This window comes from Caulobacter sp. FWC2 (assembly GCF_002742625.1).
Classification (GTDB): domain Bacteria; phylum Pseudomonadota; class Alphaproteobacteria; order Caulobacterales; family Caulobacteraceae; genus Caulobacter.
In genome coordinates, this window is record NZ_PEBF01000001.1 from 5000848 (window position 1) to 5057970 (window position 57123).

The following is a 57123-nucleotide window of genomic DNA, read 5'->3' on the forward strand; positions in this document are numbered from 1 at the left end:
ATTGTGTTGGTTGAATCGCATGGCTATTAGCGCCACTCGAAAGACCGCATCGGCGGCCGACTAGCCGAGAGCCGCCATGGCCCCGTTCCGCGCCGCCGACCTCCTCCGCCGCAAGCCCGTCGCCCAGGTTCTGGGCGAGCATCCGCCCGAGCACCTGCCGCGCACGATCGGCCTGTTCCAGTTGACCATGCTGGGCGTGGGCGCCACGATCGGCACCGGCATCTTCGTGGCCCTGACCACCGCCGTACCGGCGGCGGGTCCGGCGGTGATCCTGTCGTTCGTGCTGGCCGGGATCACGGCGGCCCTGACGGCCCTGTGCTACGCCGAGCTGGCCTCGACCATCCCGGTGTCGGGCTCCTCGTACTCCTACGCCTACGCCACCCTGGGCGAGTTCGTCGCCTTCATCGTCGGCGCGTGCCTGCTGCTGGAATACGCCGTTTCCGCCTCGGCCATCGCCGTGGGCTGGGGCCAGTATCTGAACGAGATGCTGGTCGACCTGATCGGCGTGAAGATGCCCGACGCCATCGCCAAGGCGCCGGGCGCGGGCGGGGTGTTCAACCTGCCGGCCGTGGTGCTGGTCGGGGCCTGCATGGTGCTGCTGCTGCGCGGGGTGAAGGAGTCGACGACGATCAATGCCATCCTGGTGGTGCTGAAGCTGCTGGTCCTGCTGTTCTTCGTGGTCATCGCCTTCAGCGGCTTCCACGCCGGCAACCTGACGCCGTTCATGCCGATGGGCGTGGCGGGCGTGGGCGCGGCCGCCTCGTCGATCTTCTTTTCCTATATCGGCATCGACGCGGTCTCGACCGCCGGCGAGGAGGTCAAGGACCCGCGCAAGACCCTGCCGCTGGGCATCGTGCTGTCCCTGCTGATCGTCACGGCGGTCTACATCCTGGTCGCCCTGGCCGCCGTCGGGGCCCAGCCCTGGACCGCTTTCAAGGGCCAGGAAGCCGGCCTGGCGGTGATCCTGCGCAACCTGACGGGCCAGGCCTGGACCTCGCTGATCCTGTGCGTCGGGGCGATCGTGTCGATCTTCTCGATCACCCTGGTGGTCATGTACGGCCAGACGCGGATCCTCTACGCCATGAGCCGCGATGGCCTGCTGCCCAAGGTGTTCCAGCGCCTGCATCCCAAGACCCGCAGCCCGGACCTCAATACCTATATCGTGGCAGCCTTCATCGCCGTGCTGGCGGCCTTCGTGCCGCTGGACGTGCTGGTCAACCTGACCAGCATGGGCACCCTGATCGCCTTCGCCATCGTCTCGCTTGGGGTAATCATCCTGCGCCGAACCCAGCCGGATCTGCCGCGCGGCTACCGCGTACCGCTCTATCCGGTCGTGCCGGTGCTGAGCGTGGCGTTCTGCGGGTATCTGATCGTCGGACTGCCGCTGGATACGTGGCTGCTGTTCGCGGTGTGGGTGGCGGCGGCCTGCGCGATATACTTCGGGTATTCGCGGAAGAACTCCATGCTTAATCTGGCCTAACACCAAAACCGCTCATCCCCGCGAAAGCGGGGACCCAAGCTGAGTTGGCGCGATAGGACTCAGCAGTTCAGTGTCTCGGAGAGATCGGCCCAAGTGGGGTTCAGGGTCTCGATCAATTGGATTTTCCAAGCGCGGTTCCACTTCTTGATCTGCCGCTCGCGCGTGAAAGCTCCCTCCCGCGTTTCGCCCATCTCGTACCAGACGAGCCGATCAACGCCGTACTTCGAGGTGAAGCCCTTGCGGAGCTTCTGCTGATGCTCCCAGATGCGACGCGCGAGGTCGTCGGTATGGCCGCAGTAGAGCGTGCCATAGGGCCTACTGGCCAGCAGGTAGACGCAGAACATCTTGTCCATGATCGCGCTCGCTTTGAGAACACATCATGAACATACGCCAGCCACACTCGCAACAGGAGATTCGGCTTGGGTCCCCGCTTTCGCGGGGATGAGCGGCGTTTGTTGATGCGGGTGGAGCGGTTAGCGCCCCTACTCCACCGTCACCGACTTGGCCAGGTTCCGGGGCTGGTCGACGTCCGCGCCCTTCACCACCGCCACGTGGTAGGCCAGCAGCTGGATTGGGGCCGACATCACCAGGGTCGAGACCAGCGGGTCGCTGGCCGGCGCGGTGACCACCACCTTGGCCCCCGCCGGCGCGTGCTTCACGCCCTCGGTGTCGGTGATGAAGATCACCTGGCCGCCGCGCGCCATCACCTCGCTCATGTTCGAGGCCGACTTCTCGAAATAGCTGTCATGGGGCGCCAGGATGACGATCGGGGTCTGGTCGTCGACCAGGGCGATCGGACCGTGCTTCAGCTCGCCGGCGGCGTAACCCTCGGCGTGGATGTAGCTGATCTCCTTCAGCTTCAGCGCGCCTTCCAGGGCCAGGGCCGACATCGGGCCGCGGCCCAGATAGAGCACGTCGCGGGCCTTGGCGACGTCGGCGGCGATCTCCTTGATGGCGTCTTCCAGGCCGATGGCCTCGGCGATCAGGCGGGGAGCTTCCAGCAGCACCTTCACCAGACGCTGCTCCTCGGCGTCATCGATCGTCCCGCGCTGCTTGGCGGCGGCGACGGCCAGGGCGATCATCACGCTGACCTGGGCGGTGAAGGCCTTGGTCGAGGCCACGCCGATCTCGGGACCGCAGTGGATGGGCCACACGACGTCGACCTCGCGGGCCATGGTCGATTCCTGGGCGTTGACCACCACCGCGCTCTTCATGCCCTTGGCCTTGCAGTAGCGCAGGGCCGCCAGGGTGTCGGCGGTCTCGCCCGACTGCGACATGGCGATGACCAGCGAGCCCGGCCGCAGGGCCGGCTGGCGGTAGCGGAACTCCGAGGCGATCTCGACATCGACCGGCAGGTCGGCCAGCTGCTCGATCAGGTACTTGCCGACCATGCCGGCGATGAACGAGGTGCCGCAGGCGACGATCTGGATGCGCTCCAGCTTGGCGAAGTCGATGTCGCCGGGCACGGCGGCCCTGGCGGTCAGGGTGTCGACATAGGCCGCGATCGTGCGCTGGCAGCCCTCCGGCTGGTCATGGATCTCCTTCTCCATGAAGTGCCGGTAGTTGCCCTTCTCCAGCATCACCGACGAGGTCGGCACCACGCGCACCGGGCGGGTGACGACCGCGCCCGAGGCGTCGAAGATCTGATGGCTGTCGTGATCCAGGGCGACGTAGTCGCCCTCTTCCAGATAGATCACCCGGTTGGTGAAGGGACCGACGGCCAGGGCGTCCGAGCCCAGGAACATCTCGCCCTGGCCCTCGCCCACCACCAGCGGGCTGCCGCGGCGCGCGCCCAGGACCAGGTTCGCCTCGCCCTCGATCAGTACGGCCAGGGCATAGGCGCCGGTCAGGCGGTCGAGGGCGGTCTTGAAGGCCTCCAGCGGGGCCAGACCGGTGGCCAGTTCGGCGTCGATCAGGTGGGCGATCACCTCGGTGTCGGTGTCGCTGGAGAAGGTGCGGCCGGCGGCGGCCAGCTCGGCCTTCAGCTCGGCGAAGTTCTCGATGATGCCGTTGTGCACCAGGGTGACGCGGCCCGCCGTGTGCGGGTGAGCGTTCTGGACGTTGGGCGCGCCGTGGGTCGCCCAGCGCGTGTGACCGATGCCGGTGGTGGCGACCAGCGGGTCCTCGGCCAGGACGGCTTCCAGCGCCTTGATCTTGCCCTTGGCCCGGCGACGCTCGACATGCCCGCCCACCACCCCAGCGATCCCCGCGGAGTCATAGCCTCGATATTCGAGCCGCTTCAGGCTCTCGATCAGACGCTCGGCGACGGGTTGTTTTCCGACGATGCCGATAATGCCGCACATGGGCCATGATCCCTTGTAGAACGCGTCGACAGGATTATCCCTAGCCGCGCGAGGATTTCGAAGTCGGCCTTTAGCACTCGCTCAAGGCCGTCTCCCGTAAATCTGCATTTCGGATCGTTTCGCGGTCCGACGATGGCTTCAAAGAGACGACAAAGCGACCATGAGCAAGCGCGCCTATTTCGGCACCGACGGCATCCGGGGCCAGGCCAACAAGCATCCGATGACCGCCGAGGTCGCCCTGCGCGTCGGCCTCGCCGCCGGCAAGCTGTTCCGCTCGCAGGACGAGCGCCGCCACCTGGTGGTGATCGGCAAGGACACCCGCCTGTCGGGCTACATGATCGAGCCCGCCCTGGTCGCGGGCCTGGCCAGCGTCGGCATGGACGTGCGGCTGTTTGGCCCCCTGCCCACCCCGGCCGTGGCCATGATGACCCGCTCGATGCGCGCCGACCTGGGGATCATGATCTCGGCCAGCCACAACGATTTCGCCGACAACGGCATCAAGCTGTTCGGTCCCGACGGCTACAAGCTGTCCGACGCCCAGGAGCTGAAGATCGAGGCCCTGATGGACGAGGGCCTGCAGGAAGGCCTGGCCGCCCCGCGCGACCTGGGTCGCGTCAAGCGCATCGACGACGCCCAGGCCCGGTATATCGAGATCGTCAAGGCGACCTTCCCGCGCCACATGAACCTGTCGGGCCTGCGCGTCGTCATCGATTGCGCCAACGGCGCGGCCTACAAGGTGGCGCCCGAGGCCCTGTACGAGCTGGGCGCCGAGGTGTTCCCGGTCGGCGTCACCCCGAACGGCACGAACATCAACGCCGAGTGCGGCTCGACCCATCCCGAGGCGATGGCCAGGATGGTCCGCGAATACCGCGCCGACATCGGCATCGCCCTGGACGGCGACGCCGACCGCCTGGTGATCTGCGACGAGAAGGGCGTGGTCGTCGACGGCGACCAGATCATGGCCATCATCGCCACGGCCCTGGCCAGCGCCGGAAGCCTGAAGGGCGGCGGCGTCGTGGCCACCGTGATGTCGAACCTGGGCCTCGAGCGCCAGCTGAACGGCCTGGGCCTCTCCCTGGAACGCACCTCGGTCGGCGACCGCTACGTCATGCAGCGGATGCGCGAGGGCGGCTTCAACCTGGGCGGCGAGCAGTCGGGCCACGTGATCCTGTCGGACCTGTCGACCACGGGCGATGGCCTGATCGCCGCCCTGCAGGTGTTGGCCGTGATGGTCCAGACCGGCAAGCCGATGAGCGCGCTCGGCCGTCAGTTCGAGCCCGTGCCGCAGCTGCTGGAAAACGTCCGCTTCGCCGGCGGCAAGCCGCTGGAGAACAAGGCCGTGAAGGAAGCGATCGCCGACGGCGAGAGCCAGCTGAACGGCGCCGGCCGCATCGTCGTGCGCGCCTCCGGCACCGAACCGCTGATCCGCATCATGGCCGAGGGCGACGACCCGGCCCTGGTGAAGAAGGTCGTGAAGTCGATCGTGACGGCGGTGAAGGCGGCTTAGGCCCCTACCTTCGGGGCCTTCATCCGCCGCTTGTTGACGTGGTGGCTGGGGGCCTCGGCGTTGATCTCTTCCGGGTACTCGCCCTTGAAGTAGAAGCGCTGCCAGGCCTCTTTGGTGGCCTCCGGGTCGCGCTTGAAGATCAGCTTGTTGAACTCGCTGCGCTTCTCGGCCCAGACGTCGTACTGGCGACGCAAATCCGCGTTGGAGTTCATCGAGCGGATCACCGGCTGGAAAGCCTCCATCGGCTTGTCCTGGATCGGCATGATGAAGCAGAAGGTCTCGCCCTTCTCGAACCGCACCGTGCCCGGCCGCGTGAACATCCAGTTCATCGTGAAGGGGAAGGGCAGCCAGTCGGTCTCGATCACGCCGGCCAGCGGCTGGATGCCGTCCTTGATGTGATTGGGCGGCCCCATGGTCATCAGCGACCAGCCCGGCGGCGTGCGGAACAGATAGCCGGTGTGGAAGGTCACCACGCCCCGGGTGAAGTGCGACTTCACGAAGTCGGTGAAGCCCGGATACGGATGGTCGGGCTGGAACTTGATGCACTCCTGGTGCGCCCCGCCGTCCCAGCTCATCGAGAAGCCGACCGGGCAGAGGATGTCCCAGCCGGTGGTGTTGGCCATGGTCAGCGGCAGGCAGCGATAGGGGTGGCGGTCGGCGAAATGATCCATCCACGCCCGCTGCGGGCGGCCCGGCACGATATCCGGCGGACGGTTCTCGGTGGGATAGCACTCCAGTTCCATGCCGGCCTTCGTCCTTGTCTTCCTACCCTGATCGTCAGGTCTAGCGCTCGCGAGGCGAGGCCGTCCAGCGTCCAAACCAACGCCATACATCCACCCGATCTCCCCGGCGAAAGCCGGGGCCCAGATCGAACCCAGAGCGCGCGTTGATTTGGCTGGGAAGAAGGGCGTGATCACCCCGGTCTCCCAGGATGAATCTGGGCCCCGGCTTTCGCCGGGGAGAGCGGAATTTGGAATTGGAAGCAGGGGCCAGGCCCCTTAAACAGCCTCGCATGAAGACCCGAACCGACCTCTTCGCCTTCTTCGACGCGCACGGCGTGAAGCACTCGACCCTTGACCACCCGCCGGTGTTCCGCGTCGAGGAGGGGCTGGAGATCAAGGCCGCCCTGCCGGGCGGACACACCAAGAACCTGTTCCTCAAGGACGCCAAGGGCCAGCTGTGGCTGATCTCGGCCCTGGGCGAGACCACGATCGACCTCAAGCGCCTGCACACGGTGATCGGCTCGGGCCGGCTGTCGTTCGGCCCCGAGGCGATGATGATCGAGACCCTGGGCGTGACGCCGGGCTCGGTCACCGCCTTCGGCCTGATCAACGACACCGAGCGGCGGGTGCGTTTCGTGCTGGACAAGGCCCTGGCCGACAGCGACCCGGTGAACTTCCACCCCTTAAGCAACGACGCCACCACGGCGGTGTCGCAGGCCGACTTCCGCAAGTTCCTGGCGGTGCTGGGGATCGCGCCGATGATCGTGGATTTTGAGGCGATGCAGGTAGTGGACTAGCCCCAATCCGCTCATCCCCGCGAAAGCGGGGACCCAAGCGGATTTTCGGGGTGCTGCTCGGTCGTGATCTCGCCTGCGGACTCGGTTTGGGTCCCCGCTTTCGCGGGGATGAGCGGGTAATGGATCGTGCGACCAAGACATTGCGCCTCGCCCCTTGAAGGACCATCTTGCGGCTTCGAGCGTTCCCACCTTGAGTACACGAGAGACACCGATGCTGATCGGCGAGAAGCCCGCGACCTCCACCACGAGCGAGCACATCAAGGACGGTACGGACGCCAGCTTCATGGCCGACGTGATCGAGGCCTCCAAGACCCAGCCGGTCATAGTCGACTTCTGGGCCACATGGTGCGGCCCGTGCCGCCAGCTGACGCCCGCGCTCGAAAAGGTCGTCAACGCCGCCAAGGGCGCGGTGAAGCTGGTCAAGATCGATGTCGACGCCAATCCGGGCTTCGCCGGCCAGCTGCGCGTGCAGTCCATCCCGACGGTCTACGCTTTCGTGGATGGGCGTCCGGTTGACGCGTTCCAGGGCGCCCTGCCCGAGAGCCAGGTCAAGGCCTTCGTCGAGAAGCTGGGCGGCGCGGGCGGCCCCAGCGCCATCGACGACCTGATCGCGCTGGGCAAGGAATCGTTGGAGATCGGCGACATCGGCGGCGCGGCCCAGGCCTTCGCCCAGGCCCTGCAGACCGATCCCGAGAACATCAAGGCCCTGGGCGGCATAGCGCGCGCCTATCTGCTGGGCGGCGACATGGAAGGCGCGGCCGAGGTCGTGGCCATGGCCCCCGCCGACGCCAAGGACCCGGACCTGGACGCCGCCCGCGCCGCCCTGGCGCTGGCCCAGGACGCGCCGTCCGAGACCGCCGCCTTCGAACAGCGGCTGGCCGCCGATCCCGACGACCACGAGGCCCGCCTGGAGCTGGCCAAGGCCCTGGCCGGGACCGGGCGGCTGCAGGAGGCGGCCGACCACCTTCTGGCCATCATCGCCCGCGACCGTGCCTGGAACGACGATGCGGCCCGCAAGCAGCTGCTGACGGTGTTCGAGGCCGCCGGACCGACCTCCGAGGTCGCCAAGCAAGGACGGCGGAAGCTGTCGTCGATCCTGTTCAGCTAAATCTGGCAGCCGAAAGTGGCTGCCGGTTTCGGCGGCCGCCAAGCCGAGAAGGAAAGAGGAGCAAGGGATGCAGGGGAACTACCGAAAGCTCGGTGACCTTCCGCTGGTGATCCCGGTGTTCCCGCTGGACGGGGTCCTGCTGCTGCCCGGCGGGCATTTGCCGCTGAACATCTTCGAACCGCGCTATCTGAACATGCTGGACGACGCCATGTCGGGCGAGCGGATCATCGGCATGGTCCAGACCCGTCCGCCGCCCGCCGGCCAGACCGAGGACCCGCATCGGCCCATGCTGGCCCCCGTCGGCTGCGCCGGCCGGGTGACCAGCTTCGCCGAGACCAGCGATGGCCGCTACCTGGTCACCCTGACCGGCGTCTGCCGATTCAGGACTGGCGACGAACTGCCGGTGCGCACCCCCTATCGCCAGATCCGCGCCGATTTCGCGCCTTATGAATCCGACCTGCGCGAGGACCAGAGCGGCGCCCGCACCGCCGCCGACATCGACCGCCTGCTGGGCGCCCTGCGCCGCTATCTCGACCACCGGGGCCTGGCCATCGACTGGACCGACGCCGAGAGCGCGCCGTCCGACGCCCTGATCAACAGCCTGGCCATGGCCCTGCCCTTCGACCCGATGGAAAAGCAGGCCCTGCTGGAGGCCGAGACGATCTTCGAACGCAAGGCGACCCTGACGACGCTGCTGGAGATCGATGCGGCCTCGGGCGACGATGACGAACCGCACTCTATTCAATAGGCAAAGGGGCCAGTAGACACAGCCCATGACCCAAGACGCCCCCGCCCCCCCTTCTTCGAATTCTGGCATCGACGTCGACCCGCGCCTGCTGGAAGTGCTGGTGTGCCCCGTGACTCGCGGCACGCTGGAATATGATCGCGCCAAGGGCGAACTGATCAGCCGCTCGGCCAAGCTAGCCTATCCGATCCGCGACGGCGTGCCGATCATGCTGCCGGAAGAGGCGCGGGAGCTGAGCGAGTAGGGGCGACTCTAGATGCTCCCCCGCGATGCGGGGGAGCTGTCACGGAGTGACTGAGGGGGCCAATGCGGCCTCGTTCCAGCTCGCCCCCTCCGGCCCTCTGGGCCACCTCCCCCGCGACGCGGGGGAGGATCTTTAAAGACTCACGCCCCGCAGCAGCTTCGGCAGATCGCCCACGCCGCCGCCGGCCTCGTGCATGAAGAACCGACGCGCCGGCGCGATCCGATTGACCAACGCCATCCCCGCCCCACGCGCGACGCGCATCAGCGGATTGTCGTTCGAGAAGATCCGCACGAAGGCGTCGAAGGCCAGGGCGTTGGTCACCGTGTCGAACCGGCGCCAGCGGGCGAAGCGCTCCAGCACCGCCTCGGCGCCGATGTCCTCGCCATTGCGCACCGCCTCGACCAGCACTTCCGCCAGAGCTGCGGCGTCCTTCAGGCCCAGGTTCAAGCCCTGCCCCGCGATCGGGTGCACGCCATGGGCGGCGTCGCCGATCAGGGCCAGGCGCGGGGCGGTCATTCGCTCGGCCAGCAGCAGCGACAGCGGATAGACGAAGGTCGGCCCCTCGATCGTCACCGCACCCAGGAACTCGCCGAACCGGCGCATCAGGTGGGCGTGGAACGCCTCCGGCGAGGCGTTGCGCAGGGCCTCGCCGCGCGCCGTGCTCTCGGTCCAGACCAGGCTGGCGCGGTTGTCGGTCAGCGGCAGGATGGCGAACGGGCCGCTGGGCAGGAAATATTCGTGCGCCACGCCCTCGTGCGGGCGCTCCATGCGCACGGTGCAGACGACGCCGGACTGGCCATAGCCCCAGCCGATCTCGCCGATACCGGCCGCCCGGCGCAGGACCGAACCGCGCCCCTCGGCGCTGACCGCCAGCGGGGCCGACAGCACGCGGCCGTCCGACAGGGTCAGTTTCGCGCCCCCCGCCTCGACCGTCAGGGCCTTGGCCGCCATCGGCGCGATGACGGGGATGCCCTTGTCGATCACGGCCTGGGACAGGGCCGCGCGGATCTGGCGGTTCTCGATCAGATAGCCCAGCGGCTCGCCGTCGATGCGGCCGGAGATCTCGCTGCTGTCGAACCGCAGGAAGGCCGGCGAGGGCTTGCGGGCCGCCGCGCCGGGCGTGCGGCCGTCCGTGACCAGGATCTGCTCGATGCGCTGGGCGTGGGGGGCCAGGGCCTTGCCCGCCCCGATCGCGCGCCACTGGCGGAAGCTGGAATAGGCGATCGCCGAGCTACGCCCGTCGAAGGTCGGAGCCAGCTGGGCCTCGAACGGCTGGGGGTCGACCAAGAGTGGCCGGAGGCCACCCGAGGCCAAGGCAAGAGCCAGGGTGGAGCCGGCCATGCCGGCGCCGGCGATGATGACGTCAGCATCGTGGACGGAAGCGCGCATGGCGGGGATATGGGCGCGTGCGACCGAGGCTGTCCAGACCGCGCGGCTACTTAGCGTCCGCGTAGGGGGCCTTGGCGTCCTGGCGGACCAGGCCGCGCGTGGCGTCGCCCACGCCGATCAGCACGAACTGCACCGCCAGGGCGCAGAGGATGAGGCCCAGGACCCGCACCACGATGCTCATGCCGATCCGGCCCAAGGCCTTGCTGATCAGCGGCGAGGCCCAGAACACCGCCACCATCACCAGCGACACCGCCGAGATCACCGCCACGCCCAGGCCCAGGCCCGCCCAGCCGAACGGCTTGGCCTCGGCGGCGTAGATGATCACGGTCGAGATCGCGCCCGGACCGATCAGCAGCGGCATGGCGAACGGCACGATCAGCCGCTCGAAGCGCTTCTGGGCGTAGACCCGCGCCGACTGCCCCTCGATGCCCTCGGCCGCGTCGGCGAACATGGTGGTGAAGTCGTCGCGCAGCATGTCCAGGCCCAGAATGAACAGGATGACGCCGCCGGCGATGCGGAAGGCCGGCATCGAGATTCCGAAGAAGGCCAGCAGCCCCACGCCCGTGAAGAAGAAGAAGATCAGGAAGGCGGCGACGAACAGGCCGATATAGACGGCCACCATCCGCCGGCCCGCCGCGGCCGCGCCCAGGGTGGCGGCGGCGAACAGCGGCACGTTCCCGATCGGGTCGATCAGGGCGAACAGAGCGACGAAGAAGTTGACGGCGAGTTTGGCCTCGGTCATTCGACGTCCTTACCTTTCAACGCGCCGGATCCGCGCCCTTCCTAGGGCGGACGATCGCGCGCGCCAACCCCTGGGGGCAAAGACATGACCGCCGATCCGCGCCTGATCGTTCCGCTGGACCTGCCCACCGTCGACGACGCCCGCGACATGGTCCAGCGCCTGGGCGACGCGGTGTCGTTCTACAAGATCGGCCTGGAGCTGCTGGCCAGCGACGGCATGGCCCTGGCCCACGAGCTGAAGGCCTCGGGCAAGTCGATCTTCCTCGATTGGAAACTGCACGACATCGGCGCGACCGTGGAGCGCTCGGCGCGCGTCCTGGCCCACAGCGGCTGCGACCTGCTGACCGTCCACGCCGAGCCGCAGGTGATGACCGCCGCCGTCAAGGCGCGCGGCGACTCGAGCCTGAAGATCCTGGCGGTGACGGTGCTGACCAGCCTGACCGACGCCGACCTCATCGAGATGGGCTACGCCTTCGGGGCCCGCGACCTGGTCGAGCGCCGGGTGCGCCAGGCGGTCGAATGCGGGGTCGACGGCATCGTCTCCAGCCCCCACGAAGCCGCCCTGGCCCGCGAGATCGCCAACGCGGCCGGGCGCCCGGACTTCCTGATCGTCACCCCCGGCGTGCGCCCCTTCTGGTCGGCCAAGAACGACCAGGCCCGCGCCGCCACGCCCGAGGCCGCCATCCGCGCCGGCGCCAGCCACCTGGTCTGCGGCCGCCCGATCACCGCCGCCAACGACCCGCGCGAGGCGGCGCTGAAGGTGGTGGCGGAGATCAGCGGGTTGTGAAGACGTGAACGTCCTCTTCGTCTGCAGCCAGAACAAGCTGCGCAGCCCGACGGCCGAGCAGGTGTTCGCCAAATGGCCGGGGATCGAGGTCAGCTCCGCCGGCCTCGACGACACCTGCGGCAATCCGGTGACGCCCGAGGACCTGGAATGGGCCAACCTCGTGCTGGTCATGGAGCATGCGCATCGCAACAAGCTGTCACGCCGCTTCAAGCCCCACCTGAAGAATGCCCGCGTGATCGTGCTGGGTATCCCCGACGACTACGAATTCATGGATCCTGAACTGGTGCGGATCCTGGAGGCCAAGGTCCCGCCGTTCCTGCGGCGCTAGCTATTTCACCACCAGCGCCACGCCGCGCGCCCGCGGATCCGCCTCCGGCACGGGCGTGCGACCCACCACCTGGATCGCCTCCATGTCGCCGCTGAAGTCCTCGACCCACGTGTAGCCGCGCGCCTCCAGCGCCGTCTTGAGGGCGGCGGAGGGCGGGGCCGAGGGCTCGTAGAAGATCACGTTCTCCGGCAGCAGCTGATGGTGGAAGCGCGGGGCTTTCTGGGCCGCCTTCAAGGTCAGATCGTAGTCGTAGACATTGGCCAGAACCTGGAACACCCAGGTGAAGATCCGCGAGCCGCCCGGCGTGCCGATGACCATGGCCGGCTTGCCGTCCTTGACCAGGATCGTGGGCGTCATGGATGACAGGGGCCGCTTGTGGGGCGCGATGGCGTTGGCCGACCCGCCGACCACGCCGAACATGTTGGGCGCGCCGGGCTTGGCCGAGAAGTCGTCCATCTCGTCGTTGAGCAGGAAGCCCGCCCCCTCGACCACCACGCCCGAGCCGAACCAGCCGTTCAGCGTATAGGTGTTGGAGACGGCGTTGCCCCACTTGTCGACGATCGAGAAGTGGGTGGTCTGCGGCTTCTCCAGGCCCGGGACCACCGCCTTGGTCGGCGAGGGCTTGTCCGGATCGACCTCGCGCGCGCGCCGGGCGACATAGGCGGGGTCGATCAGGTTGGAGACCGGGACCTTCACGAAGTCGGGGTCGCCCAGATATTCCGCGCGGTCGGCATAGACCCGCTTTTCGATCTCCGCCAGCAGGTGGATGTACTGCGGATCATTGAGGCCCACGCCTTTGAACTTCGGCGCCAGATCCTGCTTCATCAGCAGCATCTGCATCAGGGCGACGCCTCCCGAGCTGGGCGGCGGGGCGGTGATGACGTCGTAGCCGCGCCACTTGGCGGTGACCGGCGCGCGCCAGACGGCCTTGTAGCCCGCGAGGTCGGCCTTGGTGATCAGGCCTTTCACCGAACCGCGCCCCATCTGGGCGACGATCAGGTCGGCGGTCTTGCCCTCATAGAACGCCTTGTCGCCGCCCTTGGCGATCCGCTCCAGCGTGGCGGCCAGCTCCGGCTGCTTGAACATCGTCCCGGCCTGCCGGGGACCGAAATAGGCGCGGAAGTTGGTCTTGGCGAACGGCGGCGGAACCTCGCCCGTCAGCATGCCGGCGAACTGGGCGTTCACTTCGAAACCCTCGCGGGCGTAGCGGATGGCCGGGGCCAGGACCCGCGCCCAGGGCAGCTTGCCGAAGCGCTTGTGGGCCATGGCCAGGCCCCGCACCGTGCCCGGCGTGCCGGCCGCGAGGTTGCCGTACAGCGACAGGCCCTCCACTGGCTCGCCGTCCTTGCCCAGGTACATGTCGGCCGAGGCCGCCGCCGGGGCCGTCTCGCGGTAGTCGAGGAAGTAGGGCTTGCCGTTAACGTACAGCGTCATGAACCCGCCGCCGCCCAGGTTGCCGGCCTCGGGATAGGTGACGGCCAGGGCAAAGCCCGTCGCCACCGCCGCGTCGACCGCATTGCCGCCGGCTTTCAGGATCTCCTCCGCCGCCAGCGCCCCATAGCGGTCCGGCGAGGCCACGGCCCCGGCGGTAAGCGCCGGAACCGCCTTGGCCGGCTTGGCGAGAGCGGGGGGCGCGAACAGCAGCAGGGCGGTCGCGAGGAACTTGGCGATCATGCGCAAGGGGTGTCTCCGGCGGCGAGACGACCACGCTAGCCGATACGGTTCGCGGAACAATGGTTCTTGACGGCCTCTTCGCCCTGGTTTTGCTGATCGGCGCGCTTTGTGGAGAAACGCCGTGAAGAGCACCCGCCCCGAGGACGTCGGCGTTCCCGCCTCCATCCTGATCGACCGCGCCATCGCCGCGCTACCCGACTGGCGCGGCCAGACCCTGGCCCGTCTGCGCGCCCTGATCCTGGACGCCGATCCGGACGTGGTCGAGGACTGGAAGTGGGGCAAGCCGGTCTGGTCGCACGACGGCCTGATCTGCACCGGCGAGGTCTACAAGGCCGTGGTCAAGACGACCTTCGCCCACGGCGCGGCGCTGGACGACCCGACCAAGCTGTTCAATTCCAGCCTGGAAGGCAATGTCCGCCGCGCCATCGACTTTCCGCAAGGCGCCGAGATCCCGGCCGAGGCTTTCAAGACGCTGTTCCGCGAGGCCGTGGCCTTCAACGTGGCCAAGGCCAAGGCCAAGCCGAAGAAGAAGACGTGAAGCGCGTTTAGACCTCCAGATCCTCCGCTGACCGGCGCCGCGCGTTCAGGCGACGGGCCAGCAGGGCGCCGCCGATGAACAGCGCGCCGACGGCCAGGAACGAGGCCGCGCGCGTAACGCCTTCCAGCCGCGCCAGGTCGAACCCCACCACCTTGGCCGCCGTGAACAGCAGGGCCGCCAGGCCCGCCCAGCGCAGGACGATGTCCTTGCGCGCCGCGCCCAGCCCCAGCACCGCCAGACCGAACACCGCCCAGAGCGCCGAGAAGGTCCAGGTCTCCAGGCCCGCGTTTCCCGTGGCCGCGTGCATGTCGCCGCCGTGGAAGACGTAGCGGATCAGCAGGGTCAGCAGCACGAACAGCGTCCCGACCGCCATCGCCAGGGCGGTCCTGTCAAACGGTCGGTCCGCGCGCCTCAGGCCCAGCATCGCCCCCGCGCCCAGGCCGTAGAGGCCAAACAGCAGCAGCGCCGCGCTGAACGGAGCCAGCGGCTGGCTCATCGGCCCCCACCAGGGACTGGCGCGGACGCCGAACACCAGGCCGGCGACGATCAGCGCCAGCCAGCCGAAGACGGGGCCGACCCGAGCCAGCCAGGCGGCGCCGGCGCGGCCGGCCAGGCTGGGCGCGCTCAGTTGACGAGCGGCGAGCAGGGCGAGGAGCGCATAGGCCGCCCCCTCGGCCCGGCCGATCGGCGCAGGGCTCATCACCGCGCCGTGGAAAAGGTGGCGCAGCGCCAGCACGGCCCACAGCAGGGCGAAGAGCGGGATGGCCAGGACCCACGTCTTGGTCCAGCGATCCTCCGCCGGCCGCCGCCGCCAGGCGATCGCCGCGAGCAGGCCGGCCGGCGCCAGATAGGACAGGAGCAGGGTGTTCAGCACCGGCGGTCCGGCGGGCGCCTCGCCCATGCCCCACCAGGGGTTCCAGACCAGGCCTTGCAGCAGCACCCCGTGCGCGACGCCCAGGCTGACCACGATCACCGTGCGCCAGCGCGTGATCGGACCGTCATCAGGGCGCTGGCGCAGCACCAGCAGCAGGCCCGTGCTCAGCAGCATCAGGGTGCGCAGCGAGGCCTCCAGCAGGCCGTCGCCGCCCTGATCGCGTGGTCCCGCCATGACGACATGCAGGGCCGCGAACAGCGCCAGCAGCACGATCAGCAGGCCGGTCGCGCGTTGGGCCTCGACCTCGTTGCGGACGCTCTCGCCGCCGCCCTTCCAGATCAATGCGGAGGATGTGGCCAGCAAGCCGGCCTCCACGGCGCTGACCGCCAGCAGCGTCTCCGGCGGCAGACGCCCGTCCAGGGCCGCGCCGATGAAGTCCGGGCGCATCATGGCGATGAACGCGATCAGGCCGCCCACCACGCTGGCGGGGGCCAGGCCTCGCCAGGGCAGACGCCAGGCGGCGACGGCCAGGGCGAGGGCGGCCAGGCCGAAGGCGGCGGGCTCGAAGCGCGGCGCGACGGCGGCGTGCACGGCCAGGAAGGCCATCTCAGCCGCGGCCGCCAGCCATAGCGCCAGGCCTCGGTCCGTCGAAGCCTGTTCGACCCGTCGCGCGATCAGAACCGCCGCGCCGAACAGGGCCGCCGCCAGGACCGCGGCCGGCGCCCAGCCGAGGTCGATCTTCGCCGCGTGCAGGATCGGCCAGGTCAGGCTGGCCAGGATCGCCACGCCGATGCCGCCGATGGCCAGGACGCGCGTGCGCTCGATGGCGGGGAGGCCCAGCGCCAGCCAGAGCGCGATCGCTGGAATCAAGGCGGTCTGGGCGTAAAGCCATGGCAGCTGCGCGGCAAAGGCGGGGGCGCGCACGGCGATGACCATGGCCAGGAGTTGGCAGAGGATCGCCATGCCGACGGGCAAGGCGAACAGGCCAGGGCGGATCATGTCCCGGAGGGCCAGGGCGGCCGCCAGGACGATGAGAAACCCCGACACCAGGATGGCGATCGGCATCTGTCCCGCCGCGACCGGGGCCGAGAACCAGGGGCCGACCGACGCCAGGGTGGCCAGCACCAGCGCCAGGGCGGGCAGACCTTGGAAGTCGCTTCCGGCGGGATCCCCCGTGTCGTCGGGCCGGAAGCGGCGTCGCCACAGCGTCGCGGCGAACGGCCCGGCGGCGGCCAGGATCTGGATGATCGCCGCCGGAAGGATCTGGTGTTGGGCCAAGGGGACGCCGCTGAGCAGCAGCAGGCCGACGATCGTCGCGCCGCCCGCCTTGCCCCACAGGCGCAGGGCCGAGATCGAGAACCCCGTCGCGCCGATCAGCCCCGCATAGGCCGTCAAGGCCAGCGGCGACCAGTCCGGCAGGCCGGTGAAGGCGGGCGTCAGTACGGCGCCGACCATGGCCACCAGGGCCAGGGGCTCGCCGTGTCGTAGTGACAAGCCCAGCAAGCCCAGCGAGACGCCGGCGGCCAGAACGGCGGCTAGGCCTAGAGGGATCAGGTGATAGAGCCCGTGGGCCGCACAGATCGCGCCGTACAGGGTGACCGCCCCCGCCCCGGCCGAGACGGCGGCGGCCAGCAGGTGGCGACCGCCGACGACCGACGGCGCCTGGCGCAGGATCCACTCGCTGGCGCCCAGCATCGCCGCGCCCAGGATCACGGCCAGGGCGATGCGGAATTCGGGAATGAACAGCCCGCGCTGGGCGGCATAGGCCACCAGCAGCAGGCCGCCCAGCGCCAGACCGCCGCCGCCGATCCAGGCCAGGCCGTTCTCGGACAGCCACGTGGAGACCGACTCGCGGTTGATCCTGGGTGGCGGTAGGGACGCGGCCGCAACGCGGGGCGCCTGTGCGAGCTCGGGTGTCGGAACCCTGGGCTGGACAGGTTCAGGGACGGCTTTCGGCTCAAGCGCAGGCGGGGGCGCCGCCATCCGCTCGGCGATCGCCGAGGTTTCCGCTGGCGGCGGGACGGGCTCGAGGGCCACGCGCGGCGCGGCGTCGGCGGCGTCCAGCCGCCGCTCGAGCTTCCGGATCTGCTGGCCCTGTCGATAGATCCAGGCCCCCAGAGCCAGGATCACAAGCCATTCCATGTCGTGCGTCCCGTCCGGCGAATTGAGCGGCCCCGCCTTGGTATGCGAGGACGGTGCTCAATGAAACCTTAAGTCGCAGGCCGCGCCCTCACCCCAGCTCCAGCGCCCGCAGCACCGCGAACTGGTCGTAGTAGGGCCGCTCGCAGATGATCTTGTCGCTGCCGGACGCGAACTCGAAGCTGGCGGCCATGCGGATGCGGAAGGCCTTGCCGGTCGGCTCGACCGTGCGGCCGGGGATCTTCAGCGGCCCCAGATGCGTGCCGGTCAGCCAGAACTCGACCAGCACCGTGTCGCCGGCGTGGGCGATGGCGATGACCTCGTTGCCCTGGTCCGGGAACGGCGTGCGCGAGGCGGCGAAATAGCCGCGCACGGCGGCCTCGCCGTCGAACACCGCGCCGCCGCCGTGCATCTCGTAGCGCGGATGCTCGAAAGTGGCGATCACCGCGTCCCAGTCGTGGACGCACTCCAGCGCCATGTGGTCGCGCACCACCTGGATGCGGCGTTCAGCAAGGTCTTCCAAGACGTTCGCTCCCTTTGTTTCAGAGGAGCCTGACAGCCTCAGAAGTCGACCGCCACGCCCTTCTTCTCCCAGTCGCCGAAGCGAGTCGGCTCGGGGCCCTCGCGGCCGCCCTTTTCCAGCGGCAGGGCGGCGGCCTCTTCAGCGGCGCGGCGGGCGGCGGCCTCTTCCAGCGCGCGGCGGGCGGCGGGGCTCAGAGCCTTGCCCGGCGCGGCGCCGGGGACTTCGCCAGGGAGATCGGAAGCGGCGATTTCAGGCGGCGCGGACGGGTTGGACGGCTCGGACATGGGTGGATTCTAGCATTTTTCGTCCGTCTCGCCGCGCGATTTTTCCGCAAGACGCTTGCGCTCGCCCTTGCCTTTGGGGCACGGCGGGGCGGTGACTCAAGAACTGAACGACGGCCTCCCCGCCCGGGAAGCCGCCCTGACCCTGATCGACGCGGCCCTCTCGCGCCGCGGCGGCATCGATGAAGCCGCCTCCGCCAACGGTTTCCGCTTCCTGGAGCCGCGTGAGCGGGCCTTCGCGCGCGCCCTGGCCATGGCCGTGCTGCGCCACCTCGGCCCCATCGACCGCGCCCTGGCCGCCAAGCTGCAGAAGGCCCCGCCGGACCGGGTGATGCACCTGCTGCGCCTCGGTGCGGCCCAGGCCTTCTATCTGGAGGTCCCGGCCTTTGCCGCCGTGGCCACCTCGGTCGAGCTGGCCGGGGCCAACAAGGCCAGCCGTCCGTTCAAGGGGCTGGTCAACGCGGTGCTGCGCGGCCTGCTGCGCGATCCGCCGCCGACCAACGATCCCACCTTGCTGGCCCCGCCCTGGCTCTATTCGCGCTGGGTGGCCGCGTTCGGCGAGGCGACGGCCCGCGAGATCGCCAGTCAGATCGCCCTGGAGCCCGCCACCGACCTCTCCCTGAAGCCCTCCGCCGACGCGGCCGTGCTGGCCGAAGCGCTGGAGGCCGAGATCCTCGACGGCGGAACCCTGCGCGTGCGCCGCAAGGGCGATGTCGCCGCCTGGCCGAACTTCGAGGACGGGACCTGGTGGGTGCAGGACGCCGCCGCCGCCATCCCCGCCCGCCTGCTGGACGTCAAGGCCGGCGACAGCGTGCTCGACCTCTGCGCCGCGCCCGGCGGCAAGACCCTGCAGCTGGCCGCCGCCGGCGCGAGCGTCGTGGCCCTGGACCGCTCGGCCGCGAGGCTCAAGCGTGTCGCCGAGAACCTGGAGCGCATGGGCCTGACCGCCGAGATCGTCGCCGCCGACGCGGCCGCCTGGGAGGACGCGCGCACCTTCGACGCCATTCTGCTGGACGCCCCTTGCAGCGCCACCGGCACCTTCCGCCGCCATCCGGACGTGCTGTGGGCCGCCCGCCCCGGCGACGTGGCCAGCCTGGCCGGCGTGCAGTCGAAGATCCTCGACAGCGCCGCCGACCGCCTCAAGCCCGGCGGCCGCCTCGTCTACACCGTGTGCTCGCTCGAGCCGGAAGAGGGCGAGGCCCAGGTCGAGGCCTTCCTGGCGCGCCGCAAGGACATGGCGCTGGAGCCGATCACCGCCGGCGAAGGCGGGTCTCCCGAGGCCAGCCTGACCGCGCGCGGGACCCTGCGCCTGCTGCCGCATCAGCGCGACGGCGGCCAGGACGGCTTCTTTGCCGCGCGGTTTCGTAAGGCGACAGCCTAGGCGGATGACAGATTAACCTGGGACGGTTATCCCAGGACCATGACCGCGCCGCTTATCGCCCCCTCGATCCTCGCCTCCGACTTCGCCAAGCTGGGCGAGGAAGTCGCCGCCATCGAGGCGGCCGGCGCCGACTGGGTCCATGTCGACGTGATGGACGGCCATTTCGTGCCCAACATCACGCTCGGCCCCGACATCGTCAAAGCCATCCGGCCGCACGCCAAGATCCCGTTCGACGTGCACCTGATGATCAGCCCGGCGGACCCATACCTGGAAGCGTTCCGCGCCGCCGGGGCCGACCTGATCAGCATCCATCCCGAGGCCGGTCCGCACCTGCACCGTTCGCTCAAGCACATCCGCGAGCTGGGGGCCAAGGCCGGGGTGGTGTTCAACCCGTCGACCGGCCTGGACCACGTCGAGTGGATCCTGGAGGACGTCGACCTGCTGCTGGTCATGTCGGTCAATCCCGGCTTCGGCGGCCAGAGCTTCATCCCCGGCCAGCTGCGCAAGGTCGAGGCCCTGCGCAAGCTCGTGGACAAGGCCGGTCTCGACATCATCATCGAGGTCGACGGCGGCGTGACCCCGGCGACCGCCCCGCAATGCGTCGCGGCGGGCGCCACCGCCCTGGTCGCCGGCTCGGCGGTGTTCAAGGGCGGTCCAGCCACCTATGCCGACAACATCCGCGCGCTGAAGGGCGGCTGACCCCAAGCGATGGCCGTCAAGCGTTCCGCCAGCGGCTCGAAGTTCCCCGCGTCTAGACGCGGCGGCGTCCTATGGGAGGCCATCGGCGCCGAGCTGTCCGGCCACGTCGCCCGCGAGTGGTACGGCTCGGGCCCGCATCGCCTGCTGATCGCCTTCCCGCGCCCCGAAGGCCTCTCCGCCCGGCCGCATGAGCCGCGTCCGGTCGATCCCGAGCATGGCAAGAAGATCCTGGCCGGAACCCTGACCCTGGACGGCGGCGCCCTGCGCCTGGGTCCCGACGGCGACCCGTTCGACACCGCCAGCCCCTCGCGCCGCTTCGCCGTCAGCCTGCACCGGTTCGACTGGCTGCCGGACCTGGCCGCCGCCGGCTCGGACGGCGCCCGCCGCTCCCTGCGGCTGATCGACGACTGGCGGCGGGTGTTCGGCAAGTGGAACGCCTTCTCGTGGAGCCCCGAGTGCCTGGAGCGCCGGGTCTTCCACCTGGCCTGCGCCGCCAAGACCCTGGCCGCCGAGGGCAGCGACGCCGAGATCGCCGACCTGACCCGCGACCTGGCCCGCCAGGCCCGCCACCTGGTCGAGATCACCGCCGCCCCCGCCCGCATCCTGGAGCGCGCCGCCGTCGCCACGCTGGCCGGCTGCGTCCTGGCCGGCAAACCGGGCGAGCGGCTGATCGACAAGGGCCTCAAGGCCCTGCTGCGCCACCTCGACAGGATGGTGCTGGCCGACGGCGGCCACGCCACGCGCTCGCCCGAGGCCGGGGTCGAGCTCTTGTTCGACCTCTTGACCCTGGACGACGCCCTGGGCCAGCGCGGCCGGCCCAGCCCCGAGGCCCTCTCGCGGGCCATCGACCGCCTGTCGAGCGCCGCGCGGTTCTTCACGCTGGGCGACGGGCACCTGGCGGCCTTCCATGGCGGCGAGGCGATCGCCCAGCCACGCATCGCCGCCGCCCTGGCCCACGACGACGCCGGCCCGCGCCCGCTGAACGCCGCCCCGCACAGCGGCTATCACAAGATGATCGGCGGCAGCATCGAGCTGATCGCAGACTGTGGCCCGCCCCCGGCCGGCCCCTTGAGCGTCGCGGCCTGCGCCCAGCCGGCCGCCGTCGAGATCGTCTGCGCCAAGGACCGCCTGATCACCAGCTGCGGCTGGAGCCCCGAGGCCACCGGCGCCAACGCCTTCCGCCTGTCCGACGCAGCCTCGACCGTCTCGGTCGGCGACGGCTCGGCCGGCCGGCCGCTGTCGGGCTTCCGCGCCAAGGCCCTGGGTCCCTGGCTGGTCGACGGCGCCCTGCAGGTCGAGGCCAAGCGCCACGACGACGTCGGCGGGGTGTGGCTGGACATCGTCCACGACGGCTGGCGCCATGTGGGCCTGCAGCACGCCCGCCGCCTGTTCCTCGACGCGGTCAATGACGAGCTGCGCGGCGAGGACAGCCTGACCCCCTTCGCCGGCCCCGCCGACCCCAATGGCCCGCGCCGCTACCTGCCGTTCGCGGTGCGCTTCCACCTGCACCCCGAGGCCCGCGCCTCGATCGCCCGCGACGGCAAGAGCGTGCTGATCCGGGGACCCAGCAACATCGGCTGGTGGCTGCGAAACGACGCCGTCGACGTCGAGATCGCCCCCACCGCCCACTTCGACCACGGCCTGGCCCGCAAGGCCGGCCAGATCGTGCTGAAGAGCCAGGTGCGCCCGGAAGTCGGGGCCAAGATCCGCTGGAAACTGACCCGGGCGGAGGGGTAGCGCCGATGGGCTTCGACCGAAGGCCGCCGCTGGACCCGGGCCGGGCGCGGCAGGCGCCGGAATACACGGCCGACGAGGTGTCCGAGGTTTTTGACGCCCTAACGGCGGACGCGCCGGAGATCCTGGCGGTGCTGGCGCGGGAGGCGCGGGAGCCGGGGAGCGTGGCGGCGGGGGACTATGACGACGCCTACGACCGGATGCTGACGTACCTGTTCGAGCGGGGGTACGTGCACACGCATATCGAGATGGCGATGGTGTTTCGGGCGGTGCGGGAGAGGGTTGGGGTTTAGCGGGCTTTAGTGGCTGTTGTCGGATGAGCCGCCTGATGAACGGTGGTCGACCAGCCCAAGGCCGAACAGCAGCTATGCTCTCACGATCGTGATTGGCCCACACACCACACACCACAAAGAACAACACGAGCACATGTGGGAGGGGATTGCCCCCACGCGAGAGAGGCGCCATCGTGCTTGCACACGAGGGATTCTCCCATGAACGACTTCATCCTTGCTGCAGAGAATGAGTTGGCCAGTATCGGGTTGGCAAAGATGCAGCTCGAGATGAAGGAAAGTCAGCTCAGGTTGCTCATCTCTCTCTATAGAGCTGACCCGACATACGTCCCCCCGATGCGGTCACAATTCGCCCCATCGCTTGAGCCGAAAAAGATCAACCGACCGATCAATAAGGATCGCGAACACGCCCTTTCGTTGGCAGCAGAGGCCATTAAGGGGCGACGAGCCCCGACACGGACCGCCGAAATCTACGAAATCATTGAGCCTCTGGGTGCGAAAATCGGCGGTGCCGAGCCGAAGAGTAACCTCAGTGCAATGCTGCACCATTCGCCGCTATTCCGCTCCCACGGACGACGAGGCTGGACCTTGGCTGAGGAAAATATCGTCCTTGAAGACGATGACGATGGCGATGACGAAGGCACAGCGCTCGACTTCTCGGAGCCGACAACGGAAGACGACGATTCGATTGCATGACGCCCAGCGAAGCGCTGAAGACGCCAGAAACGAAAACGGCCCACGTCAGAGACGAGGGCCGCTCGTGCATTGAATGAGGCCGGGAAACGGCGACTTCCAAAGCCGGTCAGAGGGCAAGAAGCTCGCACGCCCTGGTCATTTTGACAACCCATGCAAGGAGCATCCCGCATGGAAATGACCCCCCGCGACTATACCGTTAGCGTCCGTCAGTACCGCCGCGTCCGTGAGGGCCTGGAGGAGGACGTGTGTCGTCATAAGCGTCGCCCTCGCCGCTGGTACCGACGTCCGAAGCCGCCTCAGCCCCTGTAACACCGACGCAGAAGACCGCTGGGGACCAACCCAGCGGTCGACCGGTCGGCGCCATATCGGCCTTCGGCGCGCGCCCCACGGTCGGAGCCCTCCTTAAATCTCTTGGAGGCTGCAGCGTGCAGGGCTGTCCAGGTCAGTCAAGGACGGCTTCGCCGCCGCGCGCGGCCGGTCGCAGACCGGTCCTTGAGTGACCTGGACAGCCCTGCGATCGTCTCGCCGTGAGATGTAAGGGGGGGCGCTCTTCCGGGGCGGAAGGGCGGTTTGGACGGGAAGAGGTCGCGCACGCACCGGAAACCCTCTCTCTTTGAGAGAGGGAGGGGCCCGCCGCGTAGCGGTGGGAGGGTGAGAGGTTTCACCGGTGGCCGGGGAAGCCTGGACCGTTCCGCCGCGCGTTTCGTCAGTGCCTTGTCCGGAGAGGGTGTAACCTCTCACCCTCCCACGCCGCAGGCGTGGGCCCCTCCCTCTCTCAAAGAGAGAGGGGATTGAGCACGCTCTATCCCCGGCGTTCGCTCCACCGAACCCCACGAAATCAGCCACTTCCAACTTTTTCGCGCCCCTGCATCATCGGCGTTGAATCCGCCCCGATACTCAGAGCTGTCCCCGTCGCGGGGGAGGGCGTTTGGATCCGGCCCAAAACGGCGGCGGGGGTAGGTTGAGCGGGGCCGCTGGCGGTTCCCGGCGGAGCCATCACGCCACGTCGCTTACTCTTTAGGAGCGCACGCGGGTGACGGCGCCGTCCGGGATCAAAACCATCAGCGGAGCGACAGGGCGGTGATCGTACAAGCCGCCTATCGTGGATCGTCGGGGTCGAGACGGATGTAGCCGATCGACTTGGTCCGCGCCCGTCCGGGGGCAAATGGGGTCCCGAGCTGAAATACGCTCACGCCCCCCATCCTCACGGGCAAGAACAACCTGGCGGAGCGGTCTGCGAGCCGAAACACAAACAAACCCTACGGTCCCCGGGTTCGCCCGGCCGCTCCGTCGCCTCCCCACATGCCTTCAGCGGCCTGCGCCGCGTGAAGCCGCCAAGCCGTGCCGACTCAGCACTGGCCCCCACCTGACCTGCTCACGCAGGTCTGTCCGCCCCCAAGCGGGGCGGAGAAGAGAGCCGCCTCTCCCGCGCCGGGCTTTGTCTCTCCTCCCCTGTTGGGGGAGGGGGACCGGCGGAGCCGGTGGAGGGGGTCAGCGCCACGCATTGACTCCCCCGCCCGCCCCCGTATTTTCCGCCCGTTCGCGTGACTGGCGTTGAAGGTGGGAAACCACCGGGGAGCGTGAACCGCGCACCTTTCATTAGAAAGGTGCGTTCTTTGAGAGCTTGCGAGCGGACGCAAAACCGGCGTCCACTTTTGCTGCTCGCAAGCCGCCGCGCGCCTGGGCTCCAATTTCTGAACCACACCAGAGGAGTCCGCCGTGCCCGCAGCGCCCGATTATCCGTCCGCCCCCGATCTCGTCGCCCCCAAGCGCGCCCTGCTGTCGGTCTCCGACAAGACCGGCCTCGTGGAAGCCGCCCAGGTGCTGCACGCCGCCGGCGTCGAGCTGGTCTCGACCGGCGGCACCAAGGCCGCGATCGCCGCGGCCGGGATCCCGGTCAAGGACGTCTCGGACCTGACGGGCTTCCCCGAAATGATGGACGGCCGGGTCAAGACCCTGCACCCGGTGGTGCATGGCGGTCTGCTGGGCGTGCGCGACGCGGCCGATCACGCCAAGGCCATGGCCGACCACGGCATCGGCGGCATCGATATCCTGTATGTGAACCTCTATCCGTTCGAGGCGACTGTCGCGAAGGGCGGCAGCTATGCCGAGTGCGTCGAGAACATCGACATCGGCGGCCCGGCCATGATCCGCTCGGCGGCCAAGAACCACGGCTATGTCGCCGTCTGCACCGACCCGGCGGACCTGGCCGAAGTGCTGGAGGCCCTGAAGGCCGGCGGGACGACGCTCGAGCTGCGCCAGCGGCTGGCGGCCCGCGCCTATGCCCGCACGGCGGCCTATGACGCGGCGATCTCGGCCTGGTTCGCGGCCGCGCTCGGCCAGGACTTCCCGGCCCGCAAGGCCATCGCCGGCGAGCTGCGCCAGACCATGCGCTATGGCGAGAACCCGCACCAGAAGGCGGCCTTCTACGCCTTCCCGAACCCGCGCGTCGGGGTGGCCACGGCGACCCAGCTGCAGGGCAAGGAGCTCAGCTACAACAACATCAACGACACCGACGCGGCCTTCGAGCTGATCGCCGAGTTCGACCCGGCCCAGGGTCCGGCCGTGGCGATCATCAAGCACGCCAATCCCTGCGGCGTAGCGGTGGGCGGCAGCCAGCGCGAGGCCTATGAGCGGGCCCTGGCCTGCGACCCGACCTCGGCCTTCGGCGGCATCGTGGCGGTGAACTCGCGCCTGACCCGCGAGGCGGCGGAAGCCATGGTCGAGATCTTCACCGAGGTGGTGATCGCCCCCGAGGCCGACGACGACGCCATCGCCGTGTTCGCGGCCAAGAAGAACCTGCGCCTGCTGGTCACCGGCGGCCTGCCCGACCCGCTGTCGACCGGCGACACGTTCAAGAGCGTGGCTGGCGGCTTCCTGGTGCAGTCGCGGGATGACGCGCGCATCAAGGCCTCGGACCTGAAGATCGTCACGAAGCGTCAGCCGACCGACGAGGAAGTGCGCGACATGCTGTTCGCCTTCACGGTCGGCAAGCACGTCAAGTCCAATGCCATCGTCTATGCCCGCGCCGGCCAGACCCTGGGCGTCGGCGCCGGCCAGATGAACCGCAAGGACTCGGCCCGGATCGCGGCGTTGCGCGCCGCCGATTTTGGCCTGGACCTCTCGGGCTGCGCCTGCGCCTCGGAAGCCTTCTTCCCGTTCGCCGACGGCCTGATCCAGGCGGCGGAAGCCGGTGCGACGGCGATCATCCAGCCGGGCGGCTCGATGCGCGATGGCGAAGTGATCGAGGCGGCCGACAAGCTTGGCCTCACTATGGCCTTCACGGGCGTGCGAGTGTTCCGGCACTAATCGCTGATGAGGCTTTGATGGACAGCGCCGCGTGGGGCGAGAAGGTCGCCAAGCACTCGCGGGTGTTCAAGCCCGCGGGTCCGGGACCGTTTCCGGTGGCGCTGATCCTGCACGGCTGCGGCGGCAAGACGCCGTTCCTCGAGGCCTACGCCCGGGCCGCCGTGGCGGCGGGCTGGGCGGCGGTCGTGGTCGACAGCTTGAAACCGCGCGGCATGTCCTCGCTGGACGCCAAGCTGTTCGTCTGCACTGGCGTGGCGCTGCGCGGCATCACCCGCGCGGCCGACGTCTTCGCCATGCTGGCCTGGCTGGAGACGCAGAGCTGGGCCGATCCCGAGCGCGTCTTCCTGGCCGGCTGGAGCCATGGCGGCTGGACGATCATGGACAGCTACGCGATCGGCGACAACGCGGCGCGGGCGACGAAGCTGGCCGACGCCGATCCGGTCCGGTTGCGACAGCGGGTGCGGGGGGCGCTGCTGGTTTACCCCTATGCCGGCTACCCCTCCCTGACCTCACGGCGCGGCTGGGGAGACTCTTGGGCTCTTTGGGGGGCGCCGCCGGTCTGGTCGGTGCTGGCCGGCAAGGACGCCGTGGTCGGCTGGAAGCTGCCGGCCCGGGCGCTGGACCGCCTGGCCCAGGACGGTCTCAGCGTGGATCGCGTGATGTTCGACGACGCCACCCACGCCTTCGACGACGACAAGGCCAATGACCCCCGGGCCCGCTACCGGCCCGACCTGTTCCAGGAGATGCAGAGCTATTTCACCAGGGCGCTGACGGCCTGCGGCTGAACGCGGCGCAGGCGGGTCGGACCGCGATAGAGACGCCGCCAGACCCACTCCAGCGGCCCCATCTCGAACCGGTCCATCCACCAGCGCGACCACAGGATCTGGACGATCCAGGTCGCAACGGTCAGGGCCGCCAGCACCGGCCGGTCGACCTTGCCGTGCAGGGCCAGGCCCCGACCGCCGTAGAAGATGGAGGTCATGATCAAGGACTGGGTCAGATAGTTGGTGAACGCCATCTGCCCGACCGGGGCCAGGACCCTCGGGATCGCGCTCCACGCGCCCTTCGACCGGGCGGCGAAGACCATCAGGCCGACATAGGCCAGGGTCGTCAGCGGCGCGGTCGTCCACTGCACGGCCTGGAAGATCGTCGACAGCGGCCGGGGCAGGCCCAGCACGACCTGGGCCACCACCATGCCGCCAACCACCGCCGAGGCGGTCAGGCCGATGGCGACCAGGGTCACATAGGTCCGCTTGCTCGCCTCGCCGGTCAGCACGCCCAGCTTGAAACAGCCCAGGCCGATCATCATCAGGGCCGAGGTCATCACGAAGATGAACGGCTCGCCGGCCAGGTAGCCCAGCCGGTCCCTGGCGTTCTGGATCAGCGACTGCAGGAAGGTCCCGCCATATTGCAGCTCGGCGGCCCGGGACTTGGCGACGGCCTTTGCGGTCTCCAGCGTGGCCTGGCCTCCATCCTGCTGAAACACGACGGCGGCGGTCATGCCGGCGACCATCAGCAGCGACATGACGGTCCAGATGATGATCCCCGTGCGCAGCAGCTTCTTCGGCGTCCAGGACCGGCACAGCAGCACCGCGAAGCCGGCCAGGGCATAGCTCAGCAGCACGTCGCCGAACCAGATGGCGAAGCCGTGCAGCAGGCCGAAGACGACCATCCAGGAGAGGCGCTTCCTCAGGATCGCGCCGCGCTCCAGGTCCGACCGCTCGCCGCCGACCAGGAAGATCGAGACGCCGAACAGCATGGCGAACAGGGTGACGAACTTGCGCTGGAACAGCCACTGGGTGACGGCCCAGACGCCCAGCGTGGCCGGGCCGGTCCCGTGCGGCCAGTTGACCACCGACTCCGACAGCGGCGGAGCCACCGCGAAGTCCGGCATGTTGCACAGCAGGATGCCCAGCACGCCGAGACCCCTCAGCGAATCGAGCAGAACGATGCGATCCTTGGTCATGAGCTCCCCCTCGGAAAGGAGCCTGCCGTGTTCCGCGTCAGTCGGCAACTGGCGCGCGTCTGGGAGCGCTCGCCAGAACGAGCGCGCCCAGCGCCATGAAGCTCGCCGAGACCACGACGGCGATCCGCTGGTCGCCAGCCAGGCGGGTGCCGACGGCGATGACCAGCGGGGCCAGGAACGCCGTGGCCTTGCCCGACAGCGCATAGAGGCCGAACCACCGCCCGCTCTCGCCTGCCGGCGCAAGTTCGGCCATCCAGGCGCGGAGGCTGGACTGCGCCGGCCCGAACGTCAGGCCGACGAACAGGCTGAAGAACAGGAACATTCGCTCGGGCAGGCTGGCGAACAAGGCGCCGGCCTTGGCGGGGGCCACAGAGATAAAGAAGAAGAGCGTCTCCTTGCCGACCATCCCGACGCCCGTGGCGCCGAACAGGATCACCCCGGTGGCGATCAGCACGGTGGCCTTCGAGCCAATCTTCTGGTCGACCCGCCCGCCGATGAAGGTGCCGATCCCGGCGGCGACCGACAGCATGATCGCGTAGACGCCCAACTGCGTCGTCGTCCAGCCGAACAACCCCGCCGCCAGCACGCCGCCGAAGGCGATGAAGCTGGAAATGCCGTCGCCGAGCAGCATGCGGCCGATCAGGAACTTCAGCATGTGCGGCCGGCTGGGCAGGCTGCGGATCGTCGCCCACAGCTCGGCCAGCGGCTTGTCGCCCGCCCCTCCGGACGGTTTGGGCGCTATCAGCATCAGCGGCCAGGCGAAGGCGAGGAACCACACGGCCACCAGCGGCCCGACGATGCGATCCGGCTCATGCAAAGCCTTCGACAGACCCAGCATCGGAACCTCTGGCAGCGAGAAGCAGAGGAGCACGATGAACAGGGTGACCAGCGCCCCCACATAGGCCAGGGCCCAGGCGGTACCGGACAGCCGTCCGACCTGGCCGGGCTTGGCCACCACCGGCAGCAGAGCGTTCATCACCGTCACGCCCAGCTCGGCCGCTACGCTGCCCATGACCAGACAGGCCAGGATCAGCGGGATGCGTGACGTTTCGCCCGGAAGCGCCAGCCAGAGGCCCAGGCTGGCCAGTACGAACGGAAAGGCAAGGCCCACCAGCCAAGTGCGCGGATTGCGCCGCGCGTCCAGCGTCGCGCCCAGCAACGGGCTGAGGACCGCGATGGCCAGGCCCGAGACGACGCCGGCATAACCCAGCAGGCTCTGCCCACGCACCGCGTCGCCGACGAAACCCGAGGCGAAATAGGGCGTGAAGATGAAGGTCGCGATCAGCGCCCAATAGGGCTGCTGCGCCCATTCGTAGAGCGTCCACGCGACGCGCCGGCGATTGCCCTGGTCCATGCTCTACGCTCCCTCACCCATCCCTCCCTCGTAAGGGAGGGATGGGCGAGGGGCCAGAGCATCGCGCGGAAAAGTGGACGCCGGTTTTCCGCGAAAGCGATGCGAAACCAAAAAGCGAGAGCAAAGCGTGCGATTCCTGAATCGCGCGCTTTGCTCTCTTGCTTAAGCGGCCGTCGAGAGTTCGCGTAGGGCGGCGTTGGCGATGGTCAGCTTGGCGAAGGTCCAGCCGCCGCCGGCCTGTTCGATATCCTCGATCGTGCGCTTGACCGCCTTGGGGCGATCGCCACGCAGCGCGGCCCAGGATGCGATGGCCGACTTGGCGGCAGCCTCATCCTCGCCCGCCTGGGCGTTGGCCGCGAACTTCAGCACCGATTGGGTGATCGAGGTCTGCTCGACCAACATGTCCTCGATCAGGCGACGGACGGCGAGGCGCTCGAACGCATCGCCGCCGACGAAAGCCCCAGCTGCGCCGCGCAGGCGATCGAAGCCGAAGGCCGCGCCGACCTGGTGGTACAGGCGGGCGACGTTCTCGACGCTCCAGCTCGACGCATTGGCCAGGTCGACCAGATCGGCGGCCGTCGTCAGCGGCTGCAGGGCCGCGACGGCCTGGGCCAGGGCTTCGGGCGCGCCGTCGCCGACATAGGCCTTCACGCGTTTGGCGACGGCCTTCTGCTCGTAAGGCGACAAGATCGCGGGCGCCATGCCGGTCAAGGCCTGCACCGACGGACCATAGGCGTCGACCAGTTGCTGGACGGTCGCCTTGTCGCGCACCGCCCGGCGGGCCAGCCAGAAGCTGAGGCTGCGCAGGGCGTAGGCCAGGGCCTTGTAGAGCGCCGTCTGGCCCTCGGCCGACGCCTTGTTGTCCAGAGCGCTGACCTGGTCCCACAGACCGTCGACGCCGAGGATCTCGCGGGCGGCCGTGAAGCCCACCACCACTGCGCCGACGTCGGCCACGGCGGCGGCCTTCAGCCGGCTGACGAAGGTCGGGCCGCACATATTGACCATCTCATTGCCGACCACCGTGGCGATGATCTCGCGCTTCAGACGGTGCTTCTGCATGGCGTCGGCATACCGATCCAGCGCCTTGGGGAAGTAGCCGCGCAGGGTCGCCTCGAACCACGGATCGTCCGGCGCCTGGCTGGCGACGATGTCGTCGAACAGGTCCAGCTTGCCGTAGGCCAGCAGCACCGCCAGCTCGGGCCGGGTCAGGCCCTTGTTGGCGGCCTTGCGCTCCAGCAGCGCCGTATTGGTCGGCAGGCCCTCGACCTTGCGGTCCAGGCGGCCGCGCTGCTCCAGATCGACCATGTAGCGGATCTGGGCGTCGACCTCGCTGACCGCGTCGGTTTCAAGCAGGGTCAGGGCCAGCGTCTGATCGTAATTGTGCTCCAGCACGTGGTGGCCGACATCGTCGGTCATCGAGGCCAGCAGCGTGTTGCGGCTTTCGCGGGTCAGCTCGCCGCCGCGCTCCAGGATCCCGGTCAGGATCTTGATATTGACCTCGTGGTCGGAGCTGTCGACGCCGGCCGAGTTGTCGATGGCGTCGGTGTTGATGTGACCACCAGCTTGCGCGAACTCGATGCGGCCCGCTTGCGTCAGGCCGAGGTTGGCGCCTTCGCCCACGACCTTGACCCGCAGGTCCGCGCCGTTGATGCGGATGGCGTCATTGGCCTTGTCGCCAGCGTCGGCGTTGCTCTCGCCCCGGGCCTTCACATAGGTGCCGATGCCGCCCAGATAGAGCAGCTCTGCCTTCGATTTCAGGATCGCGGTCATCAGCTCGGCTGGCGAGACGGCCTCGGCCTTGATCTCGAACAGCTCGCGCACTTCCTTCGACAGCGGGATGCTCTTTAGGGTGCGAGCGAAGACGCCGCCGCCCGCCGAGATCTTCGACTTGTCGTAGTCGTCCCACGACGAGCGCGGCAGCTTGAACATCCGGTCGCGCTCTTCCCACGACGAAGCCGGATCCGGGTTCGGATCGAGGAAGATGTGGCGGTGATCGAAGGCGGCCAGCAGCTTGGTCTGCTTGGACAGCAGCATGCCGTTGCCGAACACGTCGCCCGACATATCCCCGACGCCGACCACGGTGAAGGGCTGGGTCTGGATGTCCTTGCCCAACTCGCGGAAGTGGCGCTTGACCGCTTCCCAGGCGCCGCGGGCGGTGATGCCCATGACCTTATGGTCGTAGCCGACCGAGCCACCGGATGCGAAGGCGTCGCCCAGCCAGAAGCCGTAGCTCTCTGCCACGCCATTGGCGATGTCGGAGAACGTCGCCGTGCCCTTGTCGGCAGCGACGACCAGATACGGATCCTGACCGTCATGCACGACCACCGAGACCGGCGGCACGACCTGATTGTCCGCGTCGATATTGTCGGTCAGGTCCAGGAGGCCGGACAGGAAGGTCTTATAGGCGCGGATCGCCTCGGCCTGGATCGCGTCACGGTCGCCGCCGCGCGGCAGTTGCTTGGGATAGAAGCCGCCCTTCGAACCGACCGGCACGATGACGGCGTTCTTGACCTGCTGGGCCTTCACCAGACCCAGCACTTCGGTGCGGAAGTCATCGCGGCGATCCGACCAGCGCAAACCGCCACGGGCGACCGGGCCGAAGCGCAGGTGCACGCCTTCGACATGCGGGGCCGAGACATAGATCTCGCGATAGGGCTTGGGGGCGGGCAGGTCTTCCAGCTCGCGCGAGGCGATCTTGAAGCTGATGTATGGCTTGGGGCCGCCATCGGCGGCCGGCTGGTAGAAGTTGGTCCGCTGGATCGCGCCGACTAGGGCGGCCAGGCGGCGCAGCACGCGGTCAGAGTCGAGGCTCTCGACGGCCTGCAAGGCCTCGGTGATCTTGCCCTCGACGGCCTTGGCCTGCTCCTGGCGGGTCTTGAGATCCGCGCGGACGGCTGGATCGAACTTGGTCTGGAAGAGGTCCAGGATCAGGCGGGCGACGCCCGGATGATCAGCCAGGGCCTGCTCCTGGACGCCCTGGCTGGGGTCGAGGCCGGACTGTTGCCGATAGCGGGCCAGGGCGCGGATCAGGGCGGCCTCTCGCCAGCCGATGCCCAGTTCCAGCACCAGGCGGTTGAAGCCGTCGCTCTCGGCGCGGCCCGTCCAGATGGCGACGAAGGCGGCCTCGAAAGCCTGTTTGATGTCGCCGAACACCAGGTGCTCGCCAGCCTCGTCCTGCAGGACGAATTCGTGGACCCAGACCGGCTTGCCGTCCGGCGAGACCTTGAAGCCGTCCTCGATCAGGGCCTTCAGCCCCATGTGCTCCAGGATCGGCAGCACGTCGGCCAGCGGCGCGGCGGCGCCCGGGCGATAGAGCTTGAAGCGGAACGTAACCGCGCTGTCGTCAGCGCGGCGGAAGGCCCGCACGCGGACGGCCTCGTCCTGCGCCAGGTCGTCGATGACCTGGATGTCGGCCAGCGCCTCGTCGGCGTCGTACTGGTCGCGATAGCCCGGCGGGAAGGCGCCAGCATAGCGGGCCAGCAGATGCGCGACGCGGCCGGTCGAACCTTCACGGACGGCGGCTTCGAAGCGGTCTTCCCAGGTGCGGGCGGTCTCGGCGATGGCGGCCTCGACGGCGGCCATGTCCGGCTCGGCGTGGTCGCCGGGCGTCACGCCGAGGATGTAGTGAACGCGGGCCAGCGGGGCGTCGGAAAAGCTCGGATAGTAGGCCGACACCCGGCCCCGGAACGCCTTGGCCAGGATCTCGCCGGCTCGGGCGCGGACGCCGGAGTCGTAGCGGTCACGCGGCACGAACATCAGCACCGAGATGAAGCGGTCGAACGGGTCGCGACGGGCGAAAAGCTTGACGCGCGGTCGGTCATAGAGGTGCAGCACCCCCATGGCCGTGGCCAGCAGCTGCGCCTCTTCGGTCTGGAACAGTTCGTCGCGCGGCCAGGTCTCGAGAATGTTGCGCAGACGCTTGCCGTTGTGGCTGTCCGGGTCCTTGCCCGCGCTGCCCAGGACATGGGCGACCTTGCGGCGGACCAGCGGCACCTCGTGCGCCGGGGTCTCATAGGCCTCGGCGGTGAACAGGCCCACGAAGCGGACCTCGCCCGAGGCCTTGCCGTCGGCGCCGTAACGACGCACGCCGACATAGTCCATGTAGCCGCGGCGATGGACGCGCGAGCGCAGGTTCGACTTGGCCACCACGATCGGGTCGCCGATGTCGATGTGGCTGCGAATCTGGGCCGACAGGATGGCGGGCTCGCTGCCGCGACGCAGCACGGTGCGGGCCTGGTCACGCAGCACGCCCAGGCTGCCTTCGGGCTGATAGAGTGGCTCCTCGGCGGCGTAGCCGCCGTCGGCGGTGCGCGGATATTCGTAGACGCGGGCGCCCAGGAACACGAAATGGTCGCTCTCGAGCCAGTCGAGGAAGTCGAGGTCCTCGGCCTTCTCCTCGACCGAGACCGAGGTGGTCGCCCCCTTCAGTTCGCTGATCGTGCGGCGCATCAGGGCGCGCATGGCCTCGAAGTCCTGGACGGCCATCTGCACGTCGGACAACGCTTCGCGGACGCCTCCCAGCAGGGCTGCTTCGCGGTCCTCGCCGACCGGGGCCAGCCAGATCTGGATCATCGAGCGGCGGACGCCGCCGCAGTCGGCCACGGGGTGGAACATGGCGCGGACCGAGAAGCCGGCCTCGGTGACCTCGCCCATGATGCTGTCGACCAGGAACGGACGGTCGGCCTGGACGATCTCCAGCAGATCGGAGCGGATCTCGCCGCCTTCGGTGCGACGCAGGCGAATGACGGGCTCGGAGACGTCCTTGGCGCTCTCGCCAAAGCGCCAGAAATCGGCCAGGGCGCGAGCGACGTCGGCGACGTCCAGGCCAGGCAGTTCCTCGGCGGACCAGTCGTCCTGCGCCTGGGTGATGAAGCCGCGTGCGGCGGGCGACAGGGCCTCGGCCGACGCGCCCAGGGCCTGGGCGAAAGCGCTTACCAGCGGACCGATCGGAGCCCCAGTGGACGTGAGGTCATTTTTTTCACCGATCATAGGATTCCCTCGCGAATTTTTGGTCGGAACCTAGCCCGTTTGGGCGTTACTTCAACCGCTACGTCTGGAATTGGAAAGAATTCGTGCCGTTCATCGCAAATCCGGCCGGAAACGGAAGCGCCGCCGGCTGGGGGGAAGCCGGCGGCGCGGGCCCGCTCCGGGGGACGGGCGGGCGGTTTCCGCTTCGGTCCGGGCGGCCTTGCCAGCCGGGACCTGCGGGGTGTCCGGTTGGGGGGCGCCGGACAGGGCATAGATAGGCGCCGAGGTCCGGAGTTTAAGGGGCGAGCTCATTTCTTTCGCGGAGTCCGGCGAGCCGGCGAGGAATCGGGCGCAGGACCATGGCCGCCCTTGCCGCCCGCGCCCTGCGGGTCGCCGTCCTCGGACAGCAGGATCGCGATCCAGCGCGAGCCCTCGAACTGGGCCAGGATCACCATGGCCGCCACGGTCAGGGGCGTGGACAGGAACATGCCCGGCACGCCCCAGAGCGCGCCCCACACCGCCAGCGACAACAGGATCACCGTCGGATCCATGTTCAGGCTGTCGCCCTGCATGCGCGGATAGATGACATTGCCGACCACGAAGAAGATCCCCTGCAGCGCCGCGAACAGGATGATCGCCGGCCACAGGCTGTCGGGGAACTGAACCAGCGCGAACAGCGGCGGCAGGAAGCAGCCGATGGCGCCGCCGATGATGGGCAGATAGGCGGCCAGGAAGATCAGGAAGGCCCAGAAGAAGGCGTTGTCCAACCGGACCAGCATCATCACCACCCAGGCGGCGACGGCGATCATCAGGCCGGTGACCGTTTGAATCCACAGGTACTGCTCCACGCCGTCGCGGATGCGCTGGAACATGTTCATGTTCGACTCGCGCTCGGCATGGTGCGGGAAGAGTGCGACGATCTTTCGTCCGAAGCCTTTGCGCGAGGCGAGAATGAAGCCGAGATAGATCAGCACTAGCACGGCGCTGGTGCCGAAGTTTTTGAACGATTGGGCCACGTCGCCGATATAGCTCTGCAGGTTCCACAGCTTGGCCAGGTCGCCAATGGTGGGAACGCCATGCAACTGCAGGCCGGGAAACAGCCTGCTGGCCAACGGCGTGAACTTGGCGATGATCGCGTTCAGGCTGGCGACATATTCCGAGGAGTGGTCGAAGAACGTCTTGCTGTTCACGACGACGATCCAGACAGAGACGCCGAACAACGCCAGGGACAGCACCACGGCCGTTGGTAGCGCCAGCTTCCGTGGGAACCCTGGCGTGCGCATGGTCAGCACCCGGGCGAAGCTGTCGATCATCACCGCCAGAAACACGGCCAGCGCCAGGGGGGTCAGGATGTCCTGCATCCACTTCAGCGTCGCCCCGCCGGCAATGACGGCCAGGAAGACCACCGCGTTGCGCGTCGTGACCGGCGGCGGAGCGCGGGGCGGATCAGTGGCCGTCATTTGTAAAATATCTCCAGAGGCGAGCCCGACATTGCCTGTCTCGATTGGCGACGCGCAAGGCCCCGGTTAGGGTCGCGTCCAACCTTGTGAGGAATTGCGCCCATGCCGCTGTCGATTGGCGAAAACGAGATCCTGGTTGGCCTGGGCGAAGGCCCCGTGACGCAGAGACTCGATCGCTCCAACCGCCACGGCGTCGTCGCCGGCGCGACGGGCACCGGCAAGACCGTGACCTTGCAGATTCTGGCCCAGGCCTTCTCCGACGCCGGGGTGCCTGTGTTCGCCGCCGACGTGAAGGGCGACCTCTCGGGCGTGGCCATGCCCGGGACCCCGAACGAGAAGATGCAGGCCCGCGCCGACCAGATGGGCCTGGTGCTGTCGCCGGCCGCGCCGCCGGTGGTGTTCTGGGACCTGTTCGGCCAGAAGGGCCATCCGATCCGTACGACGATCTCCGAGATGGGTCCGCTGCTGCTGTCGCGCCTGCTGGAGCTGAACGACGTGCAGGAAGGCGTGCTGACCATCGTCTTCCACGTCGCCGACCAGGACGGCCTGCTGCTGCTGGACCTGAAGGACCTGCAGGCGGCGCTGAAATATGTCGCCGACCACGCCGACGAGATCGGCACGCAGTATGGCAACGTCTCGGCCGCCACGGTCGGAGCCATCCAGAGGAAGCTGCTGACCCTGCAGACGCAAGGGGCCGATCACTTCTTCGGCGAGCCGGCCCTGGACCTGTCCGACATCATGCGCACCGACGCGGCCGGGCGCGGCTACGTGAACCTGCTGGCCGCCGATCGGCTGATCCAGTCGCCCAAGCTCTATTCGACCTTCCTGCTGTGGCTGCTGTCGGAGTTGTTCGAGGTGCTGCCCGAGGTCGGCGATCCGGAGAAGCCCAAGCTGGTGTTCTTCTTCGACGAGGCCCACCTGCTGTTCAACGACGCGCCCAAGCCGTTGCTGGAGAAGATCGAGCAGGTCGTACGCCTGATTCGCTCCAAGGGCGTGGGCATCTATTTCGTTACCCAGAACCCGGCCGACATTCCCGACGGGGTGCTTGGCCAGCTGGGCGCCCGGGTGCAGCACGCCCTGCGCGCCTATACCCCCGCCGATCAGAAGGGACTGAAGGCCGCCGCCCAGTCGTTCCGGGTCAACCCGAACTTCGACACCGCCGAGACGATCCAGGCTCTGGGCGTCGGCGAGGCCCTGGTGTCGACCCTGGACGAGAAGGGCGCGCCGCATGTGGTGCAGAAGACCCTGATCCGCCCGCCAGCCTCGCGCCTGGGGCCGCTCTTGCCGGCCGAGCGCGCCGCCTTGCAGGCCCAGAGCCCGGTGGCGGGCGTCTATGACGCCACGGTCGATCGCGACTCCGCCTACGAAATTCTGCAGGGCCGCGCCAAGAAGGCCCAGGCGGCCGCCGATGACGCCCGCGAACAGGCCGAGGAAGACAAGCGCGAAGCGGCCGAGGCCAAGGTGCGTGAACGCGAGGAAGCCCAGCGCGCCCGCGAAAGCCGTCCCCGCGCCTCAAGTCGCCAGACCATGACAGAGGCCTTCGCCACCACCCTGGTCCGCACCGTCGCCTCGACGGCCGGTCGCGAACTGATGCGCGGTCTGCTGGGCGGCCTGCTCGGCGGATCTACGAGTCGCCGTCGCCGCTAGAGCCTGTTTAAGCTCCAGTCCGGCGCTTGCGGGGCGCTGGCGCCTTCTTCGGCCCCTTCTCAGGCGGCCGCGGCTCGCGGGCGGCCAGCAGGGCCGAGGCGATCTCGGCCAGCTGGTCGATCTGGAACGGCTTGCGCAGCATCGGCCAGGGCAGGTCGACGGGCGCGGTGTCCATGCGGTCGCCCGCATAGCCGGTGGTCAGCAGCACAGCCATGTCCGGCCGCTTGGCCGAAGCCGACCGCGCGAGGTCCACGCCGCTGACGCCGCCAGGCATGATCACGTCCGACATCAGCAGGTCAAAGGTCACGTCCTCCTCAAGCGTCTTCAAGGCCGAGGCCCCGTCTTCGGCGGTGGCGACCTCGCAACCCAGGTCGCGCAGAAGGCCGCCGGCGATCTCGCGCACGGCCGCATCGTCCTCGACCAGCAACACCCGCACGCCTTTGAGCCGATCGCGGATCGTTGACGGGTCGACGGTCAGGGCCGGCGTCGCGGCCTCGTCGGTGGCCGGCAGATAAAGGGCGACGGTCGTGCCGCGTCCCTCGACGCTGTCGATGGTCACCCCGCCGCCGCACTGACGCAGGAAGCCGTAGACCTGGGCCAGGCCCAGGCCCGTGCCCTTGCCGACCTCCTTGGTCGTGAAGAACGGCTCGAACACCCGCGCCAGAACCTCGGCCGGCATGCCCGCGCCCGTGTCGCTGACCGCCACGCGGACATAATCGCCGGGCGCGGTATCGGCGACCTCGCCCGGCGCCAGCGTCACGGGTGCGACGGCGATGGTGATCTCGCCGCCGAAGGCGGTGGCGTCGGCGGCGTTGACCACGAGGTTCAGCAGCGCAGCCTCGAACTGGGCCGCGTCAACCCGCGCGCCGGAAGCCGCCGGTTCGCGGCGCAAGACCAGGGCCACGCCTTCACCGACCGCCCGGCGCAGCAGGGGTTCAGCCTGGTCGAGCAAGGCGCCGATCTCGACCACCTCCAGCTTTAGCTCCTGGTTCCGCGAGAAGGCCAGCAACTGACGGGTCAGGCGCTCGCCGCGCTGTCCCGCCGCCAGGGCCGCTTCGGCCAGGCGGGTGACGCGCGGCGTGTCGTCAGGCCGGCGCAGGATCATGTCCAGACCTCCGACGATCACGGTCAGCAGGTTGTTGAAGTCGTGCGCCACCCCGCCGATCAGCCTGCCGACCGTCTCCAGCCGCTGGGCTTGCGCCAAGGCGGTCTGGGCGTGAGCGGTCTCGGCCATGCTGGCCTGCAGAGCGGCCGTGCGCTCGGCGACCCGGTCCTCCAGATCCTTCCGCGCCTCGACCGTCTCGGTGAAGTCGAAGCAGCTGCCAATATAGCCGCGATAGGCCCCGGCCTCGTCGAAGCGCGGCGCACCGACGCTGCTGATCCAGCGCCAGGCCCCGTCGGCGCGGCGCAGGCGGAAGGCGACATTGAAGGGCTCGCGCCGGCTGGCCGCCGCGTCGGCGATCTCGAAGCCGGCTTGGCGATCCTCCGGATGCAGGCCCTCGCGCCAGCCGGCGCCCAGTTCGGCCTCGAGGGCGCATCCGCGAAAGTGGAGCCAGGCCTGGTTGAACCAGTCGGCCTGACCATCCTCCGCCGTGGCCCAGATCAGAACCGGCGCCGTATTGGCCACGCTACGGAACAGCTCCTCGCTGCTGCGCAGGGCCGCCGCCGCGCGGCGCTCCTGGGTCACGTCGCGGAAGGTCACGGCCAGATCCTCGCCCAGGCGCACACCACTGGAGCGGATCCAGCGCTCCTCGCCGTCGATCATCCGCCGCACGTCGATATCGTCGGGCCCCCCGGCCCCCAGCAAGCGCCTAAGGCAATCGACCATGTCGCGGCCGGTCTCGTCGGGAAACACGTCCAGGACCCGCCGGCCCAGCAGGGTCGAGGCCCCCTCGGTCGCATGGTCTCGGCCATCGGATTGGCGTAGGTCCAGCGGAAGTCGACCACCCGTCCGGCCTCGCGGACCGGCTCCAGGATCACGAAGGCGTCCAGCGACACCTCCTGCACCGAACGGAAGCGCGCTTCGGCCGCCAAGCCGGACCGCACGGCCCGCCGCAGAGCCTCGACCAGCAAGACGATCAGCCCGCCGCATAGCAGGAACATGCTCAGCTGCGCCGCTTCGCGGGAATGCAGGATCCACGCGCCGTCGGGCGCCATCCAGAACCGCCAGGCGGTCAGGGCGCTGATCACCAGGGCCAGAAGCCCCGGTCCCAGCCCGCCGACCATCGCCGCGACCATGACCGCGACGAAGAAGGTCGGAAAATAGACTGGAACGCCGAACACGAAGACGGCCCCGAAGCGGGCGGCGACGGCGACGCCCACCGCCAGCAGCGCGAAGCCGTAGCGCAATTCGCGCCGATCGGCCGCGGTCACGAACTTGATGGCGGTCCGTCCCAGCACGTGCTCGCCTCGATGTCGGCTCTACGGCCCCGCTTGGCGCCGTCATAACACGTCAAGGCTTAGGCGGTTCCGCGGCCCCGCGCAAAGCGGTCGACCCCGCTTGACCCGATCAGGCCGAGCGCTTGGCCTCGTCCGGCGCCTGTCCGAGATCGACAGGGCCTTCCAGCCGCGCATGCGCCGCGCCCGTCACGGTCCAGGCCGACAGCGTGTCGATCGGGGCCGGGCGACCGATGGCGTAGCCTTGCAGCTCGGTGCAGTTCTCGCCGCGCAGGAAGATGATCTGCTCCTCGGTCTCCACGCCCTCGGCCACGACCGGGATCTCCAGGCTGCGGCCCAGGCCCAGGACGGCGCGCACGATGACGGTGGCGCGGTCGTGGCGATGGATGTTCTCGACGAAGCTCTTGTCGATCTTGATCTTGTCGAACGGGAACGACTGCAGGGTCGACAGCGACGAGAAGCCCGTGCCGAAGTCGTCCATGGCGATCCGCACGCCCAGGGCCTTCAGGCGGCGCAGATTGTCCAGCGCGCGCTGGTAGTCCTTGAACAGGGCGCTCTCCGTGATCTCCAGCTCCAGACGCGAGGGCGACAGGCCGGTGGTGATCAGCACCTCGTGCACCAGGCTCGGCAGGGCCGGGTTGTGCAACTGGATCGGCGAGAGATTGACGGCGATGCGCAGCGGCTTCTCCCACGAGGCGGCGTCGGCGCAGGCGCGGCGCAGGACCCAGTCGCCCAGGGCGCCGATCAGGCCGTTCTCTTCGGCAACCGGGATGAACTCCAGCGGCGGGATCATGCCGCGCGTCGGGTGGCGCCAGCGGACCAAGGCCTCGAAGCCGCAGACCTCGCCATCGGTGGCGCGCGCCAGGGGCTGGTAGTGGACCACCAGTTCCCCGTCGGCGATGCCCTGGCGCAGATCGCGGGCCAGGTTGCGGCGCTCGCGGATGGTGTCGTCCATCTCGCGCTTGAAGAAACGATAGATCCCTCGGCCGCTTTCCTTCGCGCGGTAGAGGGCCATGTCGGCGTTGGCCATCAGCGATTCGGTCGTGCGGCCGTCGTCGGGATAGAGGCTGACGCCGAGGCTGGAGCCCAGAGCCAGTTCCTGGCCGTCGTGGACCATCGGCGCCGACAGGAGCTCGATCAGGCGGCCCGCCAGTTCGGCGGCCGCGGTCGGCTGGTCGCCGCCGGCCACCTGGACGATGATGAATTCGTCGCCGCCCAGACGGGCGGCGAAGGACGGGGCCTGGACCGCCGACTGCAGGCGGCGGGCGGTCTCGACCAGGATGGCGTCGCCGGCCAGGTGACCGTGCTGGTCGTTGGCTTCCTTGAAGTGATCCAGGTCGATGCAGATCACCGACAGGCTCTCGCCCGAGGCCTCGACGCGGTCCAGGGCCGCACCCAGGCGGGCTTGCAGCGAATTGCGGTTCGGCAGGCCGGTCAGACCGTCGTGCTCGGCGAGGTAGCGGATCTTCTCCTCGGCGGCGCGGCGCTCGCGCAGATCGCGCACGGCCAGGACCGTCAGGCCCGAGGTCTCGATGCGGGCGCCGTCGTCCATCAGGCGCGAGAAGACCTCGACCGGAATCTCGCGACCGCCGGCGACGGGTTGGATCTTGCCTTCGCGGCGCACGCCCTCGCGGGTCGGACCCGCTTCGTCGAAGGTGAGGATCGAGCCGACCAGCGGGCGACCGACCAGTTCAGAGAGCTCGGCGCCGACCAGCTCGCAGAAGGCGGCGTTGGCGTCATTGATCTTGCCCGACTGGACCACGACCAGGCCTTCGTAGGCGGCGTTGGCCAGGCGGCGGATGCGCTCGAGGGCCGAACGCGAGGTCTGGGATTCGATGGCGACGGCGCCGAGGCCGCCCAGGATGATCATGGCCGTGATCGAGCCGACGGCCAGGGTCAGTATGCCGCCCGACAGGAGTTGGTCGGGCACCTGGACCCCGGCGTCGGGAACGATGGTGATCGCCGACATGCCGGTGAAGTGCAGGGCGACGATGCCCAGGCACAGCAGGCCGCCGCCGATGGTCTGGTTCCTGACGGTGCGGGCTTGACCGGCCAGCACCAGGGCGGCGGTCGCGCCGCAGACGCCCAGGATGGCCGATAGGCCGACGGTGGCGTGTTCCCAGACCAGGTGGCCCTGGGTCACGAAGGCCGACATGCCCGTATAGTGCATGGCCGCGACCCCGAGGCCGATCAGGACGCCGCCGGCGAAGTCATTGGTGGTCGAGCGCTGGGCCGACGCCACGGCGAAACCGCTGGCCATGAACAGCACGGCGATCATTAGCGACAGCAGGGTGCCGGTCGGGCTGTAGCCAGTCTTCAGGCCCGGCGTGAAGGCGACCATGGCGATGAAGTGGGTGGCCCAGACGCTGGAGCCGGCGACCAGACCGGTCAGCAGCAGCCAGGCGGCGCGGACGACGCCTCGAGCGCCGCGCATCCGCGAATAGAGGCGGAACGTGGTGAAGCAGCCGGCGATGCAGACGAGGCCGGCGACAAGCACCAGGCGCAGGTCATGTTGCGTCGTCAGGCAGGTCAGAAACTTGAGCACGCACGCCCCCGGGGGTTACATCCCTCCAGAGCTACAGCGAGAGTTGCAAATAAAGCGTTTCACGACAGTTTGCCGCGACGTACGGTCCGGCCGACGCCTTGGCGCGGGTGATATTTGCCCGTTCAACGACCGTCGTTCAGCCGCGGAGCTGAGCCTGATGCCAAGCCCAGGCGCTGGCGAGAATGGCGTCGAGGTCGCGCGAGGGCCGCCAGCCCAACTCGGCGCGGGCCTTGGCGTTGTCGCCCACCAGGATCGGTGCGTCCCCCGGGCGGCGGGCGGCCATCTCGACCGGCAGCGGCCGGCCCGTGGCCCGCCCGACGCCGTCGACCAGCTCGCGCACCGTGGTGCCCGCGCCCGTGCCCAGATTGTAGGACTCCGATGATCCGCCAGCCAGAAGACGCTTCAGCGCCGCGACGTGGGCGTCGGCCAGGTCCAGGACGTGGACGTAGTCGCGCACCGCCGTGCCGTCGCGCGTGTCGTAGTCGTCGCCGAAGATCGTGAAGTGCGAGCGCTGTCCCAGGGCGACCTGGATCGCCAGCGGAATGGCGTGGGTCTCCGGCTCGTGCCACTCGCCTATGCGGCCTTCGGGATCGGCGCCGGCGGCGTTGAAATACCGCATCACCGCGCTGCGGAAGCCGACATAGCGGTCGTAGTCGGCCAGGGCCTGCTCGACCATCAGCTTGCTGCGGCCGTACGGATTGAGCGGGGCCTGCGGGTGATCCTCCGGCATCGGCAAAGTCACCGGGTCGCCGAAGGTGGCGCAGGTCGAGGAGAACACCAGGACCTCGACCCCGGCCCGCCGTGCGGCCTCGACCAGGGTGATCGTCCCGCCGACATTGTTGTCGAAGAAGGCGCCGGGGTTCTTGACCGACTCGCCGACCTCGATCCGGGCGGCGAAGTGCAGGACCGCGACCGGCTTGTGCTGGGCGAAGACCGCGTCCAGCCGCGCGGCGTCACGGATGTCGCCGATCTCCAGCGGGCCCCACTGGACGTGCTCGCGGTGACCGTTCGACAGATCGTCGAACACCACCGGCCGGAAGCCAGCCTCGGCGAGCGCGAGGCAACAGTGCGACCCGACATAGCCGGCGCCGCCAGCCACCAAAACGGTCTGCATTGAAATACTCCACGCGATGGCTCTCGCTAGCGAGTTTACTTGCCGGTTGGAAGCCGCCGCCCCACCGGGTCGTCGGCAAGTCATGCCGCTGGGCGTTTAGGGCTTATCCCGCAAGAGCGCCCCGCCTGACGCCGACCGCTTCGACAGCTGGTGCTCACGCCAGGAGATGAACAGGGTCGAGGCGACCACGATCGCCGCGCCGAAGATCACCGCCGGTTTCGGAACCTCGTGAAACAGCAGTAGACCCGCGCCCACGGCAAAGACCAGCCGCGTATAATCGATCGGAGCCATGACCGCCGCCTCGCCGGCCTCCATGCCCTTGATATAGGCCCCCTGGGTGAAGGTGCCGATCACGCCCATGGCGGCCAGCAGGCCAAGGTCCGGCCACGTTGGCCGCTTCCAGACGAACAGGGCCGGTGGGATGGCGAAGACTAGGCCCAGCACGGCGGCGTAGACCAGCAGCACGAACGGGCTGTGATCGCGGGTCATGACCTTCATTCCGGTGATGGTCAGGGCGAACAGGAAGGCCGAGATCAGGGCGCAGGCCTGCGGCCAGCCGATCCAGGCGGCGGCTCCGCCCGAACCTGGCCTGAGCATGATCAGCACGCCCAGAAAGCCGACCAGGGCCGCGCCGATCCGCAAGGGTCCGATCGGTTCGCGCAGCACGAAGGCTGCCAGCGGCACCAGCCACAAGGTCCGGGTGAACGACAGGGCGTTGGCGTCTGCCAGCGGCAGCTTCTGATAGGCGTAGAAGCCCATGATCAGCGCCAGGACCCCGGCGCTGGAGCGGAAGATCAGGATCCCCGGCCGGGTCGTGCGGAAAGCGGCCCGCCAGTCGCGGGCCATCAGCGGCAGGAGCACGATCACGCCCGCCAGCTGCCGGTAGAAAGTCTGGAGCGCGGCCGGATAGCCCGGCCCCAGGAACTTGATCAGGGTGGTCATCGCCGTGAACCCGACCGCCGAGGCCAGCATCCACAGCGCGCCGCGCAGGTTGGGCGTCAGGGTCACCCGGCCGCGCCGGAAGCCATCAGCTGGGCCCGCATCGCCTCGGCCTGCTCGGGCGTGATGCCCATGGCCGCCAGGATCGGCGAGGGCGTATTCCTGTCCCAGGCGCTGCGCGGGCCGACGGTGATGCCGCCATCGACGACGATGTGGGTCCCGGTCACGAACTGGGAGTCGTCGCTGGCCAGGTAGAGAGCGGCGGCGGCGATGTCCTCGGGCAGGCCCGACTTGGGGATCGGCTGGATCTTCGGTCCGATCGAGGCGATCTGGGCGGCCATCTGGTCGGCGACCTCGCGCGGCAGGCCCATCGAGGCCCCGAAGATCGAGGTGGCGATCAGGCCCGGGCAGATGGCGTTGACCCGGATCTTCAGCGGCGACAGCTCGGCCGCCGCGCAGCGGCTCATGTGGATCACCGCCGCCTTGGCCGCCGAATAGGCCAGCGGACCGAAGCCCGCCTGCAGGCCGGCGATCGAGGCGGTGTTGATGATCGAGCCGCCCCCGCGCTTCAGCATCAGCGGCAGGGCGTGCTTCATGCCGATGGCCGGACCGCGCACCAGGAGGGCGAAGGTCTTGTCCCAGCCCTCGACGGTCAGCTCAGGCACCGCCGCGGGCGTGCCGCCGTGTCCGGCGTTGTTGAACAGGATGTCGAGGCCGCCGAAGCTCTCCTCGGCCAGGGCCATGGTCCTGGCCAGGTCGTCTTCCGAGGTGACGTCGCAGCGCGAGAAGCGGACGTGGTCGGGAAAGCGCCTTTCCAGCATCTCGCCCTTTTCGGCCTGTAGGTCGGCGGCGATCACGCTCGCCCCCTCGGCCACGAACAGCTCGACCGCGCCGAGCCCGATGCCCGAGCAGCCCCCGGTGACGACGGCGACCTTGCCGTCCAGACGTCCGACCATGAGAAATTCCTCCGCGTCCCCGACCTCTTCGCGGGTCAGTGATCAACGATCATATTCGCGGAGCAAACACAGGTTGGCTAGAGGCCTTCGAGCCCTCCATGCCAAGCGAAATTGGGCCAAGACGAAATCAGGCCGAGACGAAATCAGGCCGGACGGCGAACCAGCGGCTCGAGACGGCGGCCCAGGTGACTGAGAGCCAGCCATAGCAGGCATGGCGCCAGCAGCACGGCCCAGGCCAGGCCCAGGCCGACCAGGCCCAAGCCCGCGATGGCGCGATGAGCGAAGCTGGAGCGCTCCTTGGCCTCCAGAGTCATGACGCGAATATCCAGGCCCATTATCCCCCAAGCCCCTCTTTCGAGATCAACGTCGCGATGATCTCGGCCCCCACAGACCGCGTCATCCTAGCGTACTCCCTCGTTGCGAGCACGCATTTGCTCCCAACGGGCGTTTTCCGCCGCCCGGGGATCGCTTGTCGCTCGCCTGCCCAACGCCCGGACCACGTCTCGGCAAGCCGGACCGACCAGCGACCAGGGCTCGACGCAGTAGCGCGAGAACAGGCGTTGCGGATCATTCATCAGCCGGAACAGCCATTCCATGCCCATCGGGCCCATCCAGCGCGGCGCGGGCTTCTGGACGCCGGCTTCGTAGTCGAAGGCTCCGCCGACGGTGAAGGTCACGGCCGGACCGTAGGCCTTGTGGTTCTCCAGCGTCCAGATCTCCTGGCGCGGCATGCCCATGCCGACCAGCACGACATCGGGTTGGTAGTCGCGAATGGCCTCGACCACCGCGTCGTTGGCGGCCGAGCCGGGCCTGACGTCGAAATAGCCGTGGTGGCTGGCGATGTGGGCGGTCGGATAGTCCTGGTGGATGCGCGCGATAGCCTTCTCGGCCACGCCCGGGGCTCCGCCGACGAAGAAGACCTTCCAGTTCTTCTGCGTGGCCATGCTCCAGAAGTCGTCGCGCCAGTCCAGATAGGTGCAGCGATGGAAGCGCCGGCTGGCCCGGCCCACCAGGCGCGCCCAGAAGATCAACGGCACGCTGTCGACCTCGATCAGGTCGGCTTCCTTGTAGAACGCGCCGATCTGATGGTCCTTGCCGATCAGATAGAGGCTGTGAAGATTGTGGTTGGCGACGATGGCGCTCTGACGCGCTTCCAGCTTGCCGGTGACGAAATGGAACACCTCTTCCGGGCGCACCAGGTCCATCACCCCACCGAGCACGCGCACGCGTTCCTCGGGGCGCCGTGTCAGGCGATAGGCGCGCCGAGGCGCCGCCGGCGCCGCGTCGTTCATTACGCTCTGTTCCTGGGGGACGAACATCGCCGCAGAGTCTCCTAGTCTTGAGGAGCACTCTGCGGAAATGTCGTGTTTCCTTTGCTAAAAAGGATACTTAGCGGGATTTAACCACGTCCCGATAACCCTTCTAGTCAACCGTGATCACCACCTTGCCCATGGCCTTGCGGCTGGAAAGATGGGCGATGGCCTCGCCAGCGCGGGCCAGCGGGAAACGCTCGGAGACGTAAGGCTTGATCTTGCCGGTGGCGTAGAGACCCATCAGATCCTTGAGGTTCTCGGCGTGGCCCTTGGGATCGCGCGCCACCGCCGCGCCCCAGAACACCCCGACGATGTCGCACGACTTCAACAGCGTGAGATTCAACGGGATCTTCGGAATCCCCGACGGGAAACCAATGACCAGGAAGCGGCCGTTCCAGCCGGCGGCCCGGATGGTCGCCTCCGAATAATCGCCGCCGACCGCGTCATAGGCGACATCCCAGCCATTGGGTCCGCAGGCGTCCTTGATCAGGTTGGCCAGCGCTTTCTGGCCGTCCTTGTCGAACGGGCCGCGCGGATAGACGACGCCGCTGTCGGCGCCGTGCTTGATGGCCAGATCGACCTTCTCCTGGCTGGAGGCTGCGGCGATAACACGCGCCCCCGCCGCCTTGCCCAGTTCGACGGCAGCCAGGCCAACGCCGCCGGCGGCCCCCAGAACCAGCAGGGTCTCGCCGGCCTTCAGCGCGCCGCGGTCCTTCAGGGCGTAGTACGAGGTGCCGTAGGTCAGGACGAAGGCGGCGGCCTCGTCAAAGGGCATGTTGTCGGGAATGGGCGTGCAGCGCTGCTCTTCCAGGGCCAGCTTCTCGGCGAAACCGCCCCAGCCGGTCGAGGCCAGGACGCGGTCGCCGACCTTGAAGCGGGTGACGCCCTCGCCGACCGCGGCGATCACGCCCGACACCTCGCCCCCCGGCGCGAAAGGCCGCGTCGGCTTGAACTGGTACTTGTCCTCGATGATCAGGACGTCGGGATAGTTGACCCCGCAGGCCTTGACGTCGATCAGCACCTGGCCGGGACCGGCGACAGGATCGGGCAGCTCCTCCAGCACCAGGGTCTCCGGACCGCCGACTTCCTTGCTGAGCACCGCCTTCATGATCGCCTCTCCCAGATTTCTTCGTTAAGAGCGCGGACGCTAGCGCGGGACGCCGGGCCAAGGAAGCAGAATGTCAAACAACCGTTTTAGTCTCGCCTTGCACGGCGGCGCGGGCGCCAAGCCCGGCCACGACTACGCCGTCGAGATCGCCCACATGCGCGGCCTCGTCGAGGCGGCCCGCGACCGCCTGGCCGCCGGAGCGAACGCCCTGGACGTGGCCGTCGAGACCGTCGTCGCCTTGGAGGCCAGCGGCCTCTACATCGCCGGCAAGGGCGCCTCGCCCAATGCCGACGGCGAATACGAGCTGGACGCCAGCCTGATGTGCGGCCCCACCTTGCGGGCCGGTTCGGTCGCGGCGCTGCAAGGCTTCAAGAGCCCGATCCTGGCCGCCCGCGCGGTGATGGAGAAGACCCCGAACGTGATGCTGGCGGGCCAGGGGGCGATCGACTTCGCCCGCGACCAGGGGCTGGAGACGGTCGAGGATCCGGACGCCTGGTTCACCCGCGCCGGGGCCTTCGAGGACAACCATCCGCCCGACACTCTCCCGACCGGCACGGTAGGCTGCGTGGTCCGCGACGCCGAGGGCGGCCTCGCGGCCGCGACCTCGACGGCGGGCGTATTCGGCAAGCGGCCCGGCCGGGTGGGCGACTCGCCGATCATCGGGGCCGGCGCCTGGGCCGACGGCTTCGCGGCCGTCTCCTGCACCGGCCAGGGCGAGTATTTCATCCGCACCGCCGTCGCCGCACAGGTCGCCCACCGGCTGCGGTTTGGCGGCGAGAGCCTGGAACGCGCGGCCCGGGCGGCCATCCAGGGCGTGGCGGACCTGGGCGGCCATGGCGGGCTGGTCTCCGTGGATCGGGACGGCCATGTCGCCATGCCGTTCGCGTCCAGCGGCCTGAAGCGGGCGGCGCTGCTGTTGGACGGAACGATCGTCAGCGAAGCGTTCTGACGCCGCAGATAGTTGGTGAAATCGTCTTGAACCGCCTCTAGGGGTTGGCCGTTGCCGTCCGACGTCCAACCATAACCCGGGGTCTTCATGCACAGCCGCGCCGGCCTTCGCGCTCTTCCCGAGGACCTGATCGACCTGGAGGCGCTGATCGGCGCCTATTTCGCGATCAAGCCCGACGTCGCCAACCCCGCACAGAAGGTGGTGTTCGGCACCTCGGGTCACCGAGGCTCCAGCCTGGACGGCGGCTTCAACGAGAACCACATCCTGGCCGTCACCCAGGCCGTGGTCGAGCACCGCGCGGCCCAAGGCCTCACCGGTCCGATCTTCGTCGGTCGCGACACACACGGCCTATCGGAACCAGCTTTCCGCTCAGTGCTGGAAGTCCTGGCAGGCAATGGCGTCACCGCGCTGATCGACAGCCGCGGGGGCTACACCCCGACCCCGGCCGTATCGCACGCCATCCTGACGCATAATCGCCTGAACACGGCGCAGGCCGACGGCCTTTTGCTGACCCCCTCGCACAACCCGCCCCGCGACGGCGGCATCAAGTATAATCCTCCGTCCGGAGGTCCGGCCGACAGCGGCGCGACCTCGGCGATCGCCGCGCGCGCCAACGAATTGCTGGCCGAGGGCCTGGCGGGGGTGGAGCGGATAGGCTTCGAAGAGGCTCACAAGGCCGCCGGTCGCTACGACTTCCTGGGCCGCTATGTCAACGACCTGCCCAGCATTGTCGACATTGAGTCCATCCGCGCGGCCGGGGTGCGGATCGGCGCCGATCCCCTGGGCGGCGCGGCCGTGGCCTACTGGGGCGAGATCGCCGAGCGCCACGGGCTGAACCTGACGGTGGTCAACGCGGCGGTGGATCCGCGCTGGGCGTTCATGCCGCTCGACACCGACGGCAAGATCCGCATGGACTGCTCGTCGCCCTCGGCCATGGCCAATCTGATCGAGATCATGAAGGGCGGCGCGGCCTATGACGTGGCGACCGGCAATGACGCCGACGCCGATCGCCACGGCATCGTCACGCCCGACGGCGGGTTGATGAACCCCAACCACTATCTGGCGGCGGCGATCTCGTACCTGTTCACCCACCGCCCCGGCTGGGGCGCGGACGTCGCGGTCGGCAAGACCCTGGTCTCGTCATCGATGATCGACCGCGTGGTTTCGGGGCTTGGCCGTCGCCTGCTGGAAGTGCCGGTCGGCTTCAAATATTTCGTGCCCGGCCTGCTGGACGGCTCGGTCGGCTTCGGCGGCGAGGAGTCGGCCGGCGCGGCCTTCCTGCGCCACGACGGCAGTGTCTGGACCACCGACAAGGACGGCCTGCAGCTGGCCCTGTTGGCCGCCGAGATCCAGGCCCGGACCGGCCAGAGCGCCAGCCAGCTCTATGCCGACCTGACCCAGAAATACGACGCCCCGTCCTATGCGCGCGTCGACGCCCCCGCGACCCGCGAGGAAAAGGCCCGCCTCGCCAAGCTCAGCCCCAGCGACGTTTCCGCCAAGACCCTGGCGGGCGAGCCGATCACCGACATCCTGACCAACGCCCCCGGCAATGGCGAGGCGATCGGCGGCCTGAAGGTGACGACCACGAACGCCTGGTTCGCCGCCCGACCGTCAGGCACCGAGGACGTCTACAAGATCTATGCGGAGTCGTTCCTGGGTCCCGATCACCTGAAGCAGGTCCAGGCCGAGGCGCGCGAGGTGGTGGCCGGGGCGCTGAAGGGCTGACGCAAAGCTAGCCCTCTGGCGTGACAGCGTTTATACGCCCCGCATGTTTGAAGGCCTCTCCCCCCTCGCCCGCGAAGCCCGCTCCTGGCCGTTCGAGCAGGCGCGCGCCACCATCGCCCGCGTCCTGCGCGTGCGTCTTCCAGACCGCGCCGACCAGGAGGCCGCCAAGGCCCTGATTGACGCCGGCAAGGCCGACGAGGCGGTGAAAGCCTATCCCGCCCTCTCCAGGGCCGTGATTTTCGAGACCGGCTATGGTCCGTCGGGCCTGCCGCATCTGGGCACGTTCGGCGAAGTGGCGCGCACGACCATGGTGCGCCAGGCCTTCCGCGCGCTGGTCGACGACCACATCCCCACCCGCCTGATCGCCTTCAGCGACGACATGGACGGCCTGCGCAAGGTTCCCGACAACATCGAGAACAAGCAGCCGCTGATCGAGGACCTGGGCAAGCCGCTGACTGTCGTCCGCGACCCGTTCGGCACCCACGACAGCTTCGGCGCCCACAATAACGCCCGCCTGCGCGCGTTCCTGGACGGCTTTGGCTTCGAGTACGAGTTCGTCTCCTCAACCGAGTGCTACAAGGGCGGCCTGTTCGACGCGACGCTGCTCACGGCCCTGGAGCGCTTCGACGCCATCCAGAAGGTCATGCTGCCGACCCTGGGCGAGGAACGCCGCGCGACCTATTCGCCGTTCCTCCCGGTCAGCCCGACCACCGGCAAGGTGCTTCAGGTCCCGACCCTGGAGCGCAATGTCGAGAAGGGCACGATCACCTTCGAGGACGAGGACGGCTCCAAGGTCGAGGTCCCGGTTACCGGCGGCCACGTGAAGATGCAGTGGAAGCCCGACTGGGCCATGCGCTGGACCGCCCTGGGCGTCGACTACGAGATGTCGGGCAAGGACCTGATCGACTCGGTCAAGGCCTCGGGCGCGATCTGCAAGGCCCTGGGCGGGGTTCCGCCGGAAGGCTTCAACTACGAACTCTTCCTGGACGAGAATAACCAGAAGATCTCCAAGTCCAAGGGCAATGGCCTGTCGATGGAGGACTGGCTGCGCTACGGCGCGCCGGAGAGCCTGTCGTACTACATGTTCCAGAGCCCCAAGTCGGCCAAGAAGCTCTATTTCGACGTCATCCCCAAGGCGACGGACGAATATCTGCAGCAGCTGGACGCCTACGGGCGCCAGGAGCCAGCCAAGCAGCTCGACAACCCCGTCTGGCACATCCACTCGGGCAAGCCGCCCGAGCAGGGCTCGCCAGTGTCGTTCAGCCTGATGCTGAACCTGGTCTCGGCCGCCGACGCCTCGACCAAGGAGATCCTCTGGGGCTTCCTGTCGCGCTACATCCCGGGGGCCTCGCCGGAAACCCAGCCGCTGCTGGACCGCCTGGCCGGCTACGCGATCAACTACTACGAGGACTTCGTCAAACCCACGAAGACCTTCCGCGCCCCCACCGACCAGGAGCGCGCCGCGATGCTGGACCTGTTGGCCAAGCTGAAGGCCATGCCGGCCGACGCGCCCGACGCCGAGCTGATCCAGAACGAGGTGTTCGAGGTCGGCAAGACTCACGGCTTCGACCCGCTGCGCGCCTGGTTCCAGGCCCTGTACGAAGTGCTGCTGGGCCAGAGCCAAGGTCCCCGCTTCGGCTCGTTCGCTGCGATCTTCGGCATCGACCGGACGGTGGCGCTGATCGAGGAAAAGTTGGGCTAGCCCGTTCCCGCATCGCGCGGATTCAACAGCGTCGCTTGCTCGCGACGCGTGAATCCGCGCGACGTGCGACACCATGTCCTTGAAAATGAACGAAGTCTGAAAACGCGGTTAAGGGTCCGCCCACCTTTCTGAGTCTAGGTTGGACCATCAGAACCAAGATCAGTCATCAAGGTTTAGGACCATGGCTTCGTTCACTCTCCGCCCCACCGACCGTCAGGAATTCGATTCCCTTCTGGGCGGAATCGTCCAGCAATTCCCCGACGCCCATGTCGAGGCCGCGCACAATGACACCTGGGCGTCGTACCGCCTCGACGTGTCCTGCGAGGATCCCTCGGCCGGTCCGCTGATCGCCTGGCTGCTCGACAGCCACGCAAGCTGCCCGCGAACCTAAGATCTTTCGGGTCGGCCTACTGGCTGACCCAGACGATCCGCGCGACCCAGGCGACCTCGTCCCGCGCCAGCAGGCGAGGTTCGCCCGAGTGGCTCAAGGCCACCAGCTCCAGGGTCCGGGCCGTCACCCGCCCCAGCTCCCGCACCAGCACCTCACCGGCGTTCGTCCGCGCCACCACGCGGTCGCCCTTGCGCGGCTCCTGGCTGGGTGAGACCAGCAGGCAGTCGCCGTCGCGATAGACCGGCGCGAGATCACTGCCCGCCACCTCCAGCGCGAACAGGCCCTCGCCCAGATCCGGCGCGGCGACCTCGTCCCAGCCGGCGCCCACCGGCATCCCCGCCTCATCGAAGAACCCGTCCTGACCGGCCTGGGCCAAGCCGATCAAAGGTGCGCCCCGGACCTGCCCTCCATCGGCCGACGTTCGCACCGGCGACCGCTCGGTCAGGGCGGCGAATTCCGAGAAATTGACCCCCGTCGCCTCCAGCAGCTTGGCCAGGCTCTCGGTCGAGGGCCAGCGCGCGCGGCCGTCGGTCTCGGCCGAGCCGCGCTTGGAGCGGTTGAAGCTGGTGGGATCCAGGCCCGCCATACGGGCCATGGCAGAGGGCGTCATGTCGAAACGCTCGGCCAGGGCGTCAATGGCCCGCCAGATTTCGCCGTGAGAGAGGGTCGCCACTGACGCCTCCTTGAGCGCTGTCTTGCCAAGGAAAATACGCCCCGCCGCCTAGGAAAGTAAACCTATCGCCGCTCGCTCAGTTGACGTTTACGTAAGCGTTGACGTTCGCCCGAGATCGGGTTTAGGGTGATCAACGATAACAAAGCGGCCCGGCCGCAGTAGCCAGGCCCTCTTCATTGGGAGGTTTCCATCCATGGCCGACCTGCGACGCCCCGAGCGGACTTTCACGATCCGCCAGCTGTGCAACGAATTCAAAGCCACGCCGCGCGCCCTGCGCTTCTACGAAGACAAGGGCCTGCTGAATCCGGCCCGCGAGGGCCTGAACCGCGTCTATTCCCACAAGGACCGCGTCCGCCTGCAGCTGATCCTGCGCGGCAAGCGCGTGGGCCTGTCGCTGACCGAGATCCGCGAACTGCTGGATCTCTATGACGAGAACGACGAGGGCGCGGCGCAGATGGCCCGCTCGCTGAAGAAGTTCCGTGAGCGCGCCAATGCGCTGGAACAGCAGCGCGACGACATCGACAACGCCCTGATCGAGCTGCGCGAGGCCTGCAATCGCCTCGAAAAGCGCCTCACCGAGATCCGCCCCGACCTGCTGCCCCGCGCGGCCGATTACGAGCAGGTGCTGCGCGCCCGTCTCGACGGTCACGGCGAAGCGATGTTGGGCAAGTAAGACACCCTTCTGCGGAGCCGCCTCCGCGCAAGACGCGCGACACACGGCGGCCGCACACTCGTTTTTCCTCCCGATCCTAGCCAGGACCGTTTCATGACCTACCAGCCGCCCGTTCGCGACCACGCCTTCATCCTGCGTGACGTGCTCAACATCGACCAGCACGGCGACCTGCCCGGCTTTTCCGATGCGCCGTTCGAGACCGTGGAGCAGATCCTCGACGCCGCCGCCCAGTTCACCGGCGAGGTCCTAGCCCCGCTGAACACGGTCGGCGACAAGACCGGCTGCAAGCTGGACCCGGCCACCAACGTCGTCACCACCCCGCCGGGGTTCAAGGACGCCTACAAGCAGCTGTGCGAAGGCGGCTGGACCGGCCTGGGCTCGGACCCGGCCTATGGCGGCCAAGGCCTGCCGCATGTCGTCAACCTGGCCTTCAGCGAGATGTCGAGCTCGGCCAACATGGCCTTCTCGATGTATCCGGGCCTGGCCCACGGCGCCTATTCGGCCATCCACACCGGCGGCAGCGACGAACAGAAGCAGACCTATCTGCCGAAGATGGTGAGCGGCGAATGGACCGGCACCATGAACCTGACGGAGCCGCACTGCGGCACGGACCTCGGCTTGCTGCGCACCAAGGCGGTTCCGCAGGCGAACGGCAGCTACAAGATCACCGGCCAGAAGATCTGGATCTCGGCCGGCGAGCACGACATGGCCGATAACATCGTCCACCTCGTCCTGGCCCGCATCGAGGGCGCTCCGGCTGGCGTGAAGGGCATCAGCCTCTTCATCGTGCCGAAGTTCTTCCCCAAGGAAGACGGCTCGGTCGGCGAGCGTAACCAGGGCGTCAAGTGCGTCGGCCTGGAAGAGAAGATGGGCATCCACGGCAACGCCACCTGCGTCATGCAGTATGACGACGCCGAGGGCTATCTGATCGGCGAGGAGAACTCGGGCCTCAAGATCATGTTCGTCATGATGAACGAGGCGCGTCTGGGTGTTGGCATGCAGGGCGTGGCCCAGGGCGAGGCCGCCTATCAGGCCGCTGCCGCCTTCGCCAAGGACCGCCTGCAAGGCCGCTCTCTGACCGGCCCGAAGAACGCCGACGGCCCGGCCGACCCGATCATCGTCCACCCGGACGTCCGCCGCATGCTGCTGGAGAGCAAGGCCCTGATCGAAGGCGGTCGCGCCTTCCTGTTCTGGACCGCCCTGCACGGCGACCTGTCGCACGTCCACCCCGACGCCGCCGTCCGCGAAAAGTCCTCGGACTACATGGGCCTCATGACCCCGGTGCTGAAGGGCTACCTGACCGACAAGGGCTTCGAGGTCTGCTCGAACGCGGTGCAGGTGCACGGCGGCAGCGGCTTCACCGAGCATTTCCCGGTCAGCCAGTTCATGCGCGATTGCCGCATCGCCCTAATCTACGAAGGCACCAACGGCGTGCAGGCCCTGGACCTGGTCGGCCGCAAGCTGGCCGCCAAGGGCGGTCGCGCGGTCATGACCTTCTTCCAGGAGATCGACCAGTTCATCGGCGAAAACGACGCCGACGAGAGCCTGAAGCCCTTCATCGAGGCCCTAGCGGGCGTGAAGGCCCAACTGCAGGACGGCACCATGTGGCTGATGCAGAACGGCCTGCAGAACCCCGACAACGCGGGTGCAGCCTCGACCGACTACATGCACCTCTTCGGCCTGACGGGCCTGGCGTACATGTGGGCGCTGATGGCCAAGGCGGCCAACGCCAAGATTGCGGCCGGCTCGTCGGACCCGTTCTTCACGACCAAGCTGGTCACCGGTCGCTATTTCATCGAGCGCATCTTGCCTGACGCCGGGGCACACCTGGCCAAGCTTAAGACGGGTTCGGCGACCCTGATGGCGCTGCCCGCGGAGGCCTTCTGATCATGAGCGTGCTCAACATCGAAAAACCCGCCTTCATGGCCGAAGAGGACATCGCGATCTTCGAGGACGCGGTGGGCAAGTTCTTCGATGAGCACGCGCCTGAATCGACCGTGGCGCAGTGGCGCAAGAACCACTGCGTCGACCGCGACATGTGGACCAAGGCTGGGGAGGCCGGCTTGCTCGGCCTCTCCACGCCCGAAGAATACGGCGGCGCCGGCGGCGACTACCGCCACGAAGTCGTGCTGATGGAGCAGTTGGGCCTGAAGGGCGTCGATGGCTTCGGCATCAGCCTGCACAATGCGATCATCATGCCCTACGTCGTCCATTACGGGACCGACGAGCAGAAGCGTCGTTGGCTGCCGAGGCTGGTGACGGGCGAACTGGTCGGCGCGATCGCCATGACCGAGCCCGGCGCCGGGTCCGACCTTCAGGGGGTGAAGACCACCGCCAAGAAGGTCGGCAACCACTACGTCATCAACGGCTCCAAGACCTTCATCACCAATGGCCAGACGGCGAACTTCATCATCGTCGTGGCCAAGACCGACCCCGCCGGCGGCGCCCGCGGCACCAGCCTGCTGATTGTCGAGACCGATGAAGTCGAAGGCTTCGAGCGCGGCCGCAATCTCGACAAGCTGGGTCAGGAAGCTCAGGACACCTCGGAGCTGTTCTTCAACGACGTGAAGATCCCGACCGAGAATCTGCTGGGGACCGACGAGGGCCAGGGCTTCTTCCAGCTGATGGGCCAGCTGCCGCAGGAGCGGCTGAACATCGCCGTGCAGGGCATGGCGACCATCGAGCGGGCGCTCGAACTGACCATCGCCTACGTCAAGGACCGCAAGGCCTTCGGCAAGGCGATCATCGACTTCCAGAACACCCAGTTTGTCCTGGCCGAGTGCAAGACCGAGGCGACCGTCGCCCGCGTCTTCACCAACCACTGCATCGAGCTGCACCTGGCCGGCAAGCTGGACGCCGCCACCGCCTCGATGGCCAAGTACTGGGTCTCAGACCTGGAGAACAAGATCGTCGACCGCTGCCTGCAGCTGTTCGGCGGCTATGGCTTCATGAAC

At 68.5% G+C, this 57123-nt stretch carries 47 protein-coding genes and 1 riboswitch (1 of these 48 only partly in view); of the genes, 24 read left to right on the forward strand and 23 right to left on the reverse strand.

What is annotated here, in order from left to right; genetic code table 11:
• The first annotated feature begins 76 nt into the window (after window positions 1–76).
• On the forward strand, window positions 77–1480 hold the full coding sequence (locus CSW62_RS23595; RefSeq protein WP_099581909.1) for an amino acid permease: 1404 nt from the start codon (window positions 77–79) through the stop codon (window positions 1478–1480).
• Between the two features lie 59 nt (window positions 1481–1539).
• Here CSW62_RS23595 and CSW62_RS23600 read toward each other — a convergent pair whose 3' ends face one another.
• Window positions 1540–1833: a GIY-YIG nuclease family protein gene (locus tag CSW62_RS23600; protein ID WP_199170681.1), complete on the reverse strand. Its 294-nt coding sequence runs from the start codon at window positions 1831–1833 to the stop codon at window positions 1540–1542.
• Window positions 1834–1962: 129 nt separating this feature from the next.
• A complete protein-coding gene (gene glmS, locus CSW62_RS23605) occupies window positions 1963–3783 on the reverse strand; it encodes a glutamine--fructose-6-phosphate transaminase (isomerizing) (RefSeq protein ID WP_099581910.1) in 1821 nt (606 codons plus the stop codon).
• A 160-nt stretch (window positions 3784–3943) separates the two neighbouring features.
• On the opposite strand from glmS, the gene glmM reads away from it, so the two are divergent.
• Window positions 3944–5290, forward strand: a complete 1347-nt coding sequence (gene glmM / locus CSW62_RS23610; RefSeq protein WP_099581911.1) for a phosphoglucosamine mutase — start codon at window positions 3944–3946, stop codon at window positions 5288–5290.
• On the opposite strand, the gene CSW62_RS23615 is transcribed toward glmM, so the two are convergent.
• On the reverse strand, window positions 5287–6033 hold the full coding sequence (locus CSW62_RS23615) for a DUF6065 family protein (RefSeq protein WP_099581912.1): 747 nt from the start codon (window positions 6031–6033) through the stop codon (window positions 5287–5289). The genes glmM and CSW62_RS23615 overlap by 4 nt on opposite strands.
• 269 nt (window positions 6034–6302) lie before the next feature.
• Between CSW62_RS23615 and CSW62_RS23625 the strand changes: the two genes are divergently transcribed.
• From CSW62_RS23625 to CSW62_RS23640, 4 genes are all read left to right on the forward strand, one after another.
• On the forward strand, window positions 6303–6809 hold the full coding sequence (locus CSW62_RS23625) for a prolyl-tRNA synthetase associated domain-containing protein (RefSeq protein WP_099581913.1): 507 nt from the start codon (window positions 6303–6305) through the stop codon (window positions 6807–6809).
• 211 nt (window positions 6810–7020) lie between these two features.
• The gene (locus CSW62_RS23630; protein ID WP_099581914.1) at window positions 7021–7917 is read left to right on the forward strand and encodes a co-chaperone YbbN; all 897 of its coding nucleotides are present in this window, start codon (window positions 7021–7023) and stop codon (window positions 7915–7917) included.
• Between the two features lie 67 nt (window positions 7918–7984).
• A complete protein-coding gene (locus CSW62_RS23635; RefSeq protein WP_099581915.1) occupies window positions 7985–8665 on the forward strand; it encodes an LON peptidase substrate-binding domain-containing protein in 681 nt (226 codons plus the stop codon).
• Between the two features lie 25 nt (window positions 8666–8690).
• On the forward strand, window positions 8691–8906 hold the full coding sequence (locus tag CSW62_RS23640; RefSeq protein WP_099581916.1) for a Trm112 family protein: 216 nt from the start codon (window positions 8691–8693) through the stop codon (window positions 8904–8906).
• Window positions 8907–9038: 132 nt separating this feature from the next.
• On the opposite strand, the gene CSW62_RS23650 is transcribed toward CSW62_RS23640, so the two are convergent.
• Both CSW62_RS23650 and CSW62_RS23655 read right to left on the reverse strand, forming a co-directional pair.
• Complete coding sequence (locus CSW62_RS23650) at window positions 9039–10295, reverse strand: UbiH/UbiF/VisC/COQ6 family ubiquinone biosynthesis hydroxylase (RefSeq protein ID WP_099581917.1); 1257 nt, start codon at window positions 10293–10295, stop codon at window positions 9039–9041.
• Window positions 10296–10341: 46 nt separating this feature from the next.
• On the reverse strand, window positions 10342–11037 hold the full coding sequence (locus CSW62_RS23655; protein WP_099581918.1) for a MarC family protein: 696 nt from the start codon (window positions 11035–11037) through the stop codon (window positions 10342–10344).
• Window positions 11038–11121: 84 nt separating this feature from the next.
• Here CSW62_RS23655 and pyrF point away from each other — a divergent pair, with 84 nt between their 5' ends.
• Window positions 11122–11823: an orotidine-5'-phosphate decarboxylase gene (pyrF, locus tag CSW62_RS23660; protein WP_099581919.1), complete on the forward strand. Its 702-nt coding sequence runs from the start codon at window positions 11122–11124 to the stop codon at window positions 11821–11823.
• A gap of 4 nt (window positions 11824–11827) precedes the next feature.
• Complete coding sequence (locus CSW62_RS23665) at window positions 11828–12151, forward strand: low molecular weight protein tyrosine phosphatase family protein (RefSeq protein WP_099581920.1); 324 nt, start codon at window positions 11828–11830, stop codon at window positions 12149–12151.
• Here the strand turns inward: CSW62_RS23665 and ggt are convergent, their stop codons facing one another.
• Complete coding sequence (ggt, locus tag CSW62_RS23670; RefSeq protein WP_369827532.1) at window positions 12152–13825, reverse strand: gamma-glutamyltransferase; 1674 nt, start codon at window positions 13823–13825, stop codon at window positions 12152–12154.
• Window positions 13826–13946: 121 nt separating this feature from the next.
• Here ggt and CSW62_RS23675 point away from each other — a divergent pair, with 121 nt between their 5' ends.
• A complete protein-coding gene (locus CSW62_RS23675) occupies window positions 13947–14363 on the forward strand; it encodes a DUF1801 domain-containing protein (RefSeq protein ID WP_099581922.1) in 417 nt (138 codons plus the stop codon).
• Between the two features lie 7 nt (window positions 14364–14370).
• Here the strand turns inward: CSW62_RS23675 and CSW62_RS23680 are convergent, their stop codons facing one another.
• The 3 genes from CSW62_RS23680 to CSW62_RS23690 form a co-directional block, all read right to left on the reverse strand.
• Window positions 14371–17379: a DUF2339 domain-containing protein gene (locus CSW62_RS23680; RefSeq protein WP_099581923.1), complete on the reverse strand. Its 3009-nt coding sequence runs from the start codon at window positions 17377–17379 to the stop codon at window positions 14371–14373.
• Window positions 17380–17467: 88 nt separating this feature from the next.
• Window positions 17468–17899, reverse strand: coding sequence for an ester cyclase (locus CSW62_RS23685; protein ID WP_199170682.1), 432 nt, complete (start codon window positions 17897–17899; stop codon window positions 17468–17470).
• Window positions 17900–17937: 38 nt separating this feature from the next.
• Window positions 17938–18183: a DUF1674 domain-containing protein gene (locus tag CSW62_RS23690; protein ID WP_099581924.1), complete on the reverse strand. Its 246-nt coding sequence runs from the start codon at window positions 18181–18183 to the stop codon at window positions 17938–17940.
• A gap of 91 nt (window positions 18184–18274) precedes the next feature.
• Between CSW62_RS23690 and CSW62_RS23695 the strand changes: the two genes are divergently transcribed.
• The 7 genes from CSW62_RS23695 (at window position 18275) to CSW62_RS23725 (ending at window position 27074) form a co-directional block, all read left to right on the forward strand.
• Window positions 18275–19561, forward strand: coding sequence for an RsmB/NOP family class I SAM-dependent RNA methyltransferase (locus CSW62_RS23695; protein ID WP_099582442.1), 1287 nt, complete (start codon window positions 18275–18277; stop codon window positions 19559–19561).
• 39 nt (window positions 19562–19600) lie between these two features.
• Window positions 19601–20260, forward strand: a complete 660-nt coding sequence (gene rpe / locus CSW62_RS23700) for a ribulose-phosphate 3-epimerase (protein WP_099581925.1) — start codon at window positions 19601–19603, stop codon at window positions 20258–20260.
• Between the two features lie 9 nt (window positions 20261–20269).
• On the forward strand, window positions 20270–21997 hold the full coding sequence (locus tag CSW62_RS23705; protein WP_099581926.1) for a heparinase II/III family protein: 1728 nt from the start codon (window positions 20270–20272) through the stop codon (window positions 21995–21997).
• A gap of 5 nt (window positions 21998–22002) precedes the next feature.
• Window positions 22003–22287, forward strand: a complete 285-nt coding sequence (locus CSW62_RS23710; protein WP_099581927.1) for a hypothetical protein — start codon at window positions 22003–22005, stop codon at window positions 22285–22287.
• A 198-nt stretch (window positions 22288–22485) separates the two neighbouring features.
• Window positions 22486–22980, forward strand: a complete 495-nt coding sequence (locus tag CSW62_RS23715) for a hypothetical protein (protein WP_099581928.1) — start codon at window positions 22486–22488, stop codon at window positions 22978–22980.
• Between the two features lie 1534 nt (window positions 22981–24514).
• Window positions 24515–24673: riboswitch (ZMP/ZTP riboswitch) on the forward strand.
• 26 nt (window positions 24674–24699) lie between these two features.
• Window positions 24700–26289, forward strand: a complete 1590-nt coding sequence (purH, locus tag CSW62_RS23720) for a bifunctional phosphoribosylaminoimidazolecarboxamide formyltransferase/IMP cyclohydrolase (protein WP_099581929.1) — start codon at window positions 24700–24702, stop codon at window positions 26287–26289.
• A 17-nt stretch (window positions 26290–26306) separates the two neighbouring features.
• Entirely contained in the window at window positions 26307–27074 is a 768-nt protein-coding gene (locus tag CSW62_RS23725; protein ID WP_099581930.1) for a dienelactone hydrolase family protein, read from the forward strand.
• Here the strand turns inward: CSW62_RS23725 and CSW62_RS23730 are convergent.
• From CSW62_RS23730 to CSW62_RS23745, 4 genes are all read right to left on the reverse strand, one after another.
• The gene (locus CSW62_RS23730) at window positions 27041–28255 is read right to left on the reverse strand and encodes a DUF418 domain-containing protein (RefSeq protein ID WP_099581931.1); all 1215 of its coding nucleotides are present in this window, start codon (window positions 28253–28255) and stop codon (window positions 27041–27043) included. The genes CSW62_RS23725 and CSW62_RS23730 overlap by 34 nt on opposite strands.
• Before the next feature lie 37 nt (window positions 28256–28292).
• A complete protein-coding gene (locus tag CSW62_RS23735; protein WP_099581932.1) occupies window positions 28293–29609 on the reverse strand; it encodes an MFS transporter in 1317 nt (438 codons plus the stop codon).
• A gap of 162 nt (window positions 29610–29771) precedes the next feature.
• Complete coding sequence (locus CSW62_RS23740; protein ID WP_233206768.1) at window positions 29772–34598, reverse strand: NAD-glutamate dehydrogenase; 4827 nt, start codon at window positions 34596–34598, stop codon at window positions 29772–29774.
• A gap of 287 nt (window positions 34599–34885) precedes the next feature.
• Window positions 34886–36037 carry an AI-2E family transporter gene (locus CSW62_RS23745; RefSeq protein ID WP_099581933.1) on the reverse strand — a complete coding sequence of 384 codons (1152 nt, stop codon included), beginning with the start codon at window positions 36035–36037 and terminating at the stop codon, window positions 34886–34888.
• A 102-nt stretch (window positions 36038–36139) separates the two neighbouring features.
• On the opposite strand from CSW62_RS23745, the gene CSW62_RS23750 reads away from it, so the two are divergent.
• Window positions 36140–37684, forward strand: a complete 1545-nt coding sequence (locus tag CSW62_RS23750; protein WP_099581934.1) for a helicase HerA-like C-terminal domain-containing protein — start codon at window positions 36140–36142, stop codon at window positions 37682–37684.
• A 7-nt stretch (window positions 37685–37691) separates the two neighbouring features.
• Here the strand turns inward: CSW62_RS23750 and CSW62_RS23755 are convergent, their stop codons facing one another.
• The 9 genes from CSW62_RS23755 to CSW62_RS23795 form a co-directional block, all read right to left on the reverse strand.
• The gene (locus CSW62_RS23755; RefSeq protein WP_233206807.1) at window positions 37692–39449 is read right to left on the reverse strand and encodes an ATP-binding protein; all 1758 of its coding nucleotides are present in this window, start codon (window positions 39447–39449) and stop codon (window positions 37692–37694) included.
• Window positions 39446–40084: a DUF4118 domain-containing protein gene (locus CSW62_RS23760; protein ID WP_099581936.1), complete on the reverse strand. Its 639-nt coding sequence runs from the start codon at window positions 40082–40084 to the stop codon at window positions 39446–39448. Before CSW62_RS23760 ends, CSW62_RS23755 begins: the two co-directional genes overlap by 4 nt.
• A gap of 109 nt (window positions 40085–40193) precedes the next feature.
• Complete coding sequence (locus tag CSW62_RS23765) at window positions 40194–42626, reverse strand: EAL domain-containing protein (protein WP_099581937.1); 2433 nt, start codon at window positions 42624–42626, stop codon at window positions 40194–40196.
• Between the two features lie 136 nt (window positions 42627–42762).
• Window positions 42763–43740, reverse strand: coding sequence for a UDP-glucose 4-epimerase GalE (gene galE, locus CSW62_RS23770; protein WP_099581938.1), 978 nt, complete (start codon window positions 43738–43740; stop codon window positions 42763–42765).
• 96 nt (window positions 43741–43836) lie between these two features.
• Window positions 43837–44748 (reverse strand): DMT family transporter, encoded by a 912-nt coding sequence (locus CSW62_RS23775; protein ID WP_099581939.1) that lies wholly within the window; start codon window positions 44746–44748, stop codon window positions 43837–43839.
• A complete protein-coding gene (locus CSW62_RS23780; RefSeq protein ID WP_099581940.1) occupies window positions 44745–45635 on the reverse strand; it encodes an SDR family NAD(P)-dependent oxidoreductase in 891 nt (296 codons plus the stop codon). The genes CSW62_RS23775 and CSW62_RS23780 overlap by 4 nt, the downstream gene beginning before the upstream one ends.
• A gap of 143 nt (window positions 45636–45778) precedes the next feature.
• The gene (locus CSW62_RS23785; protein ID WP_099581941.1) at window positions 45779–45970 is read right to left on the reverse strand and encodes a hypothetical protein; all 192 of its coding nucleotides are present in this window, start codon (window positions 45968–45970) and stop codon (window positions 45779–45781) included.
• Between the two features lie 66 nt (window positions 45971–46036).
• A complete protein-coding gene (locus tag CSW62_RS23790) occupies window positions 46037–46954 on the reverse strand; it encodes a WecB/TagA/CpsF family glycosyltransferase (protein ID WP_099581942.1) in 918 nt (305 codons plus the stop codon).
• Between the two features lie 103 nt (window positions 46955–47057).
• The gene (locus tag CSW62_RS23795; protein ID WP_099581943.1) at window positions 47058–48056 is read right to left on the reverse strand and encodes an NADPH:quinone oxidoreductase family protein; all 999 of its coding nucleotides are present in this window, start codon (window positions 48054–48056) and stop codon (window positions 47058–47060) included.
• Between the two features lie 70 nt (window positions 48057–48126).
• Here CSW62_RS23795 and CSW62_RS23800 point away from each other — a divergent pair, with 70 nt between their 5' ends.
• From CSW62_RS23800 to CSW62_RS23815, 4 genes are all read left to right on the forward strand, one after another.
• On the forward strand, window positions 48127–49005 hold the full coding sequence (locus tag CSW62_RS23800) for an isoaspartyl peptidase/L-asparaginase family protein (RefSeq protein WP_099581944.1): 879 nt from the start codon (window positions 48127–48129) through the stop codon (window positions 49003–49005).
• A gap of 87 nt (window positions 49006–49092) precedes the next feature.
• Complete coding sequence (gene pgm / locus CSW62_RS23805; RefSeq protein ID WP_099581945.1) at window positions 49093–50730, forward strand: phosphoglucomutase (alpha-D-glucose-1,6-bisphosphate-dependent); 1638 nt, start codon at window positions 49093–49095, stop codon at window positions 50728–50730.
• Window positions 50731–50773: 43 nt separating this feature from the next.
• Window positions 50774–52432, forward strand: coding sequence for a lysine--tRNA ligase (locus CSW62_RS23810; RefSeq protein WP_099581946.1), 1659 nt, complete (start codon window positions 50774–50776; stop codon window positions 52430–52432).
• Between the two features lie 181 nt (window positions 52433–52613).
• Entirely contained in the window at window positions 52614–52823 is a 210-nt protein-coding gene (locus CSW62_RS23815; protein WP_099581947.1) for a hypothetical protein, read from the forward strand.
• Window positions 52824–52839: 16 nt separating this feature from the next.
• On the opposite strand, the gene CSW62_RS23820 is transcribed toward CSW62_RS23815, so the two are convergent.
• On the reverse strand, window positions 52840–53496 hold the full coding sequence (locus CSW62_RS23820; RefSeq protein WP_099581948.1) for a helix-turn-helix transcriptional regulator: 657 nt from the start codon (window positions 53494–53496) through the stop codon (window positions 52840–52842).
• Window positions 53497–53689: 193 nt separating this feature from the next.
• On the opposite strand from CSW62_RS23820, the gene CSW62_RS23825 reads away from it, so the two are divergent.
• The 3 genes from CSW62_RS23825 to CSW62_RS23835 all read left to right on the forward strand — a co-directional run.
• Window positions 53690–54169: a MerR family DNA-binding transcriptional regulator gene (locus CSW62_RS23825; RefSeq protein WP_099581949.1), complete on the forward strand. Its 480-nt coding sequence runs from the start codon at window positions 53690–53692 to the stop codon at window positions 54167–54169.
• Between the two features lie 93 nt (window positions 54170–54262).
• The gene (locus CSW62_RS23830; protein WP_099581950.1) at window positions 54263–56056 is read left to right on the forward strand and encodes an acyl-CoA dehydrogenase C-terminal domain-containing protein; all 1794 of its coding nucleotides are present in this window, start codon (window positions 54263–54265) and stop codon (window positions 56054–56056) included.
• 2 nt (window positions 56057–56058) lie between these two features.
• On the forward strand, window positions 56059–57123 hold the 5' portion of the coding sequence (locus tag CSW62_RS23835; RefSeq protein ID WP_099581951.1) for an acyl-CoA dehydrogenase family protein. It continues 99 nt past the right edge of the window; only the first 1065 of its 1164 coding nucleotides appear in the window; its start codon is at window positions 56059–56061; its stop codon lies beyond the right edge, outside the window.

What these genes read in the sequence shown, in the direction of transcription:
- CSW62_RS23795 (WP_099581943.1), bottom strand. Translation starts at nt 48,056, where the DNA reads ATGAAGGCGGTGCTCAGCAAGGAAGTCGGCGGTCCGGAGACCCTGGTG.
- CSW62_RS23745 (WP_099581933.1), bottom strand. Translation starts at nt 36,037, where the DNA reads ATGACGGCCACTGATCCGCCCCGCGCTCCGCCGCCGGTCACGACGCGC.
- CSW62_RS23725 (WP_099581930.1), top strand. Translation starts at nt 26,307, where the DNA reads ATGGACAGCGCCGCGTGGGGCGAGAAGGTCGCCAAGCACTCGCGGGTG.
- CSW62_RS23730 (WP_099581931.1), bottom strand. Translation starts at nt 28,255, where the DNA reads ATGACCAAGGATCGCATCGTTCTGCTCGATTCGCTGAGGGGTCTCGGC.
- CSW62_RS23780 (WP_099581940.1), bottom strand. Translation starts at nt 45,635, where the DNA reads ATGGTCGGACGTCTGGACGGCAAGGTCGCCGTCGTCACCGGGGGCTGC.
- CSW62_RS23635 (WP_099581915.1), top strand. Translation starts at nt 7,985, where the DNA reads ATGCAGGGGAACTACCGAAAGCTCGGTGACCTTCCGCTGGTGATCCCG.
- CSW62_RS23640 (WP_099581916.1), top strand. Translation starts at nt 8,691, where the DNA reads ATGACCCAAGACGCCCCCGCCCCCCCTTCTTCGAATTCTGGCATCGAC.
- CSW62_RS23715 (WP_099581928.1), top strand. Translation starts at nt 22,486, where the DNA reads ATGAACGACTTCATCCTTGCTGCAGAGAATGAGTTGGCCAGTATCGGG.
- ggt (WP_369827532.1), bottom strand. Translation starts at nt 13,825, where the DNA reads ATGATCGCCAAGTTCCTCGCGACCGCCCTGCTGCTGTTCGCGCCCCCC.
- CSW62_RS23785 (WP_099581941.1), bottom strand. Translation starts at nt 45,970, where the DNA reads ATGGGCCTGGATATTCGCGTCATGACTCTGGAGGCCAAGGAGCGCTCC.
- CSW62_RS23655 (WP_099581918.1), bottom strand. Translation starts at nt 11,037, where the DNA reads ATGACCGAGGCCAAACTCGCCGTCAACTTCTTCGTCGCTCTGTTCGCC.
- CSW62_RS23615 (WP_099581912.1), bottom strand. Translation starts at nt 6,033, where the DNA reads ATGGAACTGGAGTGCTATCCCACCGAGAACCGTCCGCCGGATATCGTG.
- CSW62_RS23690 (WP_099581924.1), bottom strand. Translation starts at nt 18,183, where the DNA reads ATGTCCGAGCCGTCCAACCCGTCCGCGCCGCCTGAAATCGCCGCTTCC.
- CSW62_RS23650 (WP_099581917.1), bottom strand. Translation starts at nt 10,295, where the DNA reads ATGCGCGCTTCCGTCCACGATGCTGACGTCATCATCGCCGGCGCCGGC.
- glmS (WP_099581910.1), bottom strand. Translation starts at nt 3,783, where the DNA reads ATGTGCGGCATTATCGGCATCGTCGGAAAACAACCCGTCGCCGAGCGT.
- CSW62_RS23750 (WP_099581934.1), top strand. Translation starts at nt 36,140, where the DNA reads ATGCCGCTGTCGATTGGCGAAAACGAGATCCTGGTTGGCCTGGGCGAA.
- CSW62_RS23595 (WP_099581909.1), top strand. Translation starts at nt 77, where the DNA reads ATGGCCCCGTTCCGCGCCGCCGACCTCCTCCGCCGCAAGCCCGTCGCC.
- CSW62_RS23680 (WP_099581923.1), bottom strand. Translation starts at nt 17,379, where the DNA reads ATGGAATGGCTTGTGATCCTGGCTCTGGGGGCCTGGATCTATCGACAG.
- CSW62_RS23830 (WP_099581950.1), top strand. Translation starts at nt 54,263, where the DNA reads ATGACCTACCAGCCGCCCGTTCGCGACCACGCCTTCATCCTGCGTGAC.
- CSW62_RS23800 (WP_099581944.1), top strand. Translation starts at nt 48,127, where the DNA reads ATGTCAAACAACCGTTTTAGTCTCGCCTTGCACGGCGGCGCGGGCGCC.
- CSW62_RS23710 (WP_099581927.1), top strand. Translation starts at nt 22,003, where the DNA reads ATGGGCTTCGACCGAAGGCCGCCGCTGGACCCGGGCCGGGCGCGGCAG.
- CSW62_RS23735 (WP_099581932.1), bottom strand. Translation starts at nt 29,609, where the DNA reads ATGGACCAGGGCAATCGCCGGCGCGTCGCGTGGACGCTCTACGAATGG.
- CSW62_RS23815 (WP_099581947.1), top strand. Translation starts at nt 52,614, where the DNA reads ATGGCTTCGTTCACTCTCCGCCCCACCGACCGTCAGGAATTCGATTCC.
- pyrF (WP_099581919.1), top strand. Translation starts at nt 11,122, where the DNA reads ATGACCGCCGATCCGCGCCTGATCGTTCCGCTGGACCTGCCCACCGTC.
- CSW62_RS23825 (WP_099581949.1), top strand. Translation starts at nt 53,690, where the DNA reads ATGGCCGACCTGCGACGCCCCGAGCGGACTTTCACGATCCGCCAGCTG.
- CSW62_RS23810 (WP_099581946.1), top strand. Translation starts at nt 50,774, where the DNA reads ATGTTTGAAGGCCTCTCCCCCCTCGCCCGCGAAGCCCGCTCCTGGCCG.
- CSW62_RS23705 (WP_099581926.1), top strand. Translation starts at nt 20,270, where the DNA reads ATGGCCGTCAAGCGTTCCGCCAGCGGCTCGAAGTTCCCCGCGTCTAGA.
- pgm (WP_099581945.1), top strand. Translation starts at nt 49,093, where the DNA reads ATGCACAGCCGCGCCGGCCTTCGCGCTCTTCCCGAGGACCTGATCGAC.
- CSW62_RS23740 (WP_233206768.1), bottom strand. Translation starts at nt 34,598, where the DNA reads ATGATCGGTGAAAAAAATGACCTCACGTCCACTGGGGCTCCGATCGGT.
- CSW62_RS23790 (WP_099581942.1), bottom strand. Translation starts at nt 46,954, where the DNA reads ATGTTCGTCCCCCAGGAACAGAGCGTAATGAACGACGCGGCGCCGGCG.
- CSW62_RS23755 (WP_233206807.1), bottom strand. Translation starts at nt 39,449, where the DNA reads ATGATCGACGGCGAGGAGCGCTGGATCCGCTCCAGTGGTGTGCGCCTG.
- CSW62_RS23625 (WP_099581913.1), top strand. Translation starts at nt 6,303, where the DNA reads ATGAAGACCCGAACCGACCTCTTCGCCTTCTTCGACGCGCACGGCGTG.
- CSW62_RS23600 (WP_199170681.1), bottom strand. Translation starts at nt 1,833, where the DNA reads ATGGACAAGATGTTCTGCGTCTACCTGCTGGCCAGTAGGCCCTATGGC.
- glmM (WP_099581911.1), top strand. Translation starts at nt 3,944, where the DNA reads ATGAGCAAGCGCGCCTATTTCGGCACCGACGGCATCCGGGGCCAGGCC.
- CSW62_RS23630 (WP_099581914.1), top strand. Translation starts at nt 7,021, where the DNA reads ATGCTGATCGGCGAGAAGCCCGCGACCTCCACCACGAGCGAGCACATC.
- rpe (WP_099581925.1), top strand. Translation starts at nt 19,601, where the DNA reads ATGACCGCGCCGCTTATCGCCCCCTCGATCCTCGCCTCCGACTTCGCC.
- galE (WP_099581938.1), bottom strand. Translation starts at nt 43,740, where the DNA reads ATGCAGACCGTTTTGGTGGCTGGCGGCGCCGGCTATGTCGGGTCGCAC.